This is a genomic window from Balneola vulgaris DSM 17893 (genome assembly GCF_000375465.1).
GTDB classification, from domain to species: domain Bacteria; phylum Bacteroidota; class Rhodothermia; order Balneolales; family Balneolaceae; genus Balneola; species Balneola vulgaris.
On record NZ_AQXH01000007.1, the window covers coordinates 1 to 57,671 of the forward strand.

47 protein-coding genes, 3 tRNA genes and 3 rRNA genes (1 of these 53 running past the window's edge) are annotated in these 57,671 nt (G+C 40.3%); 29 read left to right on the plus strand and 24 right to left on the minus strand.

The genetic code is table 11. The features are described from left to right. Positions 1-63: 63 nt before the first annotated feature. The 6 genes from rrf to B155_RS0111385 form a co-directional block, all read right to left on the minus strand. A 5S ribosomal RNA gene (gene rrf, locus B155_RS0111355) occupies positions 64-172 on the minus strand. Between the two features lie 120 nt (positions 173-292). Further along, positions 293-3,170, minus strand: a 23S ribosomal RNA gene (locus tag B155_RS0111360). Positions 3,171-3,520: 350 nt separating this feature from the next. Beyond that, positions 3,521-3,594 (minus strand) — tRNA-Ala (locus tag B155_RS0111365). Between the two features lie 15 nt (positions 3,595-3,609). Continuing rightward, a tRNA-Ile gene (locus B155_RS0111370) sits at positions 3,610-3,683 on the minus strand. 133 nt (positions 3,684-3,816) lie between these two features. Then, positions 3,817-5,352, minus strand: a 16S ribosomal RNA gene (locus B155_RS13410). Together the 16S, 23S and 5S rRNA genes with 2 tRNA genes alongside form the textbook arrangement of a ribosomal RNA operon. A gap of 915 nt (positions 5,353-6,267) precedes the next feature. Beyond that, positions 6,268-7,014, minus strand: a complete 747-nt coding sequence (locus B155_RS0111385; protein WP_018128389.1) for a queuosine precursor transporter — start codon at positions 7,012-7,014, stop codon at positions 6,268-6,270. Between the two features lie 108 nt (positions 7,015-7,122). Here B155_RS0111385 and B155_RS0111390 point away from each other — a divergent pair, with 108 nt between their 5' ends. The 3 genes from B155_RS0111390 to B155_RS13685 all read left to right on the plus strand — a co-directional run bounded on the left by B155_RS0111390 (position 7,123) and on the right by B155_RS13685 (position 10,459). Further along, on the plus strand, positions 7,123-7,842 hold the full coding sequence (locus B155_RS0111390; RefSeq protein WP_018128390.1) for a hypothetical protein: 720 nt from the start codon (positions 7,123-7,125) through the stop codon (positions 7,840-7,842). Continuing rightward, on the plus strand, positions 7,839-9,146 hold the full coding sequence (locus B155_RS0111395) for an ABC1 kinase family protein (protein WP_018128391.1): 1,308 nt from the start codon (positions 7,839-7,841) through the stop codon (positions 9,144-9,146). Before B155_RS0111390 ends, B155_RS0111395 begins: the two co-directional genes overlap by 4 nt. Positions 9,147-9,208: 62 nt before the next feature. Then, a complete protein-coding gene (locus B155_RS13685) occupies positions 9,209-10,459 on the plus strand; it encodes a paraquat-inducible protein A (RefSeq protein ID WP_018128392.1) in 1,251 nt (416 codons plus the stop codon). Here the strand turns inward: B155_RS13685 and B155_RS13420 are convergent. From B155_RS13420 to B155_RS0111420, 4 genes are all read right to left on the minus strand, one after another. Continuing rightward, positions 10,456-12,201: an ATP-binding protein gene (locus B155_RS13420; RefSeq protein ID WP_169331301.1), complete on the minus strand. Its 1,746-nt coding sequence runs from the start codon at positions 12,199-12,201 to the stop codon at positions 10,456-10,458. The two genes, B155_RS13685 and B155_RS13420, sit on opposite strands and share 4 nt — an antisense overlap. Positions 12,202-12,400: 199 nt before the next feature. After that, positions 12,401-13,348: a protease modulator HflC gene (gene hflC, locus B155_RS0111410; RefSeq protein ID WP_018128394.1), complete on the minus strand. Its 948-nt coding sequence runs from the start codon at positions 13,346-13,348 to the stop codon at positions 12,401-12,403. Between the two features lie 10 nt (positions 13,349-13,358). Then, complete coding sequence (gene hflK, locus B155_RS0111415; RefSeq protein WP_018128395.1) at positions 13,359-14,357, minus strand: FtsH protease activity modulator HflK; 999 nt, start codon at positions 14,355-14,357, stop codon at positions 13,359-13,361. 20 nt (positions 14,358-14,377) lie between these two features. Then, positions 14,378-16,870 (minus strand): PP2C family protein-serine/threonine phosphatase, encoded by a 2,493-nt coding sequence (locus B155_RS0111420; protein WP_018128396.1) that lies wholly within the window; start codon positions 16,868-16,870, stop codon positions 14,378-14,380. A gap of 194 nt (positions 16,871-17,064) precedes the next feature. Here B155_RS0111420 and B155_RS0111425 point away from each other — a divergent pair, with 194 nt between their 5' ends. Beyond that, positions 17,065-18,756, plus strand: coding sequence for a mechanosensitive ion channel family protein (locus B155_RS0111425; RefSeq protein WP_018128397.1), 1,692 nt, complete (start codon positions 17,065-17,067; stop codon positions 18,754-18,756). A gap of 9 nt (positions 18,757-18,765) precedes the next feature. Here B155_RS0111425 and B155_RS0111430 read toward each other — a convergent pair whose 3' ends face one another. The 3 genes from B155_RS0111430 to B155_RS0111440 form a co-directional block, all read right to left on the minus strand. Further along, complete coding sequence (locus B155_RS0111430; RefSeq protein WP_018128398.1) at positions 18,766-19,146, minus strand: response regulator; 381 nt, start codon at positions 19,144-19,146, stop codon at positions 18,766-18,768. Between the two features lie 99 nt (positions 19,147-19,245). Beyond that, the gene (locus tag B155_RS0111435) at positions 19,246-19,689 is read right to left on the minus strand and encodes a BrxA/BrxB family bacilliredoxin (RefSeq protein ID WP_018128399.1); all 444 of its coding nucleotides are present in this window, start codon (positions 19,687-19,689) and stop codon (positions 19,246-19,248) included. Between the two features lie 96 nt (positions 19,690-19,785). Further along, positions 19,786-20,394: a superoxide dismutase gene (locus B155_RS0111440; RefSeq protein ID WP_018128400.1), complete on the minus strand. Its 609-nt coding sequence runs from the start codon at positions 20,392-20,394 to the stop codon at positions 19,786-19,788. Positions 20,395-20,614: 220 nt separating this feature from the next. Between B155_RS0111440 and sthA the strand changes: the two genes are divergently transcribed. Continuing rightward, a complete protein-coding gene (gene sthA / locus B155_RS0111445) occupies positions 20,615-22,066 on the plus strand; it encodes a Si-specific NAD(P)(+) transhydrogenase (RefSeq protein ID WP_018128401.1) in 1,452 nt (483 codons plus the stop codon). 89 nt (positions 22,067-22,155) lie between these two features. Here the strand turns inward: sthA and B155_RS0111450 are convergent, their stop codons facing one another. Continuing rightward, positions 22,156-22,863 (minus strand): DUF429 domain-containing protein, encoded by a 708-nt coding sequence (locus B155_RS0111450; protein ID WP_018128402.1) that lies wholly within the window; start codon positions 22,861-22,863, stop codon positions 22,156-22,158. Beyond that, positions 22,860-24,635, minus strand: coding sequence for an aspartate--tRNA ligase (gene aspS, locus B155_RS0111455; RefSeq protein ID WP_018128403.1), 1,776 nt, complete (start codon positions 24,633-24,635; stop codon positions 22,860-22,862). Before aspS ends, B155_RS0111450 begins: the two co-directional genes overlap by 4 nt. A gap of 133 nt (positions 24,636-24,768) precedes the next feature. Here aspS and B155_RS0111460 point away from each other — a divergent pair, with 133 nt between their 5' ends. Further along, complete coding sequence (locus B155_RS0111460) at positions 24,769-25,143, plus strand: hypothetical protein (RefSeq protein WP_018128404.1); 375 nt, start codon at positions 24,769-24,771, stop codon at positions 25,141-25,143. Positions 25,144-25,239: 96 nt separating this feature from the next. Next, positions 25,240-25,884, plus strand: coding sequence for a LuxR C-terminal-related transcriptional regulator (locus tag B155_RS14075; RefSeq protein WP_018128405.1), 645 nt, complete (start codon positions 25,240-25,242; stop codon positions 25,882-25,884). A gap of 151 nt (positions 25,885-26,035) precedes the next feature. Here B155_RS14075 and B155_RS0111470 read toward each other — a convergent pair whose 3' ends face one another. After that, a complete protein-coding gene (locus B155_RS0111470; protein ID WP_018128406.1) occupies positions 26,036-27,157 on the minus strand; it encodes a nitric oxide synthase oxygenase in 1,122 nt (373 codons plus the stop codon). Positions 27,158-27,387: 230 nt separating this feature from the next. On the opposite strand from B155_RS0111470, the gene B155_RS0111475 reads away from it, so the two are divergent. Further along, a complete protein-coding gene (locus B155_RS0111475) occupies positions 27,388-27,705 on the plus strand; it encodes a hypothetical protein (RefSeq protein WP_018128407.1) in 318 nt (105 codons plus the stop codon). A 312-nt stretch (positions 27,706-28,017) separates the two neighbouring features. Next, the gene (locus B155_RS13985) at positions 28,018-28,923 is read left to right on the plus strand and encodes an energy transducer TonB (RefSeq protein ID WP_018128408.1); all 906 of its coding nucleotides are present in this window, start codon (positions 28,018-28,020) and stop codon (positions 28,921-28,923) included. A gap of 120 nt (positions 28,924-29,043) precedes the next feature. Here B155_RS13985 and B155_RS0111485 read toward each other — a convergent pair. After that, positions 29,044-29,117 (minus strand) — tRNA-Met (locus tag B155_RS0111485). A 129-nt stretch (positions 29,118-29,246) separates the two neighbouring features. On the opposite strand from B155_RS0111485, the gene proS reads away from it, so the two are divergent. From proS to B155_RS0111510, 5 genes are all read left to right on the plus strand, one after another. Next, the gene (gene proS / locus B155_RS0111490; protein WP_018128409.1) at positions 29,247-30,716 is read left to right on the plus strand and encodes a proline--tRNA ligase; all 1,470 of its coding nucleotides are present in this window, start codon (positions 29,247-29,249) and stop codon (positions 30,714-30,716) included. Between the two features lie 3 nt (positions 30,717-30,719). Further along, on the plus strand, positions 30,720-32,225 hold the full coding sequence (locus tag B155_RS0111495) for an NAD(P)H-hydrate epimerase (RefSeq protein ID WP_051069997.1): 1,506 nt from the start codon (positions 30,720-30,722) through the stop codon (positions 32,223-32,225). Between the two features lie 122 nt (positions 32,226-32,347). Further along, complete coding sequence (locus B155_RS13430; protein WP_071594824.1) at positions 32,348-32,623, plus strand: VanZ family protein; 276 nt, start codon at positions 32,348-32,350, stop codon at positions 32,621-32,623. Positions 32,624-32,699: 76 nt separating this feature from the next. After that, positions 32,700-33,338 carry an energy transducer TonB gene (locus B155_RS0111505; RefSeq protein ID WP_018128412.1) on the plus strand — a complete coding sequence of 213 codons (639 nt, stop codon included), beginning with the start codon at positions 32,700-32,702 and terminating at the stop codon, positions 33,336-33,338. Between the two features lie 133 nt (positions 33,339-33,471). Continuing rightward, positions 33,472-34,125 (plus strand): energy transducer TonB, encoded by a 654-nt coding sequence (locus tag B155_RS0111510; RefSeq protein ID WP_018128413.1) that lies wholly within the window; start codon positions 33,472-33,474, stop codon positions 34,123-34,125. 56 nt (positions 34,126-34,181) lie between these two features. Here the strand turns inward: B155_RS0111510 and B155_RS13435 are convergent, their stop codons facing one another. Further along, positions 34,182-34,646, minus strand: coding sequence for an NUDIX hydrolase (locus tag B155_RS13435; protein ID WP_018128414.1), 465 nt, complete (start codon positions 34,644-34,646; stop codon positions 34,182-34,184). Beyond that, positions 34,609-34,923 carry a DUF1844 domain-containing protein gene (locus B155_RS0111520; protein ID WP_018128415.1) on the minus strand — a complete coding sequence of 105 codons (315 nt, stop codon included), beginning with the start codon at positions 34,921-34,923 and terminating at the stop codon, positions 34,609-34,611. The genes B155_RS13435 and B155_RS0111520 overlap by 38 nt, the downstream gene beginning before the upstream one ends. A gap of 109 nt (positions 34,924-35,032) precedes the next feature. Between B155_RS0111520 and B155_RS0111525 the strand changes: the two genes are divergently transcribed. Then, positions 35,033-36,238 carry a DUF1015 domain-containing protein gene (locus B155_RS0111525; RefSeq protein WP_018128416.1) on the plus strand — a complete coding sequence of 402 codons (1,206 nt, stop codon included), beginning with the start codon at positions 35,033-35,035 and terminating at the stop codon, positions 36,236-36,238. Positions 36,239-36,274: 36 nt separating this feature from the next. Then, positions 36,275-37,354 carry a 3-phosphoserine/phosphohydroxythreonine transaminase gene (serC, locus tag B155_RS0111530; RefSeq protein ID WP_018128417.1) on the plus strand — a complete coding sequence of 360 codons (1,080 nt, stop codon included), beginning with the start codon at positions 36,275-36,277 and terminating at the stop codon, positions 37,352-37,354. Here the strand turns inward: serC and B155_RS0111535 are convergent, their stop codons facing one another. The 3 genes from B155_RS0111535 to B155_RS0111545 all read right to left on the minus strand — a co-directional run bounded on the left by B155_RS0111535 (position 37,355) and on the right by B155_RS0111545 (position 41,027). Continuing rightward, positions 37,355-37,942, minus strand: coding sequence for a rhomboid family intramembrane serine protease (locus B155_RS0111535; protein WP_026167337.1), 588 nt, complete (start codon positions 37,940-37,942; stop codon positions 37,355-37,357). Between the two features lie 238 nt (positions 37,943-38,180). Then, a complete protein-coding gene (locus tag B155_RS13695) occupies positions 38,181-40,505 on the minus strand; it encodes a tail fiber domain-containing protein (RefSeq protein WP_018128419.1) in 2,325 nt (774 codons plus the stop codon). A 9-nt stretch (positions 40,506-40,514) separates the two neighbouring features. Continuing rightward, entirely contained in the window at positions 40,515-41,027 is a 513-nt protein-coding gene (locus B155_RS0111545) for a T9SS type A sorting domain-containing protein (protein ID WP_018128420.1), read from the minus strand. A 109-nt stretch (positions 41,028-41,136) separates the two neighbouring features. On the opposite strand from B155_RS0111545, the gene B155_RS0111550 reads away from it, so the two are divergent. From B155_RS0111550 to pruA, 11 genes are all read left to right on the plus strand, one after another. Beyond that, entirely contained in the window at positions 41,137-41,850 is a 714-nt protein-coding gene (locus B155_RS0111550; protein ID WP_018128421.1) for a septal ring lytic transglycosylase RlpA family protein, read from the plus strand. A 64-nt stretch (positions 41,851-41,914) separates the two neighbouring features. Beyond that, positions 41,915-43,393 (plus strand): phytoene desaturase, encoded by a 1,479-nt coding sequence (locus tag B155_RS0111555; RefSeq protein ID WP_018128422.1) that lies wholly within the window; start codon positions 41,915-41,917, stop codon positions 43,391-43,393. Between the two features lie 253 nt (positions 43,394-43,646). Further along, positions 43,647-44,894, plus strand: coding sequence for a beta-ketoacyl-ACP synthase II (gene fabF / locus B155_RS0111560; protein WP_018128423.1), 1,248 nt, complete (start codon positions 43,647-43,649; stop codon positions 44,892-44,894). Positions 44,895-45,010: 116 nt separating this feature from the next. Next, the gene (locus tag B155_RS0111565; protein WP_018128424.1) at positions 45,011-45,346 is read left to right on the plus strand and encodes an ArsR/SmtB family transcription factor; all 336 of its coding nucleotides are present in this window, start codon (positions 45,011-45,013) and stop codon (positions 45,344-45,346) included. A 47-nt stretch (positions 45,347-45,393) separates the two neighbouring features. Further along, on the plus strand, positions 45,394-45,867 hold the full coding sequence (locus tag B155_RS0111570; protein ID WP_018128425.1) for a DUF6428 family protein: 474 nt from the start codon (positions 45,394-45,396) through the stop codon (positions 45,865-45,867). A 1-nt stretch (position 45,868) separates the two neighbouring features. Continuing rightward, a complete protein-coding gene (locus B155_RS0111575; RefSeq protein ID WP_018128426.1) occupies positions 45,869-46,507 on the plus strand; it encodes a low molecular weight phosphatase family protein in 639 nt (212 codons plus the stop codon). A gap of 38 nt (positions 46,508-46,545) precedes the next feature. Then, entirely contained in the window at positions 46,546-47,643 is a 1,098-nt protein-coding gene (locus B155_RS0111580) for an FAD-binding domain-containing protein (protein WP_018128427.1), read from the plus strand. Between the two features lie 3 nt (positions 47,644-47,646). Beyond that, complete coding sequence (locus tag B155_RS14105; RefSeq protein ID WP_071594825.1) at positions 47,647-47,802, plus strand: DUF2256 domain-containing protein; 156 nt, start codon at positions 47,647-47,649, stop codon at positions 47,800-47,802. After that, entirely contained in the window at positions 47,799-49,286 is a 1,488-nt protein-coding gene (locus tag B155_RS0111585) for a cryptochrome/photolyase family protein (RefSeq protein WP_018128428.1), read from the plus strand. The genes B155_RS14105 and B155_RS0111585 overlap by 4 nt, the downstream gene beginning before the upstream one ends. An 81-nt stretch (positions 49,287-49,367) precedes the next feature. Continuing rightward, positions 49,368-50,048, plus strand: a complete 681-nt coding sequence (locus tag B155_RS13450; protein ID WP_018128429.1) for a CPBP family intramembrane glutamic endopeptidase — start codon at positions 49,368-49,370, stop codon at positions 50,046-50,048. A 111-nt stretch (positions 50,049-50,159) separates the two neighbouring features. Next, on the plus strand, positions 50,160-51,791 hold the full coding sequence (gene pruA, locus B155_RS0111595; RefSeq protein ID WP_018128430.1) for an L-glutamate gamma-semialdehyde dehydrogenase: 1,632 nt from the start codon (positions 50,160-50,162) through the stop codon (positions 51,789-51,791). Positions 51,792-51,871: 80 nt separating this feature from the next. Here pruA and B155_RS0111600 read toward each other — a convergent pair whose 3' ends face one another. Continuing rightward, positions 51,872-54,043 (minus strand): acylase, encoded by a 2,172-nt coding sequence (locus B155_RS0111600; RefSeq protein WP_040368527.1) that lies wholly within the window; start codon positions 54,041-54,043, stop codon positions 51,872-51,874. 175 nt (positions 54,044-54,218) lie between these two features. After that, entirely contained in the window at positions 54,219-54,881 is a 663-nt protein-coding gene (fsa, locus tag B155_RS0111605) for a fructose-6-phosphate aldolase (protein ID WP_018128432.1), read from the minus strand. 172 nt (positions 54,882-55,053) lie between these two features. On the opposite strand from fsa, the gene B155_RS0111610 reads away from it, so the two are divergent. Then, entirely contained in the window at positions 55,054-56,415 is a 1,362-nt protein-coding gene (locus B155_RS0111610) for an efflux RND transporter periplasmic adaptor subunit (RefSeq protein ID WP_018128433.1), read from the plus strand. Position 56,416: 1 nt separating this feature from the next. After that, positions 56,417-57,671 carry the start of an efflux RND transporter permease subunit gene (locus B155_RS0111615; RefSeq protein ID WP_018128434.1) on the plus strand. Its footprint extends 1,874 nt past the window's final position, so only the first 1,255 of its 3,129 coding nucleotides appear in the window; it begins with the start codon at positions 56,417-56,419; the stop codon falls past the right edge of the window.

Consider the following 57,671-nt stretch of genomic DNA (forward strand, 5'->3'; position numbering starts at 1 on the left):
ACTAAAGGGCATAAAAAAACCCTTTATTCGGTGTGAATAAAGGGTTTAGGGTAAAAAATAAAAAGAAGGCGGCGACCTACTCTACCACGATTGCAGTACCATCGGCGCTGCAGAGCTTAACTTCCGTGTTCGGGATGGGAACGGGTGGGACCCCTGCGCAATGGCCACCTTCAAAAAATGATTCAATAAAAAAAGTAAGTTCTTTGACATGTCCCCGATTGCTCGGGGTGAAGAAAAAGTATAACAAGAGCTGTTACTGCACTTGCCCGCCGAGGTGGCGGTGCAAGCCATATAAACAAAGCCAATGGCCTAATTAGTACGGCTCGGCTAAACATGTTACCATGCGTACACCTGCCGCCTATCAACCTGGTCGTCTTCCAGGAGGCTCATAGGGAATACTTATCTTGGAGCGTGCTTCGCGCTTAGATGCGTTCAGCGGCTTATCACTTCCGAACATAGCTACCCTGCGATGCATGCGACCACACAACAGGTACACTAGCGGTTCGTCCACTCCGGTCCTCTCGTACTAGGAGCAGCCCTCCTCAATATTCCAACGCCCACAGCAGATAGAGACCGAACTGTCTCACGACGTTCTGAACCCAGCTCGCGTACCGCTTTAATTGGCGAACAGCCAAACCCTTGGGACCTTCTCCAGCCCCAGGATGCGATGAGCCGACATCGAGGTGCCAAACCTCCCCGTCGATATGAACTCTTGGGGGAGATAAGCCTGTTATCCCCGGAGTACCTTTTATCCTTTGAGCGATGGCCCTTCCATGCGGTGCCACCGGATCACTAAACCCCACTTTCGTGCCTGCTCGACCTGTATGTCTCGCAGTCAAGCACCCTTATGCTTTTACACTCTACGCACGATTGCCAACCGTGCTGAGGGTACCTTTGGGAGCCTCCGTTACTCTTTAGGAGGCGACCGCCCCAGTCAAACTACCCACCATACACTGTTCCCCCGTAAGGGTTAGACTTCACCTGTAACAAGGGCGGTATTTCAAGGATGGCTCCACGACGCCTGGCGACGCCGCTTCAAAGCCTCCCGCCTATCCTACACATATTACAGCTAAAGCCAATGTAAAGTTGTAGTAAAGGTTCACGGGGTCTTTTCGTCCCGCTGCGGGTAATCGGCGTCATCACCGATACCACAATTTCACCGAGCTCATGGCCGAGACAGTGCCCAAGTCGTTACACCATTCGTGCAGGTCGGAACTTACCCGACAAGGAATTTCGCTACCTTAGGACCGTTATAGTTACGGCCGCCGTTTACTGGGGCTTCAGTCAAGGGCTTCGCCGAAGCTAACCCCCTTCTTTAACCTTCCAGCACCGGGCAGGTGTCAGTCCCTATACATCGCCTTACGGCTTAGCAGAGACATGTGTTTTTGGTAAACAGTCGCTTGGGCCTTTTCACTGCGCCCTGACAAAGTCAGGGGATCCTTCTCCCGAAGTTACGGATCTAATTTGCCTAGTTCCTTAGCCATGAATTACTCGAGCACCTGAGGATACTCTCCTCACCCACCTGTGTCGGTTTGGGGTACGAGCGCTTCCAACAAACTACGACGCTTTTCTTGGCAGCATGATTACCTCCACTATCCCTTCATCCGAAGAATCCAGGTACTGTCAGGTTTCAGCCTTAATAGGAGACGGATTTGCCTATCTCCTGGCCTACGCCCTTTAACGTGCATTCGTCAGCACGCGGGAGTGTCACTTCTGCGTCACGCCTTAGCCACGCGTTGGTCGCGGTAGCGGAATATTTAACCGCTTTGCCATCGGCTTCCCCGGCATTACCGGGTACACCTTAGGTCTCGACTAACCCTGATCCGATTAGCGTTGATCAGGAACCCTTGGGTTTACGGTGGACGGGTTTTTCACCCGTCTTATCGTTACTCATGCCTACATTTTCGCTTCCAGTCGCTCCACCATCTCTCGCGAGACAACTTCAACGCCACTGGAATGCTCCCCTACCGATCTTTCAATCCCACAGCTTCGGCAACAGACTTATGCCCGCTTATTATCGACGCCGAGTCGCTTGACTAGTGAGCTATTACGCACTCTTTAAAGGAATGGCTGCTTCTAAGCCAACCTCCTAGTTGTCTGAGCAACTCAACTTTCTTTGATCAACTTAGCCTGTATTTAGGGGCCTTAGCTGGTGGTCTGGGTTGTTCCCCTCTCGCCACAGGACGTTATCACCCTGCGACTGACTGCCTGGCGGCTCGTCACCGGTATTCGGAGTTTGTCTAGGTTTGGTACCCGGTGAAGGGCCCTAGCCTAATCAGTGCTCTACCTCCGGTGAGACAAAACCAGACGCTATACCTAAATATATTTCGGGGAGTACGAGCTATCTCCAAGTTTGATTGGCCTTTCACCCCTATCCACAGTTCATCCGAAGACTTTTCAACGTCAACCGGTTCGGGCCTCCACGGTGTCTTACCACCGCTTCACCCTGACCATGGATAGATCACTTGGTTTCGCGTCTGCCCCGCTGTACTGCACGCCCTATTCAGACTCGCTTTCGCTACGGCTCCACCCCTAAGGGGCTTAACCTCGCACAACAGGAGCAACTCGTAGGCTCATTATACAAAAGGCACGCCGTCACAACATAAATGCTGCTCCGACCGCTTGTAAGCACACGGTTTCAGGTACTATTTCACTCGCCTTCTCGGCGTTCTTTTCACCTTTCCCTCACGGTACTGGTTCACTATCGGTCATGCAGATGTATTTAGCCTTACCGGATGGTGCCGGCTGGTTCACGCAAGGTTTCACCGGCCTCGCGCTACTCAGGATACCCGCCTTCAAATAATCGGTACACCTACAGGGCTTTCACCTTCTGTGGCGCTGCTTTCCAGACAGCTTCGATTTAAGATTACTTGAATTACGCAGGTCCTACAACCCCACGCCCCGTAGGACATGGTTTGGGCTCCTCCCCGTTCGCTCGCCACTACTTGGGGAATCACTATTGTTTTCTCTTCCTCCGGGTACTTAGATGTTTCAGTTCCCCGGGTATGCCTCCTCGAAAGGATACCCTAATAAATTAGAGTGGGTTGCCCCATTCGGAAATCTGCGGATCAAAGTTCTTTTGCAACTCCCCGCAGCTTATCGCAGCTTTACACGTCCTTCTTCGCCTCTGCATGCCTAGGCATCCACCGTGTGCCCTTCATTGCTTATTTTATATGACTTGCACGACCCCTCGCGAGGCGCACAAGCATACGCAGTTATTTGAGCTTGTTTTTGTGGGCCGCGAGAAGTACTACACCTCTCGCAGCTACCCTAGGCGCATCACGTACATAATACGTGATACTGGGTCTGATGAGAATCCTCATCAAACCTTACATTGTTATACTTTTTCACCATGTCAAAGAACTCCGCGTACCCCGCGGTAGGGCCAGTTGCACCCGCAAGGGCCAACCAACAATATTCATTAATTATCGCGCATAAGACCGGGGTTGTTGCCAACCCACTCACTCTATTATGCCATCCACAGCGGCTGCGCCTCGCGCCCGGCCACCTTAAAAATGTGTGGAGCTACGGGGATTCGAACCCCGGACCCCCTGCTTGCAAAGCAGGTGCTCTAGCCAGCTGAGCTATAGCCCCCTCTCTTTGGAAAAGTGGGCTTGGGAGGACTTGAACCTCCGACCTCACGCTTATCAGGCGTGCGCTCTAACCACCTGAGCTACAAGCCCCAATTACTTGGGCGGTTGCACCTCACCAGCTACGCGCTGGCCGCAGGCTACCTCCACTGCTCTGCTTTCCATTTTGCAGCATAGGACAGATTGTTTGTTACGAGCTCGTGTAAAACGTCGTTGCTCTCCTTAGAAAGGAGGTGATCCAGCCGCACCTTCCGGTACGGCTACCTTGTTACGACTTAGCGCCAGTTACCAGGCTTACCCTAGGCAGCTGCCCCCCAAAGGGTTGGCTCACCGACATTAGGTACTCCTGACTTCCATCGCTTGACGGGCGGTGTGTACAAGGCCCGGGAACGTATTCACCGCGTCGTTGCTGATACGCGATTACTAGCGATTCCAACTTCACGGAGTCGAGTTGCAGACTCCGATCCGAACTGAGAATGGTTTTAAAGATTTGCTCCTCATCGCTGAGTGGCGACCTTCTGTACCATCCATTGTAGCACGTGTGCAGCCCTGGACGTAAGGGCCATGATGACTTGACGTCGTCCCCACCTTCCTCACTACTTGCGTAGGCAGTCTAGCTAGAGTCCCCACCATTACGTGCTGGTAACTAACTACAGGGGTTGCGCTCGTTGCGGGACTTAACCCAACACCTCACGGCACGAGCTGACGACAGCCATGCAGCACCTTCCATAACGTTCCGAAGAAACCCTCTGTTTCCAGAGGTAGCGTTGTGGATTTAGCCCAGGTAAGGTTCCTCGCGTTGCATCGAATTAAGCCACATGCTCCACCGCTTGTGCGGGCCCCCGTCAATTCCTTTGAGTTTCATCGTTGCCGACGTACTCCCCAGGTGGCATACTTAATGCGTTAACTGCAGCACTGGCCCCGAAAGGCCAACACCTAGTATGCATCGTTTACAGCGTGGACTACCAGGGTATCTAATCCTGTTCGCTCCCCACGCTTTCGTGCCTCAGCGTCAGTTGTAGACCAGTAAGCCGCCTTCGCCACTGATGTTCTTCGTAATATCTATGCATTTCACCGCTACACTACGAATTCCACTTACCTCTTCTACACTCAAGACTACCAGTATCCAGGGCCATTTTACCGTTAAGCGGCAAGATTTCACCCCAGACTTAATAGCCCGCCTACGCACCCTTTACACCCAATGATTCCGGACAACGCTTGCACCCTCCGTATTACCGCGGCTGCTGGCACGGAGTTAGCCGGTGCTTATTCAAGGAGTACCGTCACACCAGATCGAAATCCAGTCGTTCTTCCTCCTCAAAAGCCGTTTACAACCCATAGGGCCTTCATCCGGCACGCGGCGTGGCTGCGTCAGGCTTTCGCCCATTGCGCAAGATTCCTCACTGCTGCCTCCCGTAGGAGTCTGGGCCGTGTCTCAGTCCCAGTGTGGGGGATCATCCTCTCAGACCCCCTAACTATCATCGCCTTGGTGAGCCGTTACCTCACCAACTAACTAATAGTACGCAGCCCCATCTCTAGCCGGTCGAAACCTTTAACAACTGTGGCCATGCGGCCCCGCTGCATTATGCGGTATTAGCATCCCTTTCGGAATGTTATCCCCCAGCTAAAGGCAGGTTAGCTACGCGTTACTCACCCGTCCGCCAGTCTCCAGTGACTGCAAGCAGTCACCTTCTCCTTCGACTTGCATGTGTTAAGCCCGCCGCCAGCGTTCGTCCTGAGCCAGGATCAAACTCTCCATTGTAAATAATTTATATATACTCTGTGAGCTCGGTCCTACACTCCATCATTCAAAAGAATAACTTCATAAGCTCGCACAAACAATCTGTCTTATGCTTCAATAATGTCCAAAGAACTTTGCCTTTTTGAGATAAAAAAAGCTGATCAAAACGAGTTGTTTAATCAGCGATTTCGTTGCCTCAACAGGATTACAAAGATACGGGATTTTTCTACTCTAGGGCAAGTTTTATTTCCATTTTTTTTGTCTTTTTTTGCTCTTTTTTTTCGCATCGCCTCATACGTATCAATAGAGGCGATTTCACTAAAAATTCTTTTCCCATTCAACCTAATTTCTTTCCCTTTTTCTCAACCACTTTTAATTCTGTTTTCCAGAACTGCCCCCATTTTATTCTGATTTTCTATCAGAGTTACTGAGCCTCTAAATTTTCTATGATTTTTCTGAGCTGTCGGATTCTTACTTAAAAAAGTACATCAAAAAAATTATACCTTTTTCATTCAATTATTCTAGAGAACTCTGGAATGGATTCAAGTACAATAGCCACTTTACGAATCTACCGGTACTGACAGAGTTATCTTTTATGGTGTAGTTGAACTTTCAAGATTCGATAAATTGAAATCACACCTAATATTGATAAGATTACAAAAATTGCTACTCCTATAATCGCGAACCAATCTAACATCGTCGAAGGAAACGCATTTATACCTATTGAAGCGTTTCTGACATCTAGTACATATCTCGACATTAAATAAAAGTACACCAAGGCAATCAGGATCGGTACTAGTAAGAGGATAGGATGCTTATTTCCCATAATACTACTTATGTATGTTAATCTTAAAACTCGGTTTCTGGACTATACACTATAGAGTTTATTCTCACTATGATGTTACTCATAGTTAATACATTATTTACATTTATCAATTAATTTACACTACTCCTCTCAGGATCCTCATCAAAGTTCTTAAGCAAGTGGACCCCTATATAAAAAAGTGGCGTATCAAAGAGAGCGAAGAAAAACTTAAAGAGATACGAGTTTACTATTAGTATTACTGCCGCTCCAATTGTGTTTATGTTCGGGCCTAGATTATTTGCAAAGTATAGAATAAGAATGATGGCTGTTGAATCTACTAATTGACTAAACATGGTAGATGCATTATTTCGCAGCCAAAGATGTTTTCCCTTTGTTTTTTTCTTCCAATAATGAAACAATCTTACATCTACAGATTGGGCTGTAAGATAGGCCACCATACTTGCAATCGTATTTCCAATCATGAACTCATAGACACCTTCAAACAAATCAAGACCGCCACTTACTCCATTCGTATTTGGCAACCAGTGGTTCACGGTCATCAAAAAAAGCATAAAGAAGTTCATGAAGAAACCTACCCAAACTACAAGCTGAGCTTTTTTTCTACCAAACAATTCGGAAATCAAATCGGTTGCTAAAAAGGTAAACGGATAGGCAATCACACCGGCAGGTACACTCATCGTATATAAACTACCATCTCGTACTAAAGATGGAGTGATAGCCTGTAACCACTCGGGCATATTAAAGCTGAAGATGGTAACAAACTTTGTAGTACCTATTACATTACCTAGAACAAGCGCCGTAAGGAACACTCCCGAAAGTGTTAAGAACAGTATATCGCGTTGGTGGTTTTGACTCATTTACTTCGTGTTTATTAATAATAGAAACCTAATGAACAATTATAGTTAGAATACGTAGCCGATGAACTCTTGATCTTACAGAACAGTTCTACCTATATAATTTGAACAATGACTCCTGAATCTATCAAAAATAAAATTGAAATCTCATATACGGCTATAGATCTCTATATGAGTACCGGCCAGGTTTCCATGAAGAATCTTATTAAGGAAACTGGGCTCACTGCATCCGACATCTACACTCTTTTCCCAGAGAAGAAATCCATTCTGTCATTCTACTACCCTTCCATTGTCTACCAATATAGAATGATGATTTCTGAAATTGATGATTTTGACTCTTATACCTTGAGTGAAAAATTATCCAACTTTATATATACCTCCTTCGATGTAATAGATGAACAAAGAGAATTCGTTCAAAAAAGTTTTTATAAGACCATATTAAAAAAGGGGACTCACTCAGAGTTTCATCATGAAATAAGCTTACTCATCAAAGAATTCTACCTAAGCGACCCTCATATTTCTGTAAGCTCTGGTTTTATGATGGGTGATAGAGTGTTCTCGTTTCTTGCAAAAGAGTATTTATATGTAGTCAATTTTTGGCTAAACGATGATTCTGAGGGTAAAGAAAAGACGTTTGCACTGGTAGATAAACTCACAGCATTTCTAGAAGAGCTGTCATACAGTAAGATTATAGACAAGGGATTTGATCTTACTAAATATCTAGTGGTTCATGCTGGGCTAGGAAATCGCATACCTATAGTTGGTGATTGCATTAAAGATTACTTCACAAATAAAGATGAATCTTCTAATCAGAATGAACCTACATCATGAGTGATTTCCCATCCTCCAAATATGAACGAGGAAAAATAATTGCAAAAACAGGGCTCAAAGTTGGTACCAATTATGCCCAGCGTTATTTGAAGAATAAAGTATCGGGCAAGGTAGAAGACGAAAGAAGTTTTCACCAAGAAAATGCCAAAGAAGTATTTAAAGAGTTTACTAAGCTTCGCGGTACTGCCCTCAAAATTGCTCAAGGCATGAGTATGGACCAAGGCATATTACCCGATGAATTCGCCGAGGTAATGAGTCAAGCGCAGTACTCGGTTCCTCCAATCAACAAAGCCCTTATACGCTCAATCATAAAACGAGAATTAGGCGGTTATCCTGAGCAACTCTTCGCTACATTCGATGCCACTGCTTTTGCCGCTGCCTCCATTGGGCAAGTTCACAAAGCAGAGTTAAAGGATGGGCGACGTGTAGCCATAAAGATTCAGTACCCGAATGTAAGAGATACCATTGACTCAGACCTTGTAATGGCAAAAGGCTTTGCTAAACGACTGGTTAAAAAGGGTTCCAATATAGATCCCTATTTCGATGAAATTCGTGATACTCTTCTACTTGAAACCGATTATTTACACGAAGGGCAACAAATTGAACATTTCAGCAAGCGATTTACTCATATAAATGTGGTAACTCCACAATGGATTGAAGAGTATTCTACTTCTAAAGTGCTATGTATGACTTTTTTAGATGGCCGACATCTTAATGAGTTTATAGCTGAAAACCCTACGCAGGAGCAACGGAACCACTTTGGGCAGTTACTTTGGGACTTCTTTCATGAACAGATTATAGATCACGACTATATCCATGCCGATACCCACCCCGGGAATTTCTTATTTATGAATGATGGGCGATTAGGAGTAATCGATTTTGGTTGCGTGAAAAAATTTCCCGTCAAATTCTTCCGAGATTACCTAGAACTTCTACCCACCCATTTAAAAAATGACGATGCAGCAATTCGGAGTCTTTTTGAACGGTTGGAAGTTTTAAAACAGAATTCCTCCGATGGGGATACGGACCAACCTTATTTCGAATTTGCTAAGAATTATGGGCTCACATTTTCGCGTCCATATACTCAAGAAGTATTTGATTTCGGAGATCCTGAATTTGATAACACCATCCGGCATTTCACGAAAGACGCCCCCCTATCTAATGAACCTAGGGGGAACAAACACTTTATATATACTACTAAAGTACATGTAGGGCTTTATAATCTACTGATTAAACTAAAAGCGCAGATTAACACCGAAAAGAGCAAAAACATCCTAAGCAAACTCTTAGATATAAGTTTCTAAATATATTTGAAGACACCTCCTTCAAATTGTAAGTTATAAACTTAACCAAGCCAAATACTTATTTGAAACCATATAAAACCATAGTTCTATCAATACTTCTTGGAGTATTAACTGCAACGGCATCCTATGTATATATCATAGAATCGCAAAAGCGAACCTTGCAAGAAGAGCTTATTGAACTCTCCATGGTGAAGTATGGATTGTTTAATGTGGATGTTTGGAAAGCCGAGTTAACAGAAATCATATCCAGAAGAATTAATGAGTTTGAGCTGGAGCAAGACAGAGAGGAAGAGCTAAGAGAACGTATATCTTCTTTTTTAGATAGTGCCGTGGATGAATTAGAGGAGAGTTTCAATGAGCATAACTCAGGCAGTGTTAAAGGATTCATCAAAAAGAATGTAGCTTCTTTAACGGATGTATTTGGGGTTATGAAAGAAGACATCCCCGTTATCACAGAAAGCATTATTAGGTTTATCCGAGATCCTGAAAACCGAGCTTTGGCCCAAGAGTTCTTAATTAAAAAAATGGAGGAGTACTCAGATAAAACCTTTTCTGAGGTAGATTATAGTTCCTACAATTTGATTCTGCAGAAATACGGATATGATACCAAGGAAGAAGCTATTCAAGGCATCAAAAGCCGGATTGATAAAAAAAGAGCCCAACGACTCCCTTTTTCGATCTTTATATTTTCATCGGTTATCATCCTATTTGTATACCTGCTTTTTACAAGTTCTCATAAACCCATTCATTATTTACTTCTCACAATCATCTGTGCCGTTCTTTTAGGGGTGGGATTATTACTTCCGATGATTAACATTGACGCCCGTGTTTCAGAAATGAATTTTCAGCTCCTTGGTGAGACCATCTCATTTACCGACCAAGTACTGTATTTCAAAAGTAAAAGCATATTAGAGGTAGTCTCTCTAATGGTCTTAAATGCTAAAATTGATGTGGTTCTTGTAGGGATACTTGTGTTCTCCTTTAGTGTATTATTTCCCGTTAGTAAATTAATAGCGTCTACTATTTATTTATATAAGCCTGAATACCGAGAACAAAAGTGGATTAAGTTTCTTGTGTTTAAAACGGCAAAATGGTCGATGGCGGATGTGATGGTGGTAGCCATATTTATGGCATATATAGGTTTCAGCGGGATAATTTCTGAGCAGTTAAAAGATCTAGAAACGATCGTTACGCATGTAGATATGATGACCACAAATGCATCTAGCTTAGAAGTGGGCTTTTACTTCTTTACTTCGTTTGCTGTATTGAGCAATCTTGTTTCCCACAAAATAATGTACGGCAAAGATTTTTAGACTTGAACGTCGCGGTACTTGCTTAACAAGTCTCGAATCATCTGTGTATTAAGTGGTTTCGTTGCGGCATCTATTATGCCTACCTCTGCATATCGCGCTAAATCCGATTTCATCACATTTGCCGTAACCGCTATAATCTTAGGTTTATGTTCTTTGTCGGCATAGTATTCTGTAATCTTTTCCGAAGCATCCATACCATCTAGCTTTGGCATCTGAATATCCATCAATACAAAATCATAATTATCTGATATTGCTCTTTCAACGGCGTCCTCCCCATTATCAACAATTTCAACATCGGTCACACTAAGGTGTTCTAGCATTTTTTTAAGCACTAATTGATTCACCAAAACATCCTCTGCGATAAGAATTTTCAAGCCAGCAAAGCACTCTTTATCTTTATGGTCTTTAACTTCTTGCACCGATTTATCTTCATAGGCCCTAAATGGAATTTCAATAGTAAAGGTAGATCCTTCTCCGAGTTTGGAATCTACATAAATGGCTCCATTCATTAGGTCAATGAGTCCTCTACAGATTGCCAAGCCTAATCCTGTCCCCTCTACTTTGTCGTTGGTTTTTGCTCTAAAGAATTTCGTAAAAAGTAAGGCCTTGTCTTGCTCTGATATACCAATACCAGAATCTTCTATAGTAAACCTGACTCTTTGTATATCTTCTTCTTCAGCTATAAAACGAGTCTTAATATGTATATATCCTTCATTCGTAAACTTCACCGCATTATTTACCAAATTTACTAGTATCTGGCGAAGGCGAGTTACATCCCCAATTACGATTTCTGGAATCTCCGAATCATATTCAAACTTTAGCTCAATGCGTTTATTCTTTGAGTCAATTTTTGGCTTAAACATATCTACCAAATTCTTTAACTCTTTCTGAATATGGATCTCGTTGTTTTGAAGCACCAATTTTCGATCTTCGAGTAAAGTATAATCTAGAACATCCCCAATTAAACTATTCAGCATATTACTACTGTAGGCTAGATTTGTAACCAATTCTCTTTGTTCATCAGAGAGATTGGTTTCCTCCAGTAATTCAGTAATCCCAACTATACCATTGAGTGGGGTTCTCATTTCATGACTTATAGTGGCCAAAAATTGGGATTTTGTGTCGTCAGCGGCTTCAGCCCGAATTTTTTCTGACTTTAAATCCAACACGGCTTTACTCAGTTTTTCCCTGTCGGATATATATGATTTCTTAAAGATGTAGAGTGCAATTCCTAATGTAGCTATTGTAATAACACTGGTTAGAGACAGATCTCTTATTTGAGATAATTTATCTGGGTATTGATTAGAAGCTTGGGGGAATAAATATTCATATATGGTAAAGCCCAAAACCATCACTGCGATGGCGGATACAAATAGTATATATGCTCGAAGTGGAAGTACTAATAATCCTGAGATATATAGAAGTATGACGAAATATAAGATGGCACCTGTAACACCTCCCGAAGGCAACCATGCTATACCTAATAGAGCAAAAGCAGTAATATAATAAGTGGTGGATAGTTTTGTAAAGCCTACCCCTTTTTTATGAAGCACATATAAACCTGTGTATACCACAAAGCCTAAGGAATATATAGACTGAATAATCAGATTGTATTTTGCAATAATGGCAAATGCTGCCCAGAATAGGAAAATGAATACCGTTAATAACAGTGTGATTTCGAAAAGCATGAATTCAATTCTCATGCTTTTTTCACTTGATGGAAATATTTTACGGATATTCAATTTCGTCTCTTTAGTTCAGTATGAATCGCACGCAATGTAATAAAAAGTGCCTATATAGCTACTAAATTATTACTGCCTGTAGATGTATGTAAGTGCCTCTATACTTACCTATCCCTATAAATATTATTATCGGCACTAAATGCCAAAAAAAAAGCACCAACTAAATTAGCTGGTGCTTCTTAACAATTTGAAACAACTATTAGTTATCTATAGAATTCAAATATTTATAGAACTCACTATCCGTTGAGATGATAAGTGAAGTCTCTTTGTCAATTGTTTTTGAGTATGCTTCCATGCTTTTTATAAACGCATACAGCTCTCGAGCTTGGCGTGTTTTATTGTAAGCACTGTTGTAAATGGACGCGGCTTCGGCATCAGCTTTACCACGAATGGTTTCAGCTTCTCTAAAAGCTTCAGATTGAATACGCTTCAATTCTCGTTCTTTCTCACCATTTATTCGTGAAGCTTCACCTTGTCCTTCTGATCTAAACTTATCTGCGATTCTATTCCGTTCAGAGATCATACGGTCGTAAACAGTTCGACGAACTTCTTCGGCATAATTGATTCTTTTGAATCTAAAGTCTAAAACTACGATTCCAAGATCTTCAGCTCTTTTATTGGCTAACTCCTGAATCTCCTCCTGAATTTTATCTCTACCTACAGAGATGTTTTCTAAAGAGTCATTCACGATATCTGCTATAACGCCTTCAGTTGCTGCTTCTCTATTTGATGAACGTATGAGTTCAACTAAGTTATGAGATGCAACGGCATTTCTTGTTTCCCCATCGAGAATATCATCTAACCTTGATAATGCCCCACGTTCATTTCCTAGGCGTTCAAAGTATTTAAGAGGATCTGTAATCTGCCATCTAGCATAGGTATCCACAAATATAAACACCTTATCTTTTGTAGGAACCTGATTAGGATCGCCATCCCACTCCAAATATCGCTTCTCAAAATAATTAGCGTCTTCTAAAAATGGAGTTTTAAATTTTAGACCCGGTGTTGTAATTGCTTCCCCTTGTGGATCACCAAACTGAGTAATAATTACTTGTTCTTTTTCATTTACAATGAAAATAGAGTTCATCAGTATAAAACCAACAATCCCAAGTATCGCTAATAATCCAATTCCGTTAATCTTCTTCATGATTATATCCTTAGTTGTTGTTTTGATTATTAACTTTGGCACCGTCCATTTGTAACTGTAATAATGGTATTACACTATTCCCTTTATCATCGGTAATAATCTTTTTGCCCATCTTTGGCAGCACATCTTCCATAGTTTCTAGGAAAATTCGAGTTTTAGTCACCTCAGGAGCTTTCATATACTCTGTATAAAGGTCATTAAATCTCGATACTTCCCCTTGTGCGGTATTCACACGGTTAAGAGCATAACCTTCTGCTTGCTGTATAGTTTGCTCTGCTTCACCCGCAGCGCGAGGAATAACTCGGTTGTAGTCCGCTCGTGCTTGGTTAATTAAAGTCTCACGTTGCTGTTCTGCCTCGTTAACGCCATTGAAAGATGGCTTTACAGGATCTGGCGGATTAGCATCTTGCAATACGACTTGCTCAATTTTAATTCCTAACTCATACTCATCACTCATGCCTTGAATAAGAATTTCTGCTTGAGAGGCCACTTCAGCACGCCCAACGGTTAGTACTTCGTTTACCGTTCTGTCTCCAACAATTTGCCTCATAGCCGCTTCTGAAACATCTCGTAATGTTTCATCTGCGTTTCTAACTTTGAATAGATAGTTATAAGGGTTATTGATTCTAAACTGTACTACCCACTCTACATCGGCTAAATTGAGATCTCCAGTTAACATTAAGGATTCGTCCACATATCCCGCTTTTGCATAGGTTGAATTTATACCCGCAGAAGTTGTTCTGTATCCGAATTCTTGTTTTAATTGCCTTTGAACAGGCACGTATTCAACCTGATCGATAAAGGGTACTTTAAAATTTAAACCAGGTCTAGCTTCGCCTACATATTCACCGAAGCGCATAATAACACCAACTTCTTCCGTTTCAACTGTAAAGAATGATGAGAAAATGGTCATAACAGTTACGACCCCTACTATAATTAGCCGAATATTTTTTGTGAATTTCTCAAATTCCGGCGGCACATTGAATGAGAAATCATTTTGTTGAGCCATATGCTTAACTGATTTTTAGATTATACTTTTAAACAGATTACTGTAGTGTCATCAGCTAATTGATAGTTGCTGAATTTTTGTACTGTTCTTTTAATTTCGAGGGCGATTTCGTTAGCAGAAAGATTATCTGTGTCGATACGTTCCAATAACTCCGGAACACTTTCGAAGCCGAAGCGTTCGCCTTCTTCATTTACGGCTTCAGGTAACCCATCTGAATAAAGTAAGAAAAAGTCACCTTTATTGAGTGATATTACTTTGGGTTGATAATCCACCTCTGCTCTAAGCCCTAAAGGGTACCTAGGGTCTATGGTATCAATAAAACTTGCTTTACCATTTCTCTTTAACACTGGCTTACAATGCCCTGCGTTTGCTATTGAAAGTTCTTTAGTTTTTAAATCGTAGCGTGCCATAGCACAGGTAATAAATGTTCTACGATCGGTTCGGTTGTAGATAGGCTCAGCTACTTGAGATAAAATTTTTGCTGGACAATCCTCTTTCATTCGTGAAAGCAACAAACCACTGGTAAAAATAGCAGGCATTGCAGCACGCATTGCTTTACCCGACACATCTACAACAGCCATAGTGAGGGCAACTGCCTCACCATCTTTTTCTGTGAGCACATAATCAAAATAATCGCCACCAACTTCAAAAGAAGGCAGGAAAAATCCATATACATCGAAGCCTGGTCCCTTTGGCGGGTGAATAGGCATAAGTTTGTACTGGCTTTCTCGTGCAATTTCCATTTCACGTTCTACACGTAAATGCTGAGCTATCTTTTCTTCATACTCAGGCACATAAGAACCCAGCTTTTCAAGGGGTGTGCCTTTTTTATAAGCAATAAATCCATATACCAAAAACATCCCCATAATGCCCAGCTGTGCATAAAGCTTATAGGCTATTTCAATGGATTCTGAATTTATATAAGGGGTTATCATAAATGTACAAATGAAAACCCACCAAGCAGTACAAGTTGTTAAAATACCGTACTTCTTATAACTAAATAAGGTAACGGCTGATAGAATAAGGAATATCACATAGTCTTCGAAAAACTCACCGTTTGTTCCAATCTCTCGCCCAACGGTTGTGGTGAATAGGGCAACTACCAAGATGGAAAGCCCGAATGCTAATTTTGCATTACTAAACCAGTGATTGATTATGCCATATACAAAACCAACCTGTACAATAATTACCAACCATGTGGTTGTCCATGCACTCATATTTAAGGTGAGCATAGCAAATTTGCTACTCGATTCAGTGAAACCGAATTGGCTATCCACTTGAATGAAGTATAGATCGAGCACCCAAAGGGCACCCACAAACAAACCGATAAGAATGGCTCCTACGGCAAAACCCTGAATCAGGCCCAACCCAGTTTCGCGAACAAAAAACTTTCGTTGCCATAAAGCATCTACAACATCTAATTGTGCATGATTTTGTGATCGAGCTAAGGCTTCCCACCCCACATAGGCCAGAGCCATATACATACCCAAAATGATCCCGAATATTAAATTATTGATGGCCGTGATAAGCACCATACCATCATCAAAAAATGGACTAAATGAACTCAGGTAGAAAAGAGCTTGCCATCCATATAAACCTAAACTGATGGCTGAAAAAATAATAAGCGCTCGTTTCCATTCTACTTTGCCTTTGAAGATATTTTTAACACCAATGATAAATGCAAAAACGGCTAGCACAATCAGAGATATAAAAAATATAATCGTGAATAAATCTAAGCCTTGGCCTGTTGCAAAAAATTCAGTGGGTTCACGATCATGTTTAGCAATAAAGGAATCGATTTGATAACCAAACTCAGTGCTAAAGTTAGTACCATTAGTATACTCGCGTACTACCGAGTTAAGTGCGAGGTTTAGAAAAGTAGGTTGTGCGTTATCGCTGGATACCTTCTTCCATTTAAAGTTCAGTAATTCTGAAAAATTTTGCTCATCAACGGTACCCTCATTGGTTCTTCCTTCTATCTGAACTAGCTCATCTGAATCTTCATCATCATCATCATCACTTTGCAACTCATAGGCAGAAAGGTCATAACCTAAAATCTCTTCTATAATAGATTCCGCCAACTTCAGTGGGTCTCCAGCTTTAACAAACGTTGGATTAGGTCTTTTAGGGTTAGACCTCAAACGTATCACATTTCCATTATTCGCAACCCGAACTAATAACTGCCCATATTCATCAAATAGATCTTTTGCCGACAACCGAATTTGATCTACACTTTCTTTCGCACCTAGAACAGTTAACCACGACTGAAGATGGAGCCCTTCTTCGTTTAAATCTATGGGTCTTAAATCTGTAGACGACTCACTTTGTAGGTTTTCGAAATAGCTTTTGTGCTGTTCCTGAATAGAATACACCGCCATAGTATCCGTAGAAAAGCTGAGGCTTTGAGCTATGCGCTCAATCTTCTGCTCAACCTGACTTCTACTTTCTAGAATAGGTGCCCCTCCGTAATAGTCAACGTAGCTACGTCCAACTAAGAAGAGCAAAAACCCCATTAACCCCAGAAAAAATAATATATATGAATCCTTTTTTATCACCTTGCGGTATCTGCCCTGAAATGTATAAATTTTTAAACGAGCCACAAGCTACGGCTTTTTCACTTTTTTGTTACTCGATTTCTAGTATTTCCACGCTTTAATTAAGTCGCTAACATTATTAAGTTCTGATTCTAAATAACTAGAGGAATAAAATGATTGCCAAATTATTACGCCGTTTACTTTTTATACTATTGATAGCTGCTTCATTTCAGAAAGTAAGTTCTGCTCAAAATGAAGTTCAGCGTAGTAAGGTAAACTTAAGTACGCCTCAAAAAGCGGTGCATAGTTTTCTTCATTGGCAACAAAAAGGACATCAAGATCTAGATAAAGTAGCGGCCACCATGAAGCTGCATGATGGGCCTAAAGATGAGCAAATTGAATTAGCTACAGAACTTAGAAAAGTACTAGATGCTCGCGGCCTACTCATCGTATATGAAAACATCCCTAACCAGCCCAACTATACAGACAGCCTTTCTGGATTACAGCAATACATTTTGTTTAATGAATTACCCGAAGTGTACTTAATTAAGCATCAGAATGAGTGGGTGTTCTCAACTGCCACCATAGAGCAGATTCCAATTCTATATCAAAATACTTTTTCAACCCTTGTTGAATCTGTTTTAGCTGAACTTCCAGAATGGACTCAAAACGAGTGGATTGGTCTTCAAATTTGGCAATACATGGCCATTTTTTGTTGGTTATTGCTAGGTTTTATACTGCGTAAGATATTTGAATTTATTATTCACAATTATATAAGAAGACTTACTAAGAAAACTTCATTTGAATGGGATGATGAACTCGTGGATAGTGTAGAACGTCCAGCTGGGTTCATATTCATGATGATCTTCTACTTTTCAACATTCACAAATTTACAGCTCTCTGTAACCGCTAATCACTTCTTAGATCTCTCTCTTGAAATATTAGTATCTGCTGGTTTTGTGTGGTTATTCTACAATCTCTCCGATGTATTTTCGAAGTACCTTCAAGTAGTTACCTCAAAAACAGAAACTAAGTTAGATGATCAGTTAGTACCCCTAATTAGGAAAACACTCCGTTTCTTTATCATTGTATTAGGCATCATCCTCATTCTACAAAACAACGGATATAATGTAGCTTCATTAATAGCTGGTTTAGGAATTGGTGGTTTAGCTGTGGCTTTAGCCGCTCGCGATACCTTGGCTAATTTCTTTGGATCCATTACCATTTTTGTAGACAAGCCATTCCGAATTGGCGATTGGGTAAAAGTAGGTGATGCCGAAGGAACCGTGGAAGAGGTTGGATTTAGATCTACACGCATTCGAACTTTCTATAATTCTTTAATTAGTGTACCTAATTCTAATATCGCCAATACTGATATTGACAATTTAGGTTTACGTGAATACCGCCGATTCAAGACCGTTCTCAATTTAACTTACTCTACGAAACCTGCACAAATCGAGGCATTTGTAGAAGGGATTAAAGGTATTGTGAAGTCCAATTCACACTTTAGGCAAGACATGTATGAAGTGCATTTCAACTCACTTGGAGCACATTCCTTAGATGTTCTTGTGTATGTGTTCTTTAAAGTCCCCGATTGGAGCACGGAACTTCAACAAAGACATAACTTTTTGATTGAGATCATGAAATTGGCGGAAGAAGTAGGTGTTGAATTTGCATTCCCTACGCAAACCCTTCACGTTGACTCATTATACAGTGAAAGCCCTCGCCAAGTTGGCAAAGAAAAAACTGAAGAAGAATTAGCTGCGGCAGTTACAGCATTTGGGCCTAAAGGGGAGAAAAGCAATCCGGACGGTTTACGCATATTTAAAGATGGAACTGAAATCGACTATAGTCCTGGAAAATAAATAAGTTCTTTAATCGACTATAAAATCAACTTGGTCCATGGCTTCTACAAATTCATCTAGTGAAGCTGGTTTGGGCAAAAAAGTAGAATTTGAAATTCCTTCTACTCTATCGAAGTTGATGGTATCAGAGTTACCACTTATAAATATCACAGGCACTTCTGATTCTTCTCGAATTGTTTTTACAGTGTCTACGCCATCAACTTCCCCTTCAATCATAATATCCATTATGATTAAGTCTACTTTTTTAGATCTGAACACATCTAAGGCGTCCGCACCATTACGCACTTCTGCTACTATATCACAGTTCAAATTTGGTAAGAACTGTCTATAAAGCACTACAACAAGTAAATTGTCTTCAACTACTAAGACTTGTTTTCTAGATGCACTCATTTGAGGGATATCAAAAAGGTTCGCCTTAATTACTGTAAAACCTTAGACAAAAAAAAGCCCTCAATTAAAAAACTGAGGGCTTAAAAATAAAACGGTGTGTTACTTCGCTTCTTCTTTGCCAAAAGCTTCGAACACCATTACCAAATCGTTGGCTACTTCTTCACGGCTGCGCCCCTCGATTCTATGGCGTGGGATCATTGCTTTAATTTCGCCATCAACAAAATAAGCGAAGGCAGGTGATGAAGGTGGATATTCACTAAAGTAAGCACGAGCGTGAGCGGTAGCTTCTTTATCTTGGCCAGCAAAAACAGTTACCATATGATCTGGTTTTACTGATGAGTTTTCTAGGGCAATACCTAAGCCTGGGCGAGCATTCCCAGCAGCACATCCACATACTGAGTTAATAGCCATAAGCATGGTACCTTTATATTCTTTCATAGCTCTGTCTACATCATCAGGTGTTTTTAACTCTTCAACACCAAATTGTGTGAGTTCTTCTCTCATCCAAGAAGTATCTGGTCCTATTCCGAATCCAAACTGCATTGTACTGTCTCCTTAATTATGCGTTGGCGTAAAGATACAAAGATCTTACTTAAAAAAAGGCGATGGCACTATTCCATGCCATCGCAATAAATCTACTTATTTAGCAGCTTTATAATAGTCGTTTACTTGTTCCCAATTAACCACATTCCAGAATGCAGAAATGTAATCTGGACGACGGTTTTGGTAATTTAAGTAGTATGCATGCTCCCACACATCTAAGCCAAGAATTGGCGTTAAACCATCCATTAATGGGCTATCTTGGTTAAGTGTTGAGTGCACTTTTAAGTTGCCATTACTATCTACAGATAGCCAAGCCCAACCAGAACCAAAACGTGTAGCTGCTGCGTTAGCAAATTCTTCTTTGAATTTCTCGAAGCTACCGAATGTGTCATTAATAGCATCAGCTAGCTCACCTGTTGGGTTTCCACCACCGTTTGGTGATAAAATAGTCCAAAACAATTTATGGTTAGCATAACCACCACCGTTGTTAATAACACCTTGTTTGATATCATCAGGTACTTCGTTAATACGCGTTAGTACTTCCTCGATATCAAGGTCTGCAAAAGTGTGGCCTTCTAGAGCCGCATTTACTTTGTTAGTGTAACCTTGGTGGTGCTTCGAATGGTGAATTTCCATAGTACGAGCATCGAAGTGTGGTTCTAATGCGTCATATGCGTAAGGCAATTCAGGTAGTGAGTAAGCCATGTTTCCTCTTTTTTAATTAAAATTTCTTTCGATAGTACATCAACAAATTTGATGCCAACTTTCGAACAGCCTTAATTTAAGTAATGTGACTGCCAATTTCGTTCTTTCCCCTATCTAAACTCTCTATGTTTGTAATTTGTTTACACTATTAATAATTCCTTAGTCTGATATCCATCAGAAAATCAGCTATCTTTCTGTTTCACAAAAGGACATACTATCTATGAAGTTTGATTACGACGTTATCATATTGGGAAGTGGACCATCAGGGTTCTCATGTGCAATGCAAAGCTCTAAGTTTGGGAAGAAAGTTCTGGTTGTAGAGGCACGAAATGAATTTTTTGGAGGCTCGTGGATCAATGCCGGTACCGTACCAAGTAAGGCACTCCGTGAAACCTCTCGTATAATCCAAAGGTTTCAGAATCAATTCCCGGAAGAAGCCAAAGTAAAGCCCTATAATAAATACCTTATGGGGGATCTCCTTTCATATAAGGAGCGCATTCTTGAGCGCAAGAATGAGAAACTAAATCATGATCTTCAAAAAAATGAAGTAGAAACAGCGCATGGTTTCGGGGTGTTGTTAGATAAGCACACCATTGAAGTTAAAGACTCAGAAGGCAAGACTAAAAAATATACCGGCGAGTTTATTTTACTTTCTACAGGTAGCCACTATGCTTTACCTACAGGTTTTAAAGTGGATCACAATATCGTATTAGATAACGAGTCTATTTTGAATTTAACCCATATTCCACGCCGATTAGTTATTGCGGGTAATGGAGTAAATGCTATCGAATATGCCACTACTTTTGCTTGCTTAGGAACTCGAGTTACCATTCTGAATGAGCTAGATGAATTCCTTCCTTACTTAGATTATGAAATCAAAGATCAGCTTTTAAAAGTATTGGAAGAGCAAAATATCGAAATCATCCGTCCAGTGATGGATGTTCGAATTAAAGAAAACGACTTACGTGCTTCTGTTGAAGTGTCATACAAAATGAAAAACGATCCAGAAAAAGGTCGTAAATACGTTCTTGAAACGGAGCACATCTTACATCTTGGGCCTAAGACACCTAACACAAAAGGACTGGGGCTTTCGAATGTTGGAATTAAAAAAGACAAACGTGGATACATAAAGGTCAATAAGTCATTTCAAACCACCGTAGATAACATCTATGCCGCGGGTGATGTAGTGGGCTTCCCTCGTCTTGCTTCTTCATCTTTTAGTGAGGGAAGAATTGCCGCTTGCCAAATGTTTGGAGTTACTGGTACTGAATTACCTGATGTTATTCCATATGCTATTTACTCTATTCCAGAGACGTCGAATATTGGTTTAACCGAACAGGAAGCCAAAGAGAAAGGTTACAACATAACCGTTGGTCGAGCATACTACGACAACATTACGCAAGGGGATGTCAGTAACCAACGCAATGGTATGCTAAAACTCGTTTTTGAAACGGATACTTTAAAGATATTAGGCATCCATATTATAGGTGAGCGAGCTAGTGACCTTATACATTTGGGACAAGCTGTAATGACTTTGGGTGGAGATATCCGATACTTTATTGACCATGTATTGAACTACCCAACCTATAGTGAAGCATATAGAATAGCCGCTTTTAATGGGATCAATAGAGTGCACCAAGCGGGTGTGAAGTACAAAAAGATCCTGAATTAAGAATTCAGTTTTTAAAAGTAAGATTGCACGCAGAGGCATTAATAAAAAAAGGCTCAAGTAAACACTTGAGCCTTTTTGTTTAAACTCTATTATACGTAGTGATAGGCTTTGGGCAAACCGTTTGCATCTACTTGAACTTCTTTAGGCATTGTTTTTAGCTCTTTGGAGTTGCTCCGTTTGGCGAATAATGCGAGCACCATAGAATCCACTATATCATCTTCAGCTATTTCATTGCGCCGATACTCTTCTTTAATATCTCTAAAGAAATCGTCCGCTATACCTTCTTCCTCTTTTATGAGTTCAAGCCTATGCTTAATTCCCTTCTTCAAATTCTTTTTTTGGAAGATTAATCCTCCATTTAGAATCTGAAACAAATACTCAGGATGGCTTTCCAATACTTTTTCACTCAATTCAGTATGGGCAGAGAGTATATCATCTACCATCTGAATTTTAGGAGTGATGTTCCACGCCTGTAATGATAGCTTTTTTTCGGTGTATTCATAGCTAATCATGTTTGCTTCCACATAACTAGGTGCCGCCAATGCTGGACGAATGGGCGGAGTAAACACACTACTTGAATAATCAGAGCCGATTGCTTTACGCATCAACGCGTCACATTCACGGGTATATTCTTCATCTTCTAAACCAATGGGAATATCAATGAAGATGCGGTCGTAAGTATTAAAAGCTTGTTCTAAATCCTCTTTAGTTCTAAGCACTTCATACTTTTGTTGGTCGTCGTCGAAACTGATTAAGAGCCATCCAAGTTTACAACCGTCTATACCCGCTGTTCTCATAAATTAGGTTTTTTCTTTAATGCGATATGTAATTCATCCAATTGTGATTTATCCACAACATCAGGACTGTTATCCATTGTGCTTTGAGCTTTTTGGTTTTTCGGGAATGCAATTACATCCCTTAAGCTCTTCGCACCTGTAAGTAACATCACGATTCTATCTAATCCAAGAGCGATACCGCCATGTGGTGGTGCACCGTACTTGAATGCTGATAGTAAGAAGCCAAATTTTTCTTCCGCTTCTTGTTCGTTTATTCCCAATAGTTCAAACATTCTCTGCTGAACTTTTCGGTTGTGAATACGGATAGAACCACCGCCAATCTCACTTCCGTTCAGTACTAAATCATAGGCTCTTGCTTTCACTTCACCTGGTGCTGTTTCCAGCTTATCCATGTCTTCTTCTTTTGGAGAAGTGAATGGGTGATGCATCGCGTGGTATCTTCTTGTTTCTTCATCCCACTCAAGTAAAGGGAAATCGGTTACCCATAATAGGTTGAATGCGCTTTCATCAATGAGATTAAACTCTTTGCCCATCATCAAACGTAATTGACCAAGCTGTTCAAGTACACTTGGCTTAGGACCTGCAAGAATTAGCACTAAGTCACCTTTTTGAGCTCCAGATGCCGTCACCATTTCAGCAACAATTTCCTCCGTCAAGAATTTACCTACGCTACATAGCGGGCCATCTTCCTGCATTTTGATATAAATGAGTCCGCCAGCGCCGGTTTCTTTCTTAACGCGATCTGTGAGACGGTCGATAGCACCACGGCCCATATCTCCTTGGCCAGGAACGGTGATTCCAACAACGCCACCGCCATTTTTTACGGTACCTGAGAATACTTTAAACTCAGCATCTTTTACGATGTCTGAAAAGTCAACGAATTCTAAACCGAAACGTGTGTCTGGTTTATCCGAGCCATAGGTGTTCATGGCGTCATCGTAACTCATTCTTGGAAACGGGGTCTGAATATCGACACCTATCGTCTCCTTAAAAATCATTTTCATTAAGCCTTCATGGTATTCGTAAATATCATCTTCATTCACGAAACTCATTTCAACATCAACCTGTGTAAACTCAGGTTGGCGATCAGCACGTAAATCTTCATCACGGAAGCATTTCACAATTTGGAAGTACCGGTCGAAACCTGATACCATCAACAATTGCTTATACGTTTGAGGGCTTTGTGGTAAAGCAAAGAACTTTCCTTCATTCACACGACTTGGCACTAAATAATCTCTAGCTCCTTCCGGTGTGCTTTTCATTAATACAGGAGTTTCTACTTCAGCAAAATCATTCTTGTGGTAGTAAGAACGAATAGCTTGATATGCTTTCGAACGCAGCATTAATTTTTGCTGCATTTCGGCTCTTCGAAGATCTAGATATCGGTACTTTAAACGTACTTCTTCGTTGGTTGTAATATTGTCTTTGATTTCAAAAGGCGGAGTTTCTGCTTCAGAGTAAAACACGAGCTCCGTAGCTTCAACTTCGATTTCGCCAGTAACCAAATTAGGATTCAGATTCTCTTCACCACGACTTATAACGGTTCCTTTTATACCTACTACGTACTCTGCGCGTAGCTCTTCTGCTTTTTTGTGGAGTGCTTGATCAGTTTCAGTAAAAACAACTTGAGTGATACCATATCGATCACGAAGATCAATAAAGATAACGCCTCCTAAGTCGCGACGTGGGCCAACCCAACCGTTAAGTACTACTTCGTCGCCAATGTTTTTAGCTGTAAGTTCTCCACAAGTATGTGTTCTTTTTAAAGTCATTGTTTTATATGATGAATCGTAGAATGAAAACTTTGGTTATAAGAGCGCCAAAAATACACAATACATTAACGAATAGCTTGTTTTGATGCCTAACGAAATCATTTTTTTAGTCAATGCCTGTTGCAGTCTTTTTATGACTGGCTTAATCTGGTATGTACAACTCGTTCATTACCCAAGCTTCAAGTTTGTATCCACATCTAATTTCGGTGATTTTCACAATTTTCACTCCCTTAGAACGGGATTCATAGTCATGCCTGTTATGTGTACCGAGTTAATTACTTCAGGGATTCTTACTTGGCAAACTTCGTTTATTTCCCTTCAGGCCATTGGCTTTTATTTAGTGCTTTTGAATTGGCTAAGTACATTTACGCTTTCGGTACCAACCCATGCCAAATTGAGTAATGGAAAAGATGACAAACTCATACGTCATTTGGTACTCACAAACTGGCCACGCACCGTTCTTTGGACTGTAAAATCTGCCTTAGCTATTAGCTTAATCCTAGACTAAAACAAGCCTCATTTAAATTCTAACTTTGCTAAGTGCTGATTTTAATTAAATTAATGCTCTGTATTATCATACCATCGAGCCTGGGGAGGACTCAAGATGGGCACTTTAAAGACGATTGTTGCAGACGGCAACGAAATATTTAGGCATGGACTAAGCTCCATACTCACTGAAGATGGCTTCACTATATGTAGTGAGCTTGATAACGGTGCGTTGGTACTATCTGCGTATGAAGATGTATCCCCTTCCCTATGTGTGCTTTCTTTTAACCTTCCTGAAATTGATGGCATTCAATTAGCTGATAAGATTCAGCAAAAAGACACCCATGCCCAAATCTTAGTTCTAGCTGATGATTCATCTGAAGAAACTCTAGCACAATTTCTTGATTCAGGAGCAAATGGGTTGTTACTCAAATCAGCTGATAGAATTGAATTCCTTGACGCTTGCCACAAAATTGCCGCGGGCGATACGTACTTAGGCAAGCAATTCTCTAAAATGATGACCCGAGAATTCCTTCGCATATCTAGAAGCCGGAAGCTCTCACGCCCACAAATCACACCTAGAGAAAAAGAGGTTCTTTCTTATCTCGTAAAGGGTTACACCAGTACTGAAATTGCTAATGAGCTGTATATCAGTTCAAGAACGGTTGATAAACATCGAACGAATTTACTTCAGAAACTAGGTCTTAAAAATACCGCCAGCTTAGTTCGATACGCCCTCAAATCTGATGACGTTCGCCCCTGATATGCGTAAAAATACGTAGATAAATTACGTAAAATCATCCATTGAGCTAGAAATACAATTCATTTATGTTGAAAGTGCAAATGGGGTAATAGCCGTCTGTAGATGATATTAGCCGTCTTTCATTGATTTGGGGACGGCTTTTTTTGTGCCATTAGTTTTTATGAAATGGACAGCCTTTTTCCTTATTGAAGAAATTGGGTGTTCTCACTCGATTTTCAAACTCTTGGTGAAATACTGGGCATAATGACCCCGACATGGGAGGCACCAACCAAGTCCAATCGCCGGTGATAGATCTACCACTTTTATTTTCTACCTGCTCAAACTGTTGATGTTGTTTGGTAGCTGTATGATGGTCTACCATTTTTACCCCAGCTATTTCATACGAATGCAGAACAGCGGTATTTAACTCAACCAAAGCACGGTCTTGCCAAAGCATACTTTTATTGGTTGTATCCATTTTAAACGCTTGTGCTATTTGGGGAAGCTGATTGTACCGATGTGAATCCGCCAAATTTCGAGTAGCAACTTCTGTACTCATGTAGTAGCCGTTAAAGGGAGCGGCATAAAACTTCTGTCCTCCAATTTCTAACAGCATATCAGAAATAATGGGCACTGCATACCACTTTAACCCTAATTCGGAACCCCCCTGGTTGGCTGGATGGGTAATGGGTACTTCTAGGATAATGTCCTCAGGCCATTCAAAGAGATGCAGCTGGCCATCATTCGTTTTTATAACAAGTGGAAGAATATCAAAGTGGCTACCAACGTTTTCCCAACCTAATTGAATACATAACTTTGTGAACTCAACACTTTGAGGATCACCAATAATACTGCCGTCCTCTTGTAGGTAGCCTGCATAACGTATTAACTGATGGTTTAAAATCTGAATGGGCGCTGAAGACCTATTTTCTGATGGTCCAAAAATTGTGATAAAGGATCGAATATTGCCTTCATTAGTGGCTAGTTTTATATGCTCACATAACTTTTTAAACGCTTCAATGGGTGAGGTAATTGATCTAGCGTCTATTACATGCAGACTTTTCCAAAACAAACGCCCAACACATCTATTTGAATTGCGCCAAGCTAGTTTAGCACCATAACTCAGCTCATCAAGTGTTAATTGATAGTCGTTCTTGTTCTCTATTTCATCTTCAATTTGATCTAAACGACTTGTTAACTCTTCTTTAGACTTCTCGGTCTCTCTATAGTATTGACTTATAAACTTCTGAGCGTCTAAGTATAGTTGCTCAGTACTTGTATGAATCGAAGGCAAGCCTCTCTCCTAAGCTATTCGTTATCTGTTTATTTAAGGTGTGAAATTACGAATTAATAAGGTATTCAGATCAAAAAAAAGACCGAATATGTCTTCGAATTCGCGTTGAATCTAATTTTTTTCTTAAACCGTATTTACATACGTTTACGTTCAGCAATTAATGCATTTCCAACATGGTAAAATTCGGGTTAACTCTTTGCGTATGTGTCGTGATGATACTGATATCTAATATGATAGATAATCAGGAAGTCGCGGTAGCCGAACTGGGCGAGTGGCAGCAGGTGGAGTCTCTTAAGAAATTGGATGACACTCAGGAAAATCCTTTCGCTCAAACAAAACGCATCCCATTTTATCTAGATAAGCCTTTACATATTACACTTACCCTGTATAATGATGCTGGGGAAAATGTAGTAACGCTTATCAACGAAGATCGAAAAAGAGGAAATCATTTCATCTATTTTGACACCTCCTCTCTTGAAAAAGGCAGCTACGAATATCGACTTGAAGGGGAGAGTTTTAGCCTTTCTAAAGAAGTTACTATTCAATAGTTAGTGGATTAGGTAAGTAGTTTAGTACCGGGAAGTAATTAAGTGCCCTACCTCTCCTTTAGGACAAAATCTTTAGAGATTTCCGTGACCTTACTTCTTTTGCTAGACATGCACATATTCTAAGTAAAGAAGAGATCTATGATTTACACTTTACAGATGAAAAAGACGAGGCAGGCAGTCTTTGGAGTTTAATAATTGGAGCTGGGCGTTTTTTTAGGGATTATTGAAAGTGGTTTTTTTCGGAAATGATCGGACTTTCTTGTTACATGCTAATTACATTAATTCAAAAAAGTTTACTTAATTAATGTTCTTATGCTAAAGAAAATAACTCTACTTACTCCGTTATTTCTACTCTTATCATTTATAAGTATTTCAGTTGCTCAGGAAGTAACGATTGATAAAAGTGGTGTAGAGACCACAGATTATGGTAAAGTAATTTCATATTACGATCCTTTTACAGATCATTTGACTATTGGTACTCATAATAATGTGATGCTTGAATTGAATGAAAGTGTTTTACTTAAAATGAGTCCACTTTTTAATGGACGTCAAACATGTTACCAGTTGGAGTGCGGATCATTTATAATAATCATATCATCCGACGATACTACAATAGTAGATCTATTTGATTTTAGTGAAGATGTTTTCTCTCAAAAAGATTATCCCGTTTTGTTCTCTAATTATAGAGATGAACTTACAGTATCAGTCCTTAATGAAAATTTTGAGGTTAAAAATGATCTAAATGATTTCTCTTCATCAATATTGGCAATAGAATTTAATAGTGACCAGATAAATAGATTTATAGATTCACAATCAACCAGAATAAGGATTGAGGGTAATGTTATTTCATTTGGTGAAGAATTAAAGTCTGATTTTATAGAAATAAAGAAGGTTTTAAAGAAAAGGCGTTCTGAATATAAAGATAAAAGGGAAGTCGAAGATACAGCACCTTTTGAGTTAAGATGGGAAGGTAATATAGAAAGAGATCTCATTAATCATGTTTTACCTACAAATACATCAAATAATGAAGTAGTGATTTCTTTAAGGTTTCAAGTCAAACCTGATGGATCTGTTGGTTTGATCATTCCGCTGAAAAAAATGAATCCTGAACTAGAAAGAGAAATTCAAAGATCATTTAGAAGTTGGCGTTTTTCTAGACTCCCTCCTAGGGTTCCGCAGAAAGCTCAGTGGGGCACTATTACGTTTCGTTTTTTTTAATTAACTATGCAATTGTAAATGCCGAAAAAATATAATCCCTAATCATCTATTGGTTTACAAGAACGAAACATCCCTAAAATAAAAAAAGCTCGATTCATTGCTGAACCGAGCTAGTTTCTGTAGCGTGGGACGGAATTGAACCGTCGACCTCACGATTATGAGTCGTGCGCTCTAACCATCTGAGCTACCACGCCATTGTGAAAGGACGGCAAATATACGGGTTTTAATTATTAACCGTAAACCTTTTTTTCTGCTAATTCTCTCAATTCTCATCCTCAAGTTTGTTACCTTTGATTTTTCCTAAAAATCGGACAAAGACAAAGATGGCTCAGAAGATCACAAAAAGAGAACAAGATTATTCACAATGGTACCTCGATGTAATTAAAGAGGCTAAACTCGCTGAACACTCTCCTGTTCGTGGATGTATGGTTATACGCCCTACAGGCATGGGAATTTGGGAGAATATGCAGCAAGGCCTTGACCAAATGTTTAAAGACACTGGGCATCAAAACGCGTACTTCCCTCTTTTTATACCAAAGTCATTTTTATCAAAGGAAGCACAGCATGTAGAAGGATTCGCAAAAGAATGTGCTGTTATCACGCACAGTAGACTTAAGAGTGTAGACAATGGTGTTGAAGTAGATCCCGATTCAAAATTAGACGAAGAATTAATCGTTCGCCCAACTTCAGAAACAATTATCTGGGATACATACCGCAATTGGATTCAGTCGTACCGCGATTTACCCATTTTAGTAAACCAATGGGCAAATGTAGTTCGTTGGGAAATGAGAACTCGACTCTTTTTAAGAACCATGGAGTTCCTATGGCAAGAAGGGCATACTGCTCATGCAACAAAGCAAGAAGCCGTTGATGAAACCTTACAGATGTTAGAAGTTTACCGAACTTTTGCTGAAGAATTCATGGCGATGCCTGTAATCACGGGAGTTAAAACAGAAAGTGAGCGTTTTGCAGGAGCTGAAGAAACCTATTGTATTGAAGCCTTAATGCAAGATGGAAAGGCACTACAAGCAGGTACTTCCCATTTCTTAGGACAAAATTTTGCTAAAGCATTTGATGTAAAGTTCCAAGATAAAGATGGAGACCATAAATTAGTTTGGGCTACAAGTTGGGGAGTTTCAACTCGATTGATTGGTGGTTTGATTATGACTCACTCCGACGATCAAGGACTTGTGTTACCTCCAAAACTGGCTCCAACTCAAGTAGTGATTGTTCCTATTTACCGTAGCGACGAGCAACGCGCTGAAGTAATTGAGTATGGCGATAAAATATTTGACGAATTGAAAGCCTTAGGCATTCGTGTGAAACTGGATGATCGCGATAATTATAAGCCAGGTTATAAGTTTGCAGAACATGAAGCTCAAGGTATTCCAGTACGAATTGCGATTGGACCAAGAGACGTAGAAAAAAGGAATGTAGAACTTGCCCGTCGTGACACTCTTTCTAAGAGTTTTGAGTCAAGAGACGGAATCGGAGAGCTTGTAAAAGGTCTACTAGATACCATACAAGAAGACTTATTCACTACTGCAAAAAAACGCCGTGATGAAATGACTCATGAAGTGGATTCGTATGATGAGTTCAAGAAAGTACTCGAAGAAAAAGGTGGGTTCATTTATGCACACTGGGATGGTACTGCTGAAACTGAGGAACTTATAAAGAATGAGACCAAGGCTACCATTCGTTGTATTCCTCTTAAAGGAATTGAAGGCGAGGGCACATGTATGGTAACAGGAAAGCCGTCGAAGCAGAAAGTATTATTCGCAAAAGCCTACTAATGTATGGAACTCCAAGTTCCTCATAGCTACCACCTTTGCTCTGCAGAACAATGCAGAAATATGGATTCGCGTACTATTGAGGAATTTGGCATCCCTAGTTTCACCTTGATGGAACTGGCTGGTACACGTGCTGCCGATTTCATTCAAAGCCGAAGCACACCCAACGATTCTGTATTAATAGTATGTGGTAAGGGCAATAATGCAGGTGATGGGCTTGTTGTAGCTCGACTTCTACTACAAAAAAACTACACTGTACATCTTTATTTTTGTGACGGCACAGAAAAACTATCTACAGATACCCAAAAGAATTTCGAGTTAGTACAAAAGTTAAAAGCCGATAAACTCACTTTACTAGCTGAATTACCTGATCTCGACAACTACGACATCATTATAGATGCAATGTTGGGGACTGGGTTAAAAAATGAGGTCCGTTCGCCATACAAAGAAGTAATTCAGCAAATCAATAACTCAACTGCTGAAGTTTATGCCTTAGATGTTCCATCGGGATTAGATTCAAGTCGTGGACAAATATTAGGCAGCTCTATCAAAACCGATTACACCCTTACTTTTGGGGCTCAAAAAGCAGGTTTTTATTTAAATGATGGCATTGAATATAGTGGGAAAGTCATTCTATGTGATTTACCAATCCCGAACAACTATAGAGAAAAAGCTGCCGCATTAATTGACGAAGACTGGGTTCTTGAACATCACGAAAATAGTGCGCTTCGTAATCATAAATATGCTGATGGCTTATTATATGTTATCGCCGGAAGTGAAGGATTAACGGGTGCGGCTATATTAGCATGCCGAAGTGCGTGGGAAGCGGGATTAGGTGGAGTTGTACTCATAACACCACACGGATTGTTGGATATATATGAAAAGAACCTCATCAAGATTATAAAAAAGCCTATTGGTCAAACTTCTGATAAAAGCTTTACTGAAGCTCACGTGCAATCGGTACTCGACCTTATTAAAGAAAAAAAAGGAACGGTACTTATAGGTCCAGGCTTGGGAAGATCTAAATCTACCATTGCATTCATACAAGGTGTACTCGCACAATTAACATGCAATGTAGTACTTGATGCGGATGCACTTTTTGCGTTGAGTAAAATGGATGAATGGCCAAAGCCTACGAATAGTAATTGGATATTAACCCCTCATCCCGGTGAATTATCTACCTTACTAGCCTCTGATATTTCAAATGACTTTGACCGCCTAATTCAGGTTTCAAGTAAAGCCAAATCTGAACAATTGACCATACTATCTAAAGGTTACCCGGGTATTGTGGGAACATCTGATGGCGATGCATATTTAACAACTTATGAAACACGCATTTTTTCTAGAGCGGGTTTTGGAGATGTATTAGCAGGCAAAGTGAGTGCTTATTTTCTAAAAACAAACCACCCAAATATGGCTTGTTTTCTTGCACTATTAGACGGAAAATATAAGTCGGAAGAAGCACTTGAATATACATCCCCAAATCAAATTGACCCCGAGCACCTTATTTAATTCATATCATCAAGAATCTCTTTTCGAAATATAAAAGCTTACCCGCTATACTATTTGTCTTAGTAACAGTAGTCATCTTATTTGGGACCTTATATCCAACAGCGAGCACATTCAAACTCAATTTGTGGAAGTACGATAAATTGGGTCACTTCCTTATGTTTGGGGCATGGACATTTCTCTTTGGCGTTGTACGAGCGCTAAAAAAAAATCGGAAACCTAACCTACGTGTAGTATTCGTATTAGGCTCTTTTTATGGTTTATTGATAGAAGTACTTCAATTTCTAGTTCCCACCAATCGAAGCCCAGAACTCATGGATTTTGTTGCCGATATGTTAGGATCAGCATTCGCAATTATTGCTCTTCACTTCGTTTTTAAATCCTTTTTTGATGAAGATTAGGCACCACATTAATATGTGATAGGCGTGATGAGTTGATCTGAGTTAATTGTAAGTAACTCATAATCAGTTCCATGCTATGAAACCCAAGCTACCTTCCTGCGATTTACATCGATATCATTTTATACTAAAAGAGTTCGGCATTATTTGCTCGCTGCTCATCTGTATCGCTGCTTTTAAAATTGAACTCCCATCGAATGCACCCAATACTGATTTAAAAGCTACCACTCCAGACGATGCAATAGTAATTGATGTCCCTATTACTGTTCAGAAAAATCAAGTGAAACCTTTAAAGCCGATGCTTTTCGTTGAAGCGCCCACTGACGAAATCATCGAGGATCCGATTTTAGAATTCCCAGATTTTGATGATCCATCTGCTCTACCAATGCTTCCCCCTGATGAAGAAGTAGAAGAAGATGATTTTGTCTTGTTCTTACCCATTATGCCTGAAATAAAGGGTGGGCAGCAAGAGCTCTATTCCAAGATTAAGTACCCTAAACATGCACAAAGAGCTGGAATTGAAGGAAGAGTTATAGTTCAGTTCATTGTTGATGAACAAGGGAGGGTTACAAAGCCTCAAATTATTAGAGGGCTAGGACATGGCTTAGATGAAGAAGTACTTCGTGTACTTCAATTAATTCGTTTTAAGCCGGGCATCCAGAATGGAAAATTTGTAAAAGTTAAAATGACTCAAGCCGTAAAATTTACACTAGAATGATAGATTTACTATTCTTAGGCAAAATATTTAATGCATAGATACGTTTTTTAACTAAAATTCCTGAAAAATCACTTGCAGCCGAAGTGAATTATCAGTTACTTTCAGATTCAAGTTTGACAGAAATTATTATACAATGATTAACAGAAGAAAAGACGCTAAAGTAGACCTAAAGCGGTCATACAATGTCTACCTCGAAGTAGGTATGATTATCGCTTTAGGTTTTATGATTGCTGCTGTAAAAATCAATCTTTACAGTCCTCCACCTGAGCCACCACCCATTGAAGAGCAGGAAGAAGTGGTAATGGAGGAAGCGATTCAAACAAAACAAGTTGAAACTCCACCACCACCACCTCGTCCACCGGTCCCGGTTGAAGTTCCCAATGATGAGGTAATTGAAGATGAGATCATCGATATCGCAGAATTTGATGTTGATGGACCACTTGATTTACCACCGCCTCCACCACCTGCTGAAGAAGAAGAGGAAGAAGTATTTATCATTGTGGAGAACATGCCTGAACTAATTGGCGGCATGGCGAAACTTCAAGGTCGTGTGAAATATCCACCTGCTGCAATTCGTGCTGGTATCGAAGGCCGTGTTACAGTACAGTTCGTAGTGAACGAAAAAGGTGAAGTTGTTAATCCTCGTGTAGTACGTGGTATTGGCGGCGGTTGCGACGAAGAGGCACTTAGAGTTGTAAAGCAATCTAAGTTCAAGCCTGGAAGTCAGCGTGGACGTCCAGTTCAGGTACAGATGAGTTTACCGATCTTATTTAAGCTCACAAACTAATATCTGTACATTACAATTTTAAAGGCGTGTGTTTTTACACATGCCTTTTTTTATGTCTATAAGTTTGGGTTTTGTTCCAACCAGTCTTCGAAAGCTACCAATACCTCTTTAAGATTTTGGTACCCTACCATTGCTTTCGCTTTATCTAAAGAAGTCCAAGCTACTTCTTCAATTCCTTCTTCTTGTTGTGGAGTAAAGTGTTGTTCAGAGTTGAACCTCATCACATACCAATACGTTGTTTTCAGGATTTCGCGTCCTTTTTCACGGTAGGTATGCTGGGTATTAATCAGGTGGGCAAGTGATTGAGGAAGATCAGCATTTACTTCTTCCGCTACTTCACGGATGGCACATTCCTCGAGGTCTTCTCCTTTCTCGAGTTTGCCTTTCGGGATATCCCATATCCCATTTCGTTTAATGAGCAGAACATAAGGAGTGGGTGTATCTATGTATTTAAATACAACCCCACCCCCAGCCTGTATTTCTTTAATTCTCTTCAGAGTTTTCCTCTTTATTCGACTCATCCTTCTTTGCTTCGTCAGCGTAATTTAATCGAAGGTTAGTAAGCGTCTGATCTAAATATGTTCTTAGCTCATCTGGTAAATTTCCTTTAGTATACTTCTCGATCATGTTTAATGTATCGATGGCATACTTTGCTTGCGCTAGATCTCTCTCAATAGCGTCGGTAGCTGGGCTCTTAAGTTTCCCCATTCCCATCATCGCTATTTGTTGATGTTGTTGAATCAACATCATGAGTAGGATTTGATCTTGTTGTTCTGGGTTTAAACTATCAATATTCATGTGTGAATTTCTCCGATTTAATTTGGCCCAAATTTAACGGGTTTTTATGTAAATAACGCCCATTTTTATATACTTTCGATGAGTATAAATTTTAAAACTTTTTTCTACGATGGCAACAATTAAGCCTTTCAAAGCATGGCGACCTAAAGCTGAAAAAGCATCACAAGTTATAAGTGTTCCTTATGATGTAATCAATACCGATGAAGCCCGTGAAATGGCTCAAGGACTCCCTCATAGCTTTCTACATGTAATACGTCCAGAGATTGACCTTCCAGAGGATACTTACATCCACGACTCTGCCGTATATGAAATGGGCAAGAAGAATTTAGAAGCGCTCTTACAGTCTGATGTATTTGAGCAAGAAGCAGCCGAAGCCCTATATGTTTATAAATTAGTGTGGAAAGGCCGTTCGCAGTCAGGCATTTTTGGATGTGTGAGTGTTCAAGACTACAATGATGAAGTAATTTTAAAGCACGAGTTAACGCGACCAGATAAAGAAGACGATCGCACTAAGCATATCATAACGCAGCAAGCTCACGCAGAACCTGTAATGATCACATTTGATGATACACAGAGCATCGCAGAGCTTATGGAAGCTGAAACATCAAGTACACCATTATATGATGTAACAGCGGGAGATGTAGAGCACTACATTTGGCGAGTAGATAATACTGAGCCTTTTATTAATGCCTTCGATCAAATCCCAAACCTTTACATTGCTGATGGGCATCATCGTTGTGCAAGTGCCTCAAGAGCAGCAGCACTTATGGCTCAGCAAAATCCGAAGCATTCAGGCGATGAAGCTTATAATTATTTCCCTGCGGTAGTCATACCAATGCAGCAGATGGAAATACTGTCTTATAATAGGATCGTTTATTCTATACCTCCTTCATTCAAAGAGAAGCTTAGTAAATCATTCGAATTAACACCTACTGATAATGCAGAGCCTACTAAAAAAGGTGAGATCTGTGTTTACTTGGAAGACAGTTGGTACCAAATCCAGCTTCCTGAAAGCACCAAAACCGATGTTGCCTCTACTTTAGATGTAGCACGACTTCAAGAGTTTTTATTAGAGCCATTACTCGGAATTTCGGATCAACGAACCGATAAAAATTTATTCTTTGTTGGCGGAATCCGTGGTACTGAAGAACTAGAGATGCTTGTTCAATCGGGCAAAGCAGACATGGCTATAAGCATGTATCCGACCAATATTCAGGAACTCATCGATGTATCCGATGCAGGCTTACTTATGCCCCCAAAGTCGACATGGTTTGAACCCAAGCTTCGATCTGGATTTTTAGTGCATACTTTTTAATTCCAATCCATTTAATTCACTCGCAAAACTACCTATATGAAACGTGTTCATAACTTTAGCGCCGGACCAGCAGCATTACCCACCGAAGTATTAAAACAAGCTCAATCTGAGTTACTAGACTACCAAGGTTCAGGGACATCCATCATGGAAATGAGCCATCGGGGTAAATATTACACTGAAGTTAATGAACAAGCTCAAGATCGTTTAAAACGAATACTAGGACTTGGCGATGACTTTCATGTAGTATTTCTACAGGGCGGAGCCAGCCTACAATTTATGCAAGTGGCTATGAATTTTTTAAGCCCTGATGAGATTGCGGATTATATCAACACGGGGGCATGGTCGACGAAGGCGATTAAAGAAGCGCAACGATTTGGTAAAATAAATGAGGCGTTCAGCAGCAAAGGAAGCAACTTCAATAGAGTGCCCACTGATTCGGAATTATCTTTAAGTGAGGATGCTAAGTTTGTTCATTTCACTTCTAACAACACCATTTTTGGAACTCAGTTTGCAACTGAACCCAATACCAATGGAGTACCATTAGTGTGTGATGCTAGCTCTGATTTCTTATCTCGACCCATTGATATAAATAAGTACGGACTTATTTATGCAGGCGCTCAAAAAAACTTAGGACCCTCAGGAGTTGCTGTAGTAATTATTAGAAAGGAATTCTTGGCCAAGCAAAACAAGAGTGACATTCCAACTATCCTAGATTATCGCACACATACTGAAAAGCTATTTCACACTCCTCCTACCTTTACAATATATCTTGTTAATTTGGTATTGAAGTGGGTAGAAGAAAAAGGAGGGCTTAGCTATTTCGAGAAATTGAATACCCAAAAAGCAGAGTTGCTTTACTCAACCATAGATGCGGATGATTTCTATCGTGGCACAGCTGAAGTTGCATCGCGATCTAAAATGAATGTTACATTCCGACTCCCATCAGAGGAATTGGAAGCTCAGTTTTTAGCAGAAGCAGAACAAGCTGACCTCGTTGCGCTTAAAGGACACAGAAGTGTTGGTGGAATTCGTGCAAGCATTTACAATGCCTGCACTTTAGAAAGTGTACAGGCGCTCACCACCTTTATGGAAAGCTTTAAGGCAAAAAACTCTTAGTTAGATTATACCGAGTAGTGTTAACACATGATCAACGGTATTCGGTACAAAAAGTAACATATAAATGATGCCCCAGAGCGCTCCGGCTATGTGGGCTTCATGGTTAATCTTTCCCTCTTGCTTACTAGCGTAAATGCTATAGCCGATAAAGAGTACTCCAAAAAGTATTGCAGGGATAGGTACAGGGATCAAAAACAGGTATAAGCTTTCAAACGGGAAGAGTACAATAAAACCGAACAATACCGCTTCTACAGCCCCTGATGCTCCTAATGTGGCATATTGTTGATTATCCTTATGGCGATAAATTGACGGTAAACTCGAAAATATCAGACCACTAAAATATAAAGTGAGAAAAGAAACGGGACCTATAACCTGCTCCAATATCGGCCCAAAAAAGAACAGGGTAATCATATTGAACAAGAGATGAGTAATGTTCGCGTGAACGAAGCCTGAGGTAATCATTTCATACCAACTTTTCTGCCTAACCGTTCTATAGGGAATCATGATACATACATCTATGATTTTAGGATAATAGAATAGTCCAAGGAGAGAAATGATGGCTGTAATAGCTATGATAATTAAAGTCACTGCAAAAAATTATTGAATGGTAAATCGATACCCACTCATACTCGAGGGTATAAAGTGCGTTCCAAAAAAAACCTCGTTTCTACTATGAAACGAGGTTCGATATTAAATCTAACAAAGACTAAGGTACTCATTTTAAGATTAAGCCGATTCAATTTTAGGCTATATCAGATTAATCTTTTATTTCAGCTAAACCATTTCCCTCTACAGTTTAGCTTTTTCAATAAGAACCTCTTTGTTTCTACTTATCAGATATAATGTTCTTTTGTGTTTTGCTTACGGTTGAGCCACTAAGAATTTTCTCTATTTGAGCTATTCTTTGCTCTAGCTGGTCTTGTTTCTCAACTTTTGCTGTAAGCACTTTGTTTTCAGATTTCAAATCTTCAACTAGTGTATTAAGTTCTTTTACTGCTTCAATGAGGATTGCCGTCATTTGAGCATAGTTTACCGATTTCATACCGTTTTCATCAGTACGAACTAGTTCTGGGAAAATCTCTTCTAATTCTTGTGCAATCACACCAATTTGAGGGTTTTCATTTTCAGCATCATCCTTCCAGGTATAAGAAACTCCACGCAGATCTAAGGTCTTATCTAGGGCTCCATCAATGGTTTTGATGTCTTTTTTAAGACGCTCATCGGAAGACTGAGTAAGCGTACCCGAGATATTTATGTTACCACTGGCGCCGTCCAAATTGATTGTCTCCTCAACGGTTTGATTAACCACATGCGTCTTTTTAATGGAGATACCTCCCCACTCATGAGTACCATCTGCACCAACATTCAGATCCATATTTGAATAATACCAACCGTTTCCATCTGCGGTACTACCATAGATGTTCATAAAGGCTAGATCGTTATTATTCCATGATTGTCCACCAAACTGGAAGTTCGGACTTACATCACCATTTAATGTAACTTGAGAGGATTCGCCATTTGGATCTGTACCACCAGGGTCGTTACTAATGTTTATACTGAATAGAGCACCTAAGCCTGCTTGCTCGCGAGCATAAGAACTCATCTCAAACCATGAACGGCCTCCTTCGGCAACGTTTTGAATTCCAAAGTCGAGAGGCACATAGAAATTCCCATTATCATTTACATCCATGTAAAAGTATCCGCCACCCATACCAGAACTGCGACCGCCATTCACATAAGCTGAATCGGCTACTTGCATACTTCCTCTTTGAATCCAATCGTAAACAAATCCAGAACCTTGAGTATCCGTGCCACCAAACTGTAATGCAGTTCTCGATAATGATGCGGAAGACCCATTTTCTCCTTTAAGAGATAAAAAGCCTGAATATAGACGGGAGCTTCTACCAACAATGGCATCCGTTTCAACAATTAGAGAATCGACTGAAGAACTACCGCCTCCAGATGCAGAACCATTGTGAATGAAATTACCGTTTATCAGAACATCCCCATTAAAAATAGCAGCTGTATCAGCATTTACTTCCATACCGATATTCGAAGTGCCGCCATGTGCATGAAGTATCATACCCTTATTTTTCGATGAGCCATCGGCAATACCATTAAATGCCCAGTTTTCACTTGAAGAACCACGAGAAAATGCTTCTACACCTATGTTTGTTCCACTAGCCGTTGTTGCAGCTTCAGCGCCAACACCAATATTTACACGTGCACCACTCGCACCATAAGTATAACCACGTACTCCAATATTTCCATTTAAGTTATTCTTTGCCCATCCTTCTACACCAATAGTATAACTCCCTGGTATTTCTCCTGGAACCTCTTCACCAGGCAATACTATATCTCCAGAACCTTCACCTAATCCAATTCCGAATACACCCAGGTTCGTTTGTGCTTTAGAACTTGCTTGTCCATAAAGTCCGTAGCGAGTACCACCGGTAGCTGTGTGATTAACTGCCGAAGCAAGAATACCTATGTGAGCCCCCGTTCCTGGCCCACCAGCGTCTCCAATAATTGCATATTGTGAAGCCGTACTTGTTTCTGGCTCTTTTGCCTCAGCTACAAACACCCTGTTTTTACCTGAAGAATTACCGAATACCTGCATAGCTTTTGCTACATCTTCAGGCCCTTCATTTCCAGTTAAGTTCACAATAAACGATGTATCTGGGTTGGCTGTATCTATATCAATATTCAGTCCCATGGAACCACCAGTACTGTTTAATACATTTTCAGCTACCAGCGCATAAGGAACAGAAAGAAGTCGCGTAACCCCTAGGTCTTCATATTCAGTACCCCCGGTTACATCCACCGCTAATTTCACGAAGTAATTATCATTACCCCAGTTCACGGTGTTAAAGGCATCTGCTTCAGCCGTACCTTCACCGATAATGATTTTTATTAAACCCATCGCATCTGTAGTTACAGCGTGGGTTTCGGAATAGGCAACCGTGCCAGTTTCTGAGCCTTTTAAGATGCTAACTTTAACACCTAGATTTTGCTCAACTAGTAATTGCCCGGATGCATCTCTTGCTACTGCTTGAAAGTTGAAGCCTTGAGGCACCTGAGCGTAAACAGAAATCGCACCTAATAGAACAAATGCGATGCTTATGGTTAATTTTTTTAATAGAAGTTTCATAGTAGCGGTTTATTTAATTAGCATCATTTTTCGTGTGGATATTAGTCGTCCATTTGCTATCAAACGGTAGAAATACATGCCACTCGCGAGATTGCGAGCATCAAATTTTACGGTATGGTAACCAGCGTTTCGTCTCCCATCTATTAGAGTAAGCACCTTCATACCGATGGTATTGAAGATTTCTAATTGTACATCCGAACTTTTATCGAGTTCGAATGGAATGATTGTAGCTGGGTTAAATGGGTTGGGATAGTTTTGATTGAGTGAAATAGATTTTGGAAGCCCTAACTCTTCGGTAGTTGAAGTGGGCACCACTGTTACATCAACAACAGGAGTACCAGTTAAACTCATGGATGAGCCACTAAAATCGCCTACCACTGTTTCTCCCGCAGAAAAAACGAGTGAGATTTTACTATTTCCTACAAAACCAGAAGTTGGAAGAATTGCACCAACTTGGGCAATCAACTCCCCTGTTAAAAACACAGTACCAACAATGGTTAAATAAAGTATCTTTCGTGTCATAAGGATTGGTTTATTTGAGTTCATTCTAATCCAATCAATCTACTTATGCACTACCCGATTCGGTGGTTTTTATCTAATTTCATCTATTCGGAATATCAAACATCATCTTATGCAAAGAACTTTTTACTTCCTGCTCGCTCTACTATTACTATCCACAATTACTGCCTGTGGAGTTGTTTTAAGATCCAGTAGTGATTCTGATAAAACGGAGACCGTAGACGAAGATGATTTCTATACCGACACCTCTAACTTGCCCACGAAAAAAGGCAGTTTAATTGAAACTGGAGTTGCTAGCTGGTATGGACCAAACTTCAACGGGCGATTGACGGCAAATGGCGAGACTTTTGACATGAATGGCATCTCAGCGGCTCATCGAACATTGCCATTCAACACAGAAGTAATTGTAGAAAATGTTGATAACGGTAAAACGGTTCGAGTTCGAATAAACGACCGAGGCCCCTTTGCTAAAGATCGAATTATTGATTTATCCAAGGGCGCCGCAACCGAAATTGATATGATTGGCCCAGGAACCGCGAACGTAAAACTATACCTTGTGAAGGGTGACTTAAAAAACTCCCGAGTTAGAGACTTAAAAGTGGCCCACTACACCGTTCAGCTAGGTTCATACAATGACTTGGCCTCTGCTGAAAAGCGATCTAGCGAAGTTAAAGGTAGCCGTGTTGAACAAATTACACTGAATGGAGCTACCATTTTCCGAGTGTATTATGGCACTTATACTGACCCAGAAAAAGCAAAAAAGGATTTAAAGCAATTACAACGAAAGGGTGTGAAAGGATTTGTGAAACAAATAGAAAATGATTGAGTTTTCGGGATTGATACGGAATTAATTTAGGTTATCACACAAATTTCTGAACCTAAGCATCACTATGAAAAAGAATATTATTGTAATTGGTAGCGGTTTTGGCGGACTTGGTGCAGCATCTCGATTATTATCTGCGGGCCATAATGTTACCGTTCTTGAAAAGAGAGACAAGTTAGGTGGACGAGCTTATGTTTACGAAAAAAACGGGTTTAAATTCGATGGCGGGCCTACCGTTATAACAGCTCCATTCATGTTTGATGATATTTGGGAAGCTGCTGGCAAAAAAAGAGAAAATTATGTCACCTTTGTGCCATGTGATCCATTCTATCGAATTTTTGATCATGAGGGCAATAAGTTCGATTACAACAATGATCATGAATTCACCATCAATGAAATCAAGAAACGCAGCCCTGGAGATGTTGATGGCTACGAGAAATTCTTAGGCACAACCAAAGCGATTTTTGACAAAGGCTTTGTAGACTTAGCCGATCAACCCTTTTTGAAATTCAGTGATATGCTGAAAGTAGCACCCGATCTCATTAAGCTACAATCTTATAAAACGGTGTATAAATATGTTGCTCAATTCATCAAAGATGATTTTCTGAGACAATGTTTTTCCTTCCATCCACTACTTGTAGGTGGCAATCCGTTCGACACAACTTCAATCTATGCCATGATACATTATCTGGAAAGAGAATGGGGGGTTCACTACGCTCTTGGTGGAACTGGTGCAATTGTTGAAGCTTTTGAGAAACTGATTACTGAGCAAGGAGGAACCTTTAGGCTAAACACTGAAGTAGATGAAATACTGATTGAAAATGGAAAAGCAACGGGAGTCAGACTTCAAGATGGAGAAGTACTAACTGCTGATTTAGTTGTTTCGAATGCGGATGTAGCCTTCACCTACAAAAACTTGATCGATCCGACTCATCGTAAAAAATATACCGATAAGAAGATTGAACGCACGAAGTACAGTATGTCGCTATTTGTGATCTATTTCGGTACCAAAAAACGATATTTAGATTCTGGCTTAGCTCATCACAATATTATCCTGGGTAAGCGATACAAAGGGTTGCTGGATGATATCTTCCACAAGAAGCACGTAGCTGACGACTTCTCTTTATACCTCCACATGCCCACCATTACAGATTCTTCTATTGCTCCTGAAGGGCATGAAGGGTTTTATGTATTGTCGCCCGTTCCGCATTTAGACAGTGGGACAGACTGGGAAGAATTCGCTCCTAAATATCGTGATGCAATTATGCAGTTTTTAGAAGATAACTACCTACCAGATCTTCAAGAAAATATTGTAGCGGAGCACTACATCGATCCTCTTCACTTTCAGAATGAGTTAAACAGTTTTAAAGGATCTGCCTTTTCTGTTGAACCTATACTTACTCAGTCAGCATGGTTCCGTCCTCATAATAAATCCGAAGATGTGGAAGGGCTATATTTTGTAGGAGCTGGTACTCATCCCGGTGCTGGTTTACCTGGGGTATTATCATCTTCAATTATAGCACAAGACTTAATAGGCAAAGCTTAACAAAAACTTAAAAAGCACTCTAGTTCGAGTATCTGCCGTTCACAAAAATTGTAGGCTAATCAACTAGTGAGTATCTTTTAGCCGTTAAATTGTTGCTTGGAACCATAGGTAGTTGTTCATTATTTACTATTTATTGAAGTAATTAATACTTAAGCATGAATAGAGAAGCATCTATTTTAACGTTCATTAGGAGAAACATTATCAAGAGTGTGGAGTAATACACCTTGATCAAAACACCCGCAAAAACAAAATCATGAAAGACACACGAGTAGTAGTAACTGGTTTAGGAGCCTTAACACCATTAGGCAATTCGGTAAATGAATTCTGGGAAAATGCTGTAGCTGGTAAAAGTGGAGCTGTTCCAATCACTAAATTTGACCCCGAACATTTCAAAACTAAGTTTGCCTGCGAGTTAAAAGACTTTGACCCTAAGAAATATTTAGATCGCAACGAGATTAAAAGAACCGACCCCTATACTCAGTATGCTTTGTATGCGGCAAGTGAAGCCGTTGATGATAGTGGGCTTGATATCAGTTCTATGTCGCCATTTGATATAGGTGTTATTTGGGGTTCAGGCCAAGGTGGGATGTACACTTTTGAAGAAGAAGTAAAGAATTATGCCTTGAATGGACCTGTACCAAGATTCAATCCTTTCTTTGTACCAAAGATGATTGGTAATATGGCCTCCGGTATGATTTCTATCAAATTTGGTTTGATGGGTATTAACTATACCGCTATTTCAGCCTGTGCTACCTCTAACTCTGCAATAATGGATGCCTTTAACTATATCCGAATGGGTAAGGCAAAAGCATTCATTACGGGTGGTTCAGAAGCACCTATCACTAGTGCTTGTATTGCTGGTTTTAATGCCATGCGTGCAATGAGTACGCTTAACGATGCTCCAGAAGAAGCTTCTCGTCCATTTGATTCAAATCGTGATGGTTTTGTAATTGGTGAAGGATCAGGCGCTCTCATCTTAGAAGAATACGAGCATGCAAAAAAGCGTGGTGCAAAAATTTATGCTGAGGTTGTAGGTGCAGCGATGACTTCTGATGCTTACCATATCTCGGCTACCCATCCTGAAGGCCTTGGTGCGGCAAAAGCAATGGAGTTCGCCCTTCAAGAAGCAGGTATCGACCCGAGTGATGTAGACTATGTGAATACACATGCTACCTCTACACCAGTGGGTGATTTAAGTGAAATCAATGCCATTACTAAGGTATTTGGCGACTCGCCTGAGAAACTTAGAATTAGTGCTTCAAAATCCATGACTGGACACTTATTAGGTGCTGCAGGTGCCGTTGAAGCTATTCTGTCGATCAAAGCGATTCAAGAAGGCATTATCCCTCCTACCATCAACACCACTGATATCGATGAGAATATCCCAAAAGGATTAGATATCGTTACTGGTGAAGCCCGTAAGCAACCTGTGAATGTTGCCATCAGCAATACCTTTGGTTTTGGTGGCCATAATGCGATTAGTGCTTTCAAAAAAATATAAGCCACTACATTACTTTTAAGGATGAGCAAGTGAACCCCGCTTGCTCATTTTATTTTTTTAGCTGTTGCTTATCAATTCTTATCATTGTAATATTACGATGAATTAAAAATTCTATCATGGGCGTTACCAAAACTGATTTATTTACGGAAGAACAAAACCGATTGGCTTTAATAGCCAAAGCGTTTTCACATCCGGCTCGCATTGCAATCATTCATTATTTATTGAATGCCAATGCTTGTATAAATGGCGATTTGGTTCAAGAACTTGGCTTAGCACAAGCTACTATCAGTCAGCATTTAAGAGCTCTTAAAGATATTGGTTTAATACAAGGAACTATCGAGGGTGTATCTGTTAGTTATTGTATCAACCCTGTTGTTTGGAAAGAAGTGAGCGACTCTTTTAATGAGTTATTTGGGAAATTTGAATCTCCTGAAAGTAAATCCTGCTGTTAAAAAATTTTATTTTAAATCATCGCATTATTGCGATAAAACAAACAATTATGAAACTATCTGAAGTAAAACTAGCACTCATCGAACTGGAAGAATTTGCCTTTGAGTTACCTAATGGTGAATTAGTTCCTCGACACTTTCATGTTACTGAAGTAGGAATGGTAACCAAGCATTTCATCGATTGTGGTGGAACTATCAGAACTGAAAAAGTGGTGAACTTCCAACTATGGAGCGCAGATGATTATGATCACCGTATTCACCCAGAGAAGTTATTGCATATTATCGAGTTGTCTGAAAAGACTCTTGGTTTAGAAGATTTGGATATTGAAGTTGAGTACCAGGGCGATACGATTGGCAAATATGGTTTAGAATTTGATGGAAAGAACTTCCAATTAACGAACAAGCATACCGATTGTTTAGCTAAGGACAATTGTGGTATTCCTGAATCAAAGCCGAAGTTACAATTACAAGATTTAGGATCTCCGTCAGCCTCAGCATGTGCTCCAGGTTCAGGTTGTTGCTAGGATGAAAAAATACGTAGACGCTATAAATAAGGAAGTTAAAGCCTGGATTAAACTAGCGACGTCAGAGGCTCTATTAGAAGAGCGAGTGGCGGCTCTAGACAATTTAGTTCAGTATGTGGTAGATAAAGTTGGAGCTCAAGATGAAGTACATATTAACTTTATTTGTACTCATAATTCGAGACGATCTCAATTATCGCAAGTATGGGCTCAGGTAGCTTCCTATTACTTTCAGGTACCAGCGTATTGCTATTCTGGCGGTGTAGAAGTTACTGCATTCAACGACCGAGCCGTTGCTAGTTTAGAACGTGCAGGATTTAGTATTTCACAATCTGGATCAGAAAATCCACGATATGAAATCTCTTTCGGTGAAGAATGTCCTACTATTCAGGCCTTCTCAAAGCTATATGACGATACTGATAATCCTTCGAAAGGATTTGCTGCAGTAATGACATGCTCACACGCAGATGAAAACTGTCCATTTATTCCAGGGGCCGATGTTCGTTTACCTATTCGTTACGACGACCCAAAGGAATACGATGGCACAAAGCTTGAGGCGACCATGTATGATGCGCGATCGCTTCAAATTGCATCTGAAATGTTTTATGTATTCCGACAAGCTTCTGCACGATTAAGCAAATAGCCCGGAACTGAACTCGTTTTGATTGGTGTTGTGATGTCATGTTTCCGACTACATACACTGATATTGTTAAACGAATTGAAACCGTAGACCCTATTAGCTACGGCAAAACTAGAAACTATATAGATGGGGACGTTAGCTACCTGTCCCCCTATATTTCCAGAGGAGTTATTTCTACACGACAAGTAATGGAAATCACTCTAGAACGTGGCTTCCAAACCAGTGAGATCCAAAAGTTTTTGCAGGAACTTGCTTGGAGAGATTACTGGCAACTCATTTGGTTATCAAAGGGCGCGCAAATCTTTGAAGACCTTCGCCATCCTCAGCCTCAAGTTCAGCATCATGATGTTCCCTCTGCTTTGATTAATGCCAATACAGGAATCGAAGCTATTGATACAGCCATTGAGGAATTCTACCAAACAGGCTATCTACACAATCATGTAAGAATGTATATAGCTTCTATTGCTTGCAACATTGGCAAAGCTCATTGGTGGGCGCCTTCACAATGGATGTACTATCATTTGTTGGACGGTGATTTAGCAAGTAATTCATTGAGCTGGCAATGGGTTGCTGGCTCTAACAGCAATAAGAAGTATTTTGCGAACCAAGAGAACATCAACAAATATTGTAATACGCATCAATCAGGCACTTTTTTAGATGTGCCCTATGAAGCATTTAACGACTTCGACATTCCTGAACGCCTAATTTCTACTGTCTCGTTTCATAAAGAAACGCCCTTACCTACTAGCGATACATTAGCACTTAATACCGAAGTTCCCACACTGCTATATTCCTATTATAACTTAGATCCAAAGTGGCGAGAAGATGCCGATGCTAATCGAATATTAATCTTAGAACCGTCCTTATTTAAACAGTTCCCAGTGTCGAAATCATGCATTGATTTTACTTTAAAGCTAGGTGAAAATATCCCCGGACTTCAGGTTTTTGTAGGTGAGTTTGATGATTTCATAGCTAGCTATTCACCCAATGAAATATACTACAAAGAACATCCCACCAATTCTCACTTTGAAGGTCATGAAGATACTCGTGATTGGATGTTTGATGTAAAAGGATACTATCCTTCATTTTTCAAGTTTTGGAATTTGGCTAAAAAAGAGCTTAAACAATTGGAGGCATAGGCTTTGAAAAAAGAACATCTCCCGCAGAAAATATGTCCGATTTGTAGTCGCCCATTTACTTGGCGCAAAAAATGGGAACGCGTGTGGGATGATGTGAAGTATTGCAGCGAACGATGTCGCCGAAATAAACAAAAGGCCTTAACAAAAGCTACTTCATGACCACCATTGTACTAATATTCCCCCATCAACTTTTTGAAGAATCTCCATTATTTGAAGTAGATGCCTCCTTCTTTCTTATTGAAGAGGACCTCTTTTTTAATCAGTATAAGTTTCATAAACAGAAAATTGCCTTTCATAGGGCTTCCATGAAGTTCTATGAATCATACTTAGCGGATCAGGGAAAAGAAACGCACTATATAGAAGCCACCGATGAGTTATCCGATATAAGAAAACTGATCATGCATCTAGCGAAAGAGCGGGGTGTTGAAACTATACACTATATAGATCCTACTGACTACTATTTATCGAAGCGGATCAAAGAAACGGCTAAGGAGTTTGATATTGAATTACAAGAATCAGAGAGCCCGTTATTCCTTAATAGCCGAGAAGATTTAAAAGACTGGTTCGGTGGTAAGAACAAGAAGTTTTTCCATTCCTCTTTCTATAAAGATGAACGCAAGAAAAAGGGCATTTTATTAGAAGGTGAAGACTCTCCCATGGGAGGACAATGGAGCTTCGATGAAGACAATCGAAAAAAATATCCCAAGGATAAACAACCACCAGAGGTTGAGTTTCCAAATGAGAGCTTATTTTATAAAGAGGCCAGAACGTATGTTGAGGGACACTTCGAGGATAACTATGGGGAATTAGCTGAAATACAGCTCTATCCGATTGACTTTGAAAGTTCTAAAGAATGGCTTCAACAATTTTTTAAAACCCGTTTTGATGAATTTGGTCCTTACGAAGATGCCATCCTTTCTAACAAAAGAATACTAAACCATAGTGTACTAAGCCCTTTGATGAATGTAGGATTACTTAATCCTCAATTCGTTATTCAAGAAGCCTTAGATTATGCCGAGCAGCATGATATTCGTATCAATTCGTTGGAAGGAATTATTCGACAAATAATTGGCTGGCGTGAATTTATTCGTGGTCTTTATGAAAAGAAGGGTATTCAACAGCGAACTACCAATTATTGGAATTTTAAGCGATCTATACCTACCTCTTTTTATGATGGAAGCACAGGTATCCCACCCATCGATGATGCAATCCAAAAAGTATTGAAAACGGGATACAACCATCACATTGAACGATTGATGGTGCTCGGCAACTTTATGCTACTCTGTGAATTCGATCCCGATGAAGTATATAAGTGGTTTATGGAAATGTACATTGATGCCTATGATTGGGTGATGGTTCCTAATGTGTATGGCATGAGTCAGTTTGCTGATGGCGGATTAATGGCCACCAAACCCTATATAAGTAGCAGTAATTACATTAAGAAAATGAGTGATTATGGAAAAGCCGACTGGAACGATGTTTGGGACGGGCTCTTTTGGCGGTTTATGCATGTTCACCGAGATTTCTTTGACGGCAATCCACGTTTAAATATGCTACTCAGTAATTTGGATAAAATGAGTGAAGAGACTTTGAATGCTCATCTCAAAAAAGCAGAAGACTTCCTAGAAAGTTTAGATTCGTAAATATTTTTTAAAACTGATATAGCTCTGTAACCACATCCTGCCCATGAAGTAAGAGTCATCTTAAATTTTCGACTCTAGCTTATGACAGTACAACATCAAAAACCATCTCAGAATACATCTAATATATTAATTGATGTACTCGCACTGTGTACATTCAGCTTTCTCGCATTATATCCATGGATTGGATTTCCTTGGAAAGTGCCCATTGTAGCAATACTAATATTAGCATTCACATATTATAGAGAAAGAACGGTTTGGAGCTTGGGACTTAAATCTCCATCCATTTACGAGACATTCAAGTGGGGCGTTATAACAGCGCTCATCATTGTAGTGGGAATCAGCAACTTACTAAACCCTTTGGTTCAATGGGTACTTAATGAACCTATAGATTACTCAGCATACGGGGCTTTAAAGGGTAATACATCCTTTGTAATAAACTATTGGTGGAAAGCTATGCTTAGCGCCGCCATTGCAGAGGAAATATTTTATAGGGGTTTTCTCTTTGCTTTATTAGAGAAATATTTAGCGTCGTTTAAATACAAAGGAGTAATTATAGTAGTAAGCACTGCTATATTCTTTGCAGCCGCGCATAATTTCCAGGGTATAAGTGGCATGTTTGGGATTCTAGCTGCGGCTTTGGTTTTTGGAGGGATGTACTACAAAAGTGGGAAAAACCTTTATGCTATGATTCTAGCCCACGCCCTTGTTGATACGTGGGGATTGTTCTCGTTATACCATGGTGGAATTAAGCTGTTTTTCTGATTTAATGGCATAGGTTTCATGATGTAACAGCTCGGCACTACGTTTCATAATCAGGCATCAAAGCCGTATATTCTGGCCTCTAAATTTAGAATTTAAAATACATTGAACACTATGGCTACAGGATTTTTTAATGTCCCTCCAGCAATAAACGAACCTATCTTAAGCTATGCGCCGGGTTCGCCTGAACGCAAGGAACTACAGGAAGCACTAAAAGAAGCACGCTCTAAGCAAGTTGATGTACCTATGTATATCGGAAGCGAGCTAGAGACTACCGACAATAAAAAACCAATGTCGCCACCACACGACCACCAGCACATTTTAGGATACTTTAGTGAAGGTGATGCTTCTCACGTAAAGCAAGCGATTGATGCTGCTCTTGAAGCCAAAGCCGACTGGGCTGCTATGAGCTGGGAACACCGTGCTAGTATCTTTTTGAAAGCGGCTGAATTAATTGCAGGCCCTTACCGCGCTAAAATGAATGCGGCAACCATGCTAGGTCAGTCTAAAAATGCATTCCAAGCTGAGATTGATTCTGCTTGTGAAATCATCGATTTCCTACGTTTCAATGTTGAATACATGACTCAGATTTATGCTCAGCAGCCTGAATCTTCAGAAGGCATCTGGAACCGTTTAGAGCAACGCCCATTAGAAGGCTTTGTATTTGCTCTAACTCCATTCAATTTTACGGCCATTGCTGGTAACTTACCTACTTCTGCTGCTATGATGGGTAACACTATTGTTTGGAAGCCTGCATACACTCAGATTTACTCTGCAAATGTATTAATGGAAGTATTCCGTGAAGCAGGTGTACCTGATGGCGTTATCAACTTAATCTATGTTGACGGCCCAACTGCTGGCGATATCATTTTCTCTCACCCTGATTTTGCAGGAATCCATTTCACTGGTAGTACAGGCGTATTCCAGCACATTTGGAAAACTATCGGTGAGAACATTTATAAGTATAAGTCTTATCCACGTATTGTTGGTGAAACAGGTGGTAAGGATTTCATTATGGTTCACCCATCTTCGAAAGCAAAAGAAGTGGCTACAGCTATCTCAAGAGGTGCATTTGAGTTCCAAGGACAGAAGTGTTCTGCAGCATCTCGTGCTTACATCCCAAACAACCTATGGGAAGATGTGAAGAATTATGTAGTTGAAGATCTTAAGACCTTCAAAATGGGTGGAACTGAAGACTTCAGCAATTTCATCAATGCCGTAATTGACGAGAAGTCGTTCGATAAAATTGCAAAATACATCGACGATGCTAAAGCCAGTGATGATGTTGAAGTAATTGCAGGTGGTAACTACGATAAGTCGAAAGGTTACTTCATTGAGCCTACGGTATTGCTTTCAAAAGATCCTAAGTACACAACAATGTGTGAAGAGATCTTTGGACCAGTAATCACTATTTATGTGTACGATGAGAATGAATTCGAAGCTACGTTAGATCTAGTAGATTCAACTTCTCCATATGCATTAACAGGTTCTATCTTTAGCCAAGACCGTTACGCTATTGAATTAGCTACTAAGCGCCTTGAGCAATCTGCTGGTAACTTCTACATCAATGATAAGCCAACAGGCGCCGTTGTAGGTCAGCAGCCATTTGGTGGTGCAAGAGGTTCTGGTACGAACGATAAAGCTGGTTCTATGATCAACTTATTACGTTGGGTATCTCCACGTACGATCAAGGAAACATTTGTTCCTGCAACCGATTATAGATATCCATTCTTAGGAGAAGACTAATACCTACGTCTTTTCCATTTCCTATTGAAATAAAAAAGGCCTCCACGTGGAGGCCTTTTTCTTTGGTAGATATTCTTTAATTAGTTTCTCTTACCCGGCTTGTACGTTTCTTTAGCACGTGCTTCTACATCTTCTCTGTAGTAGGCAACATCCTTAAAGTCTACATCAATATAAGGCTGTGCTTGATCGTAGAAATGTGGTGAGTCTGGATCCCCACTTTGTCCACCGGCTAGGATACTTTTCGCTTTTACTTTCTCGCCAAACTCTACTACCGCTACAAAGCTATTCCCTGAAGTACCGTAGAGTTTTTTCGTGTCATAAGTTCGAGCACCATATGAAGCTAAAGCTCCCCATCTACCCGAGGCAAAGCCAACTGGTAAACTAGGTTGGTTGTCATCAAAGTGAGGCTGAATGCTTCCATCTAAGCGCTGGAAACGATTCACTTCACCCCAAGCGATGTTCCATGTACCGAAATCTTCTTCTATCTGATCTAAGGTCGTTTTTAAGATTTCAAGCCGTTCTTTAAATGGAGCTTTATTCCCATAGTATGAGAATCGTTCAATCATATTTAGCCCGCTAGGCGCCTTCCCATTGCGCATATAGTTCATTCCGTAAAAGTGAGCGATGGTCATAGCAACTGATTCTGTGCCTGTAGTGAAGTCCCAATCACGTAATACTTCAATAGCCTCAGCAGGTACTCCGTGTTTGTTTGATGACTGATCGTAAGCACGAACCACGCCTGGGATCAACTCATCGAATGCCGGCACTAAAGGACTATACGCTAATTCAATCAAACCATCCAAAGTAAGGTTCTCTACTTCAGGGAGTAATCGGCGTGAATGCAATCCCCGGAAGTTTTCAGGAATTCTAGACATATAACTTGGGTAATCTTCCTTTTTTGGGCTGAACTCAGCTGCCGCTGTAAATGGTGTTGAGTTACTATTTTGAATCCAACCATTGCCCGGATTCAATAGAGTAATAGCCTCATCTACAGGATGTAGTCCTTGCCAATCGGCAGCAGGATCACTTCCATCCACCGGTTTGGTGTAATCTATGTTATCATCCCGTACTGGAATAAAGTTTCCATGATAGTAAGCGATGTTGCCATCAGCATCAGCGTAAACCGTGTTGTTAGATGAGTTGGTTTTGATGTCCATCATTTCACGGAACTCATCATGATTGCTCTTTTTTGTTCGTGTATAAGATTGTTCTAGAGCTTTAACAGGTTCCCACATCATCGCGGTTGCAACCCATTGCCCGTCAATCATATGAGTAATTGGTCCATGATGAGTTCTGTATATTGGGAAGGTGCGTTCTTTAATGGTATCGCCCTCTTTGTACTTCAGGGTTACCTCTTTTTCTTCAACTTCTCTCCACTCATCTCCATACTTATACATTTTCTTACCATCGCGTTCTTCAATCACCTGCTTGAATTCATCGATAACATCCGTATAGGTTGAAGTATGCATCCAGCCTGTTTTTTCATTAAATCCTTGGTAGATGAAAAATTGTCCCCAAGTAACCGCGCCGTAAGCATTTAGCCCTTCTTCGCTAACTGCATGTACTTCGCCTCTAAAATAGAATGAGGTGTGCGGGTTAATAAGCAACATCGCATTGCCCGACTCTGTTAGTTCACCTGAAATAGCAATTCCATTTGAACCCTTTGGCTCTTCATATGGATCCGTTACTGTAAGGCCGTTTCCAAACTCATTGAGTGAAAGCGACTCATTGTTTTCGTAAAAGGCTTTGATTCGGCGTGTTGAAACGCGTTCGATATCCCCTCCGATTGAACCTTCACTAAAATACATTGGCATCCATGGTTCAAACTCAGTAATAAGCTTTGGTGTTACTTCTGGGTGTGTTTCTAAGTAATAGTTTAACCCATCCGCCCAAGCATCACATAATTCTTTTAGCCAAGCAGGTGCGTTTTCATAATTTGCAATGGCTTCTTCTTTAGTCATGAAAAGGCGAGCTCTTAAATCGCTATAAATTGCATCTTCGCCTTCCACTTCGGCCAATCGACCAATGGCCCATATATAATTTCGCTCAACACGATTGAAGTCATCTTCAGCTTGAGCATACATTAACCCGAATACGGCATCGGCATCGGTTTTACCATATATATGAGGCACTCCAAAGTCATCTCTGATAATGGTAATATTTTCGGCTTTTTTAGCCAGCTCGCTCTTTGGCGACATACATCCTGTGATCCCAAACAGGAATAAAAACAGTAATAGATAAATTTTTCTCATTGCGATTTTTTAATTGATATGAATCGGAATGTAGGCAGGGGAATCAAAAAAGTAAAAAAGTGATATGCTAAATAGCTTTAAACCAATCAGTTTGGCTGACTAATATAATCGACATAAAAAAAGCCACCCTTATTGAACTAAAGGTGGCTTATAAAACAGTGCGTTTACTAAGGAATTACCCTTCTTTCAGGCTTTCCTGTAGTTTGTCCCAATCTTGTAAGAATTTATCTAAGCCGATGTCGGTTAGTGGGTGCTTTAACATGCCCATGATCACGTTTAGTGGCATAGTTCCAACATCTGCACCTACTTTAGCACATTCTACCACGTGCATTGGGTGGCGGATACTCGCCGCTAGTACTTCTGTACCAAATCCGTAATTCAAGTAAATCTGTACGATATCTTCGATGAGCTGTAAGCCATTGCTTGAGATATCATCCAAACGCCCCATGAATGGAGAGATATATGTAGCACCTGCTTTAGCGGCAATCAGTGCTTGAGTTGGTGAGAAACAAAGCGTACAGTTTGTTTTGATCCCTTCGTCAGAAAAAGTTTTGATCGCTTTAATTCCATCTTTGATGAGAGGAATTTTCACAACTACGTTATCAGCGATTTTAGCGATTTTTCTACCCTCTTCAACCATTTCATTATAGGTGGTTGAAACCACTTCTGCTGATACATCACCCTCAACAATATCACAGATTTTTTTGATGTGGCCTTCGAAGTCTCTAACTCCAATTTTAGCACAAAGGCTTGGATTGGTAGTTACTCCATCCAACACGCCTAGGTTGTTGGCTTCTTGGATTTCTTCAAGATTAGCAGTGTCTATAAAAAATTTCATTCGGTAGCGAGAGTTTGTTGAAAAATTGTCGTCTAATAATACGCAATCATAATGTGCTATTCATTAAGGAAATCGACAATTCTCAAGGATTTTTGAATATCTCTTTTATTGACTGCGAACTATTTCAGTGACTTAAATGTCATTTGCCCAAAACTAATTCAATTTTACAGACGTGAATAAATTTACCTTATTAGCCTCTACCTTAGCATTAATCCTGATCGGATGTGGTAGCAACGACGATTCATCATCAAATAGTGACCGGTTTTCTCGATTTGGTGGAGGAAATTTTGGGAGCGGGAGAGTTACAAGTGTTGAGACACAAGCCGTAACACGACAGCCTATCGCTGAACAAGTGCGTTCATTCGGAACCATTAAGGCACAAGATATTGTAGCGGTAACCCCTCAAGTAAGTAACCGCATAGTAAAAATTTACGCTGATTTAGGTGATACTGTTCGCCAAGGTCAAATTCTTGCTAAAATTTATGATGCCACATTCAAAGATCAATTGAATCAAGCACAGGCTCAACTTGAGCAGGCTAAAGTAGCTATCCAACGAGACAGCACTCAGTTTGCTCGCCAGCAGAGTTTATTAGAATCCAATTCTATTAGCCAAGCTGAATATGATAATGCCTTCGCTACTTATAGAAGTAGTTTATCACAGTACCAGTCAGCCAAAGCATCACTCACTCAAGCACAAGAAAACTTCAACAATACGGAAGTGAAGTCTCCTGTACGCGGGGTAGTTATTGCTAGAAATGGCGCTGAAGGTGATATCGCAAGTGCAGGGCAAGCGCTGTACGAAATTGCTAACCTAGTTGGCTACGAAACTAGAGTATATTTACCTGTTCAAGACTGGAGAGTAGTAAAAATAGGGCAACCTGTTAAGCTTCGAGTTTCTAGTGAAGCTGAAGCAACGGCTTCAGGAGTGGTTTCACGTAAAAGCCCACAATTAGATCCTACAACGGGTTTAGGTGAAGTTGTAATTACCTTAACAGAGATTGGTTCTTCAATTTACCCCGGCGTATTAACTGAAACGGTAATTGATATCGTGAATAAACCACGGGCTATAGTAGTTTCTCGTAGTGCATTAGTAGAAAAAGTAGAAACTGTGGTAGACCCTGAATCAAACACTATTCAGTTAGACCGAACATATTCTGTGTTTGTGTCGGTTGGCGATTCTGTTGCTGAACTGCGCAAACTTGATCTAGGCATTGAACAAGGAGACAAACTTGAAGTATTAGGTGGTTTAAGGCCAGGCGAACAAATCGTAGTTACGGGGCAAAACGGATTACAAGATGGTGGAAAAATTAGAGTAGCCTCAGGTGCTAGTTTCCAATCACCTACTCAACAAACAGTTGATAGCAACACGGATCAACCAAATCGCCAAAGAGGTGCGGGCGGTGCTGCTCGTGCTGGTGGAAATATGAGTGAAGAAGATCGTACGAAGCTAAGAGAGCGCATGCAGAACATGAATCAAGAAGAGCGCCGTGCTTTGATGGATAGTTTACGTAACGCTAATACAGCGAGTAATTAAGATGGGTGGCTTATCAAAATTAGCCGTACAGCGGCCTATAACCTTTTTAATGACCAGCCTGATTCTTATCGGGTTTGGGGTATTCGGAGTGCTTCAGCTGCGTCTGAATCTATATCCTGATGTATCGTTTCCAACCATCACTGTTTATACCAGTTATGAAGGGGTAGCCCCTGAAGATATGGAGACCCTAATCACTCGCCCTATTGAAGAGCAAGTAGGAAGTATTAGTGGTATACGTCGTGTTCGTTCACTTTCAAGCCAAGGGGCTTCCGTAGTAAAACTTAGTTTTAACTGGGGCATTGATCTCTATGAAGCTGAAAACGATGTTCGAAAACAACTTAGTTTTGTAAGTCGAGCTATCCCAAGGGATGCAGAAACACCGTTGGTATTTAGTTATGATCCCAACCAAGAACCTATTGTTGTTCTTGCGGTTACTTCCGATGCACGAAGTCCACGCGACTTAAGAACCTATGCCACTCAAATTCTTGAGCAACGCATCGAGCGTGTAAACGGCATCGCATCAGCAGAAACGTCGGGTGGATTAGAGCGTCAGATTAATGTGGTTATAGACAACGAAAAAATGCGTTTCTATAACTTAACTATTGCTCAGATTTCGAATAAACTTGCCGCTGAAAACATTCAAATTCCTGCTGGGCAGTTAACGGAAGGCAACACGGTTTACTCGCTTCGTACGATGGGTGAACTTAAAAGTGTAGAGCAGATTAAAAACACCATTGTTGCAGTTCGTGATGGCCAATCCCTATTCTTGCGAGATGTAGCTAAAGTAGAAGATGGAATCGCACAACCTATAGGCAACGTTAAGATTGATGGAAAAGACGGTGTGATCCTAAATGTTTACCGCCAAAGCGATGCCAATGTAGTAGTAGCTTCAGAAGCGATTATTGAAAGTTTAGATGAAATTAAGAAGAGTTTGCCTGCTGATGTTGAGGTAAAAATTCTTACCGATAAAGCTGAATTCATTAAGTCTTCGATTCAAAACTTATTGTTAACAGGTATTCAGGCTATTATTCTTGTTATCCTAATTCTGTTAGCCTTTTTAAGAAGTGGAAGATCGGCACTTATTATTGCCATTTCGATTCCAGTATCCATTATCACCACCTTTGCGGTGATGGACTTCGCAGAGTTAAGTTTAAACATCATTTCGCTTTCAGGTTTAACCCTTGCTGTTGGGCTTGTTGTGGATGATGCCGTTGTAGTACTGGAAAACATATTCCGATTTAGAGAAGAAGGTTATA

Coding starts and splice junctions, on each gene's coding strand:
- fsa (WP_018128432.1), bottom strand. CDS start 54,881: ATGAAATTTTTTATAGACACTGCTAATCTTGAAGAAATCCAAGAAGCC.
- B155_RS0111435 (WP_018128399.1), bottom strand. CDS start 19,689: ATGCAGTTTGGATTCGGAATAGGACCAGATACTTCTTGGATGAGAGAA.
- B155_RS0111550 (WP_018128421.1), top strand. CDS start 41,137: ATGCAAAGAACTTTTTACTTCCTGCTCGCTCTACTATTACTATCCACA.
- B155_RS0111520 (WP_018128415.1), bottom strand. CDS start 34,923: ATGAATATTGATAGTTTAAACCCAGAACAACAAGATCAAATCCTACTC.
- B155_RS0111575 (WP_018128426.1), top strand. CDS start 45,869: ATGAAAAAATACGTAGACGCTATAAATAAGGAAGTTAAAGCCTGGATT.
- B155_RS0111430 (WP_018128398.1), bottom strand. CDS start 19,146: ATGAGTGCATCTAGAAAACAAGTCTTAGTAGTTGAAGACAATTTACTT.
- B155_RS0111450 (WP_018128402.1), bottom strand. CDS start 22,863: ATGAGAACAGCGGGTATAGACGGTTGTAAACTTGGATGGCTCTTAATC.
- B155_RS0111525 (WP_018128416.1), top strand. CDS start 35,033: ATGGCAACAATTAAGCCTTTCAAAGCATGGCGACCTAAAGCTGAAAAA.
- B155_RS0111425 (WP_018128397.1), top strand. CDS start 17,065: ATGATTGCCAAATTATTACGCCGTTTACTTTTTATACTATTGATAGCT.
- pruA (WP_018128430.1), top strand. CDS start 50,160: ATGGCTACAGGATTTTTTAATGTCCCTCCAGCAATAAACGAACCTATC.
- B155_RS0111565 (WP_018128424.1), top strand. CDS start 45,011: ATGGGCGTTACCAAAACTGATTTATTTACGGAAGAACAAAACCGATTG.
- proS (WP_018128409.1), top strand. CDS start 29,247: ATGGCTCAGAAGATCACAAAAAGAGAACAAGATTATTCACAATGGTAC.
- B155_RS0111420 (WP_018128396.1), bottom strand. CDS start 16,870: ATGGGGTTTTTGCTCTTCTTAGTTGGACGTAGCTACGTTGACTATTAC.
- fabF (WP_018128423.1), top strand. CDS start 43,647: ATGAAAGACACACGAGTAGTAGTAACTGGTTTAGGAGCCTTAACACCA.
- B155_RS0111385 (WP_018128389.1), bottom strand. CDS start 7,014: ATGAGTCAAAACCACCAACGCGATATACTGTTCTTAACACTTTCGGGA.
- B155_RS13695 (WP_018128419.1), bottom strand. CDS start 40,505: ATGAAACTTCTATTAAAAAAATTAACCATAAGCATCGCATTTGTTCTA.
- B155_RS14075 (WP_018128405.1), top strand. CDS start 25,240: ATGGGCACTTTAAAGACGATTGTTGCAGACGGCAACGAAATATTTAGG.
- B155_RS0111440 (WP_018128400.1), bottom strand. CDS start 20,394: ATGGCTTACTCACTACCTGAATTGCCTTACGCATATGACGCATTAGAA.
- aspS (WP_018128403.1), bottom strand. CDS start 24,635: ATGACTTTAAAAAGAACACATACTTGTGGAGAACTTACAGCTAAAAAC.
- B155_RS0111475 (WP_018128407.1), top strand. CDS start 27,388: ATGATAGATAATCAGGAAGTCGCGGTAGCCGAACTGGGCGAGTGGCAG.
- B155_RS0111570 (WP_018128425.1), top strand. CDS start 45,394: ATGAAACTATCTGAAGTAAAACTAGCACTCATCGAACTGGAAGAATTT.
- hflC (WP_018128394.1), bottom strand. CDS start 13,348: ATGAAGAAGATTAACGGAATTGGATTATTAGCGATACTTGGGATTGTT.
- B155_RS0111580 (WP_018128427.1), top strand. CDS start 46,546: ATGTTTCCGACTACATACACTGATATTGTTAAACGAATTGAAACCGTA.
- B155_RS0111545 (WP_018128420.1), bottom strand. CDS start 41,027: ATGACACGAAAGATACTTTATTTAACCATTGTTGGTACTGTGTTTTTA.
- B155_RS13435 (WP_018128414.1), bottom strand. CDS start 34,646: ATGAGTCGAATAAAGAGGAAAACTCTGAAGAGAATTAAAGAAATACAG.
- B155_RS0111600 (WP_040368527.1), bottom strand. CDS start 54,043: ATGAGAAAAATTTATCTATTACTGTTTTTATTCCTGTTTGGGATCACA.
- B155_RS0111460 (WP_018128404.1), top strand. CDS start 24,769: ATGACTGGCTTAATCTGGTATGTACAACTCGTTCATTACCCAAGCTTC.
- B155_RS0111555 (WP_018128422.1), top strand. CDS start 41,915: ATGAAAAAGAATATTATTGTAATTGGTAGCGGTTTTGGCGGACTTGGT.
- B155_RS13985 (WP_018128408.1), top strand. CDS start 28,018: ATGCTAAAGAAAATAACTCTACTTACTCCGTTATTTCTACTCTTATCA.
- B155_RS0111395 (WP_018128391.1), top strand. CDS start 7,839: ATGAGTGATTTCCCATCCTCCAAATATGAACGAGGAAAAATAATTGCA.
- hflK (WP_018128395.1), bottom strand. CDS start 14,357: ATGGCTCAACAAAATGATTTCTCATTCAATGTGCCGCCGGAATTTGAG.
- B155_RS0111390 (WP_018128390.1), top strand. CDS start 7,123: ATGACTCCTGAATCTATCAAAAATAAAATTGAAATCTCATATACGGCT.
- sthA (WP_018128401.1), top strand. CDS start 20,615: ATGAAGTTTGATTACGACGTTATCATATTGGGAAGTGGACCATCAGGG.
- B155_RS0111505 (WP_018128412.1), top strand. CDS start 32,700: ATGAAACCCAAGCTACCTTCCTGCGATTTACATCGATATCATTTTATA.
- B155_RS13450 (WP_018128429.1), top strand. CDS start 49,368: ATGACAGTACAACATCAAAAACCATCTCAGAATACATCTAATATATTA.
- B155_RS0111510 (WP_018128413.1), top strand. CDS start 33,472: ATGATTAACAGAAGAAAAGACGCTAAAGTAGACCTAAAGCGGTCATAC.
- B155_RS0111495 (WP_051069997.1), top strand. CDS start 30,720: ATGGAACTCCAAGTTCCTCATAGCTACCACCTTTGCTCTGCAGAACAA.
- serC (WP_018128417.1), top strand. CDS start 36,275: ATGAAACGTGTTCATAACTTTAGCGCCGGACCAGCAGCATTACCCACC.
- B155_RS0111585 (WP_018128428.1), top strand. CDS start 47,799: ATGACCACCATTGTACTAATATTCCCCCATCAACTTTTTGAAGAATCT.